51 protein-coding genes (1 of these 51 cut by a window edge) are annotated in these 57,671 nt (G+C 66.8%); 26 read left to right on the top strand and 25 right to left on the bottom strand.

Annotation, left to right across the window (positions count from 1 at the left end; all coding sequences use genetic code 11):
• From ACFTR6_RS17365 to ACFTR6_RS17340, 6 genes are all read right to left on the bottom strand, one after another.
• Window positions 1-698, bottom strand: the 5' portion of a protein-coding gene (locus ACFTR6_RS17365; RefSeq protein WP_377958772.1) for a DedA family protein. 4 nt of this gene lie to the left of the window's left edge; 698 of the gene's 702 nt are visible here — the first part of the coding sequence; its start codon is at window positions 696-698; the stop codon falls past the left edge of the window.
• 102 nt (window positions 699-800) lie between these two features.
• A complete protein-coding gene (locus ACFTR6_RS17360) occupies window positions 801-1,418 on the bottom strand; it encodes a DedA family protein (RefSeq protein WP_087873644.1) in 618 nt (205 codons plus the stop codon).
• Between the two features lie 2 nt (window positions 1,419-1,420).
• A complete protein-coding gene (locus ACFTR6_RS17355) occupies window positions 1,421-2,734 on the bottom strand; it encodes a thymidine phosphorylase (RefSeq protein WP_377958771.1) in 1,314 nt (437 codons plus the stop codon).
• Entirely contained in the window at window positions 2,731-3,132 is a 402-nt protein-coding gene (locus tag ACFTR6_RS17350; RefSeq protein ID WP_377958802.1) for a cytidine deaminase, read from the bottom strand. Before ACFTR6_RS17350 ends, ACFTR6_RS17355 begins: the two co-directional genes overlap by 4 nt.
• A 221-nt stretch (window positions 3,133-3,353) precedes the next feature.
• Window positions 3,354-4,553 (bottom strand): amidohydrolase, encoded by a 1,200-nt coding sequence (locus ACFTR6_RS17345; protein ID WP_377958770.1) that lies wholly within the window; start codon window positions 4,551-4,553, stop codon window positions 3,354-3,356.
• Between the two features lie 100 nt (window positions 4,554-4,653).
• Window positions 4,654-5,787, bottom strand: a complete 1,134-nt coding sequence (locus ACFTR6_RS17340) for a mannose-1-phosphate guanylyltransferase (RefSeq protein ID WP_076798411.1) — start codon at window positions 5,785-5,787, stop codon at window positions 4,654-4,656.
• Window positions 5,788-6,044: 257 nt separating this feature from the next.
• Here ACFTR6_RS17340 and sdhC point away from each other — a divergent pair, with 257 nt between their 5' ends.
• The 5 genes from sdhC to ACFTR6_RS17315 all read left to right on the top strand — a co-directional run bounded on the left by sdhC (window position 6,045) and on the right by ACFTR6_RS17315 (window position 10,488).
• Entirely contained in the window at window positions 6,045-6,425 is a 381-nt protein-coding gene (gene sdhC / locus ACFTR6_RS17335) for a succinate dehydrogenase, cytochrome b556 subunit (RefSeq protein ID WP_076798412.1), read from the top strand.
• 3 nt (window positions 6,426-6,428) lie between these two features.
• Window positions 6,429-6,920 carry a succinate dehydrogenase hydrophobic membrane anchor subunit gene (locus ACFTR6_RS17330; protein WP_087873646.1) on the top strand — a complete coding sequence of 164 codons (492 nt, stop codon included), beginning with the start codon at window positions 6,429-6,431 and terminating at the stop codon, window positions 6,918-6,920.
• A gap of 105 nt (window positions 6,921-7,025) precedes the next feature.
• Window positions 7,026-8,828 carry a succinate dehydrogenase flavoprotein subunit gene (gene sdhA, locus ACFTR6_RS17325; RefSeq protein ID WP_076798414.1) on the top strand — a complete coding sequence of 601 codons (1,803 nt, stop codon included), beginning with the start codon at window positions 7,026-7,028 and terminating at the stop codon, window positions 8,826-8,828.
• Between the two features lies 1 nt (window position 8,829).
• Window positions 8,830-9,612, top strand: coding sequence for a succinate dehydrogenase iron-sulfur subunit (locus ACFTR6_RS17320; protein WP_076798415.1), 783 nt, complete (start codon window positions 8,830-8,832; stop codon window positions 9,610-9,612).
• A 105-nt stretch (window positions 9,613-9,717) separates the two neighbouring features.
• On the top strand, window positions 9,718-10,488 hold the full coding sequence (locus ACFTR6_RS17315; protein WP_076798416.1) for a S9 family peptidase: 771 nt from the start codon (window positions 9,718-9,720) through the stop codon (window positions 10,486-10,488).
• Here ACFTR6_RS17315 and ACFTR6_RS17310 read toward each other — a convergent pair.
• The 13 genes from ACFTR6_RS17310 to glyA all read right to left on the bottom strand — a co-directional run bounded on the left by ACFTR6_RS17310 (window position 10,445) and on the right by glyA (window position 22,425).
• Window positions 10,445-11,509, bottom strand: a complete 1,065-nt coding sequence (locus ACFTR6_RS17310; RefSeq protein WP_377958801.1) for a YihY/virulence factor BrkB family protein — start codon at window positions 11,507-11,509, stop codon at window positions 10,445-10,447. The two genes, ACFTR6_RS17315 and ACFTR6_RS17310, sit on opposite strands and share 44 nt — an antisense overlap.
• A gap of 37 nt (window positions 11,510-11,546) precedes the next feature.
• On the bottom strand, window positions 11,547-12,155 hold the full coding sequence (locus tag ACFTR6_RS17305; protein ID WP_377958769.1) for a 2'-5' RNA ligase family protein: 609 nt from the start codon (window positions 12,153-12,155) through the stop codon (window positions 11,547-11,549).
• A 4-nt stretch (window positions 12,156-12,159) separates the two neighbouring features.
• Window positions 12,160-13,248 (bottom strand): tryptophan--tRNA ligase, encoded by a 1,089-nt coding sequence (gene trpS / locus ACFTR6_RS17300; protein WP_076798419.1) that lies wholly within the window; start codon window positions 13,246-13,248, stop codon window positions 12,160-12,162.
• 18 nt (window positions 13,249-13,266) lie between these two features.
• Entirely contained in the window at window positions 13,267-14,100 is an 834-nt protein-coding gene (locus ACFTR6_RS17295; protein WP_076803502.1) for an exodeoxyribonuclease III, read from the bottom strand.
• A 10-nt stretch (window positions 14,101-14,110) separates the two neighbouring features.
• Window positions 14,111-14,668, bottom strand: coding sequence for a hypothetical protein (locus ACFTR6_RS17290; RefSeq protein WP_087873649.1), 558 nt, complete (start codon window positions 14,666-14,668; stop codon window positions 14,111-14,113).
• A 57-nt stretch (window positions 14,669-14,725) separates the two neighbouring features.
• Entirely contained in the window at window positions 14,726-15,559 is an 834-nt protein-coding gene (locus ACFTR6_RS17285) for an ABC transporter permease (protein ID WP_076798421.1), read from the bottom strand.
• On the bottom strand, window positions 15,556-16,440 hold the full coding sequence (locus ACFTR6_RS17280) for an ABC transporter permease (protein WP_377958768.1): 885 nt from the start codon (window positions 16,438-16,440) through the stop codon (window positions 15,556-15,558). Before ACFTR6_RS17280 ends, ACFTR6_RS17285 begins: the two co-directional genes overlap by 4 nt.
• Window positions 16,433-17,395 (bottom strand): ABC transporter ATP-binding protein, encoded by a 963-nt coding sequence (locus tag ACFTR6_RS17275; RefSeq protein WP_377958800.1) that lies wholly within the window; start codon window positions 17,393-17,395, stop codon window positions 16,433-16,435. The genes ACFTR6_RS17280 and ACFTR6_RS17275 overlap by 8 nt, the downstream gene beginning before the upstream one ends.
• A gap of 128 nt (window positions 17,396-17,523) precedes the next feature.
• Window positions 17,524-17,832, bottom strand: coding sequence for an SHOCT domain-containing protein (locus ACFTR6_RS17270; protein WP_377958767.1), 309 nt, complete (start codon window positions 17,830-17,832; stop codon window positions 17,524-17,526).
• Window positions 17,833-18,241: 409 nt separating this feature from the next.
• Window positions 18,242-18,907 (bottom strand): response regulator, encoded by a 666-nt coding sequence (locus ACFTR6_RS17265; protein ID WP_377958766.1) that lies wholly within the window; start codon window positions 18,905-18,907, stop codon window positions 18,242-18,244.
• Entirely contained in the window at window positions 18,904-20,100 is a 1,197-nt protein-coding gene (locus tag ACFTR6_RS17260) for a sensor histidine kinase (protein WP_377958765.1), read from the bottom strand. Before ACFTR6_RS17260 ends, ACFTR6_RS17265 begins: the two co-directional genes overlap by 4 nt.
• Window positions 20,101-20,217: 117 nt before the next feature.
• The gene (locus ACFTR6_RS17255) at window positions 20,218-21,117 is read right to left on the bottom strand and encodes a bifunctional methylenetetrahydrofolate dehydrogenase/methenyltetrahydrofolate cyclohydrolase (protein ID WP_076798427.1); all 900 of its coding nucleotides are present in this window, start codon (window positions 21,115-21,117) and stop codon (window positions 20,218-20,220) included.
• 3 nt (window positions 21,118-21,120) lie between these two features.
• Entirely contained in the window at window positions 21,121-22,425 is a 1,305-nt protein-coding gene (gene glyA, locus ACFTR6_RS17250) for a serine hydroxymethyltransferase (protein WP_076798428.1), read from the bottom strand.
• Between the two features lie 301 nt (window positions 22,426-22,726).
• On the opposite strand from glyA, the gene purU reads away from it, so the two are divergent.
• The 4 genes from purU (at window position 22,727) to ACFTR6_RS17230 (ending at window position 25,135) form a co-directional block, all read left to right on the top strand.
• Window positions 22,727-23,587, top strand: coding sequence for a formyltetrahydrofolate deformylase (gene purU, locus ACFTR6_RS17245; protein ID WP_377958764.1), 861 nt, complete (start codon window positions 22,727-22,729; stop codon window positions 23,585-23,587).
• Window positions 23,588-23,659: 72 nt separating this feature from the next.
• Complete coding sequence (locus ACFTR6_RS17240; protein WP_377958763.1) at window positions 23,660-24,019, top strand: class I SAM-dependent methyltransferase; 360 nt, start codon at window positions 23,660-23,662, stop codon at window positions 24,017-24,019.
• Between the two features lie 204 nt (window positions 24,020-24,223).
• Window positions 24,224-24,544: a multidrug efflux SMR transporter gene (locus ACFTR6_RS17235; protein WP_076798431.1), complete on the top strand. Its 321-nt coding sequence runs from the start codon at window positions 24,224-24,226 to the stop codon at window positions 24,542-24,544.
• Window positions 24,545-24,610: 66 nt separating this feature from the next.
• On the top strand, window positions 24,611-25,135 hold the full coding sequence (locus tag ACFTR6_RS17230; protein ID WP_377958762.1) for a gamma carbonic anhydrase family protein: 525 nt from the start codon (window positions 24,611-24,613) through the stop codon (window positions 25,133-25,135).
• A gap of 67 nt (window positions 25,136-25,202) precedes the next feature.
• Here the strand turns inward: ACFTR6_RS17230 and ACFTR6_RS17225 are convergent, their stop codons facing one another.
• Together ACFTR6_RS17225 and ACFTR6_RS17220 are read right to left on the bottom strand one after the other, a co-directional pair.
• Entirely contained in the window at window positions 25,203-26,933 is a 1,731-nt protein-coding gene (locus ACFTR6_RS17225) for a flavin monoamine oxidase family protein (protein ID WP_377958761.1), read from the bottom strand.
• 30 nt (window positions 26,934-26,963) lie between these two features.
• The gene (locus ACFTR6_RS17220) at window positions 26,964-28,502 is read right to left on the bottom strand and encodes an amino acid permease (protein WP_377958799.1); all 1,539 of its coding nucleotides are present in this window, start codon (window positions 28,500-28,502) and stop codon (window positions 26,964-26,966) included.
• Between the two features lie 102 nt (window positions 28,503-28,604).
• On the opposite strand from ACFTR6_RS17220, the gene ACFTR6_RS17215 reads away from it, so the two are divergent.
• On the top strand, window positions 28,605-30,464 hold the full coding sequence (locus ACFTR6_RS17215; protein ID WP_377958760.1) for a PucR family transcriptional regulator ligand-binding domain-containing protein: 1,860 nt from the start codon (window positions 28,605-28,607) through the stop codon (window positions 30,462-30,464).
• Here ACFTR6_RS17215 and ACFTR6_RS17210 read toward each other — a convergent pair.
• A complete protein-coding gene (locus tag ACFTR6_RS17210) occupies window positions 30,461-31,282 on the bottom strand; it encodes a nitrilase-related carbon-nitrogen hydrolase (RefSeq protein ID WP_377958798.1) in 822 nt (273 codons plus the stop codon). The genes ACFTR6_RS17215 and ACFTR6_RS17210 overlap by 4 nt on opposite strands.
• A 211-nt stretch (window positions 31,283-31,493) precedes the next feature.
• Here ACFTR6_RS17210 and ACFTR6_RS17205 point away from each other — a divergent pair, with 211 nt between their 5' ends.
• The 11 genes from ACFTR6_RS17205 to ACFTR6_RS17155 all read left to right on the top strand — a co-directional run bounded on the left by ACFTR6_RS17205 (window position 31,494) and on the right by ACFTR6_RS17155 (window position 45,247).
• On the top strand, window positions 31,494-32,684 hold the full coding sequence (locus ACFTR6_RS17205) for an ROK family transcriptional regulator (protein WP_087873660.1): 1,191 nt from the start codon (window positions 31,494-31,496) through the stop codon (window positions 32,682-32,684).
• Between the two features lie 130 nt (window positions 32,685-32,814).
• Window positions 32,815-34,371 carry a multiple monosaccharide ABC transporter ATP-binding protein gene (gene mmsA, locus ACFTR6_RS17200; protein ID WP_076798435.1) on the top strand — a complete coding sequence of 519 codons (1,557 nt, stop codon included), beginning with the start codon at window positions 32,815-32,817 and terminating at the stop codon, window positions 34,369-34,371.
• Window positions 34,372-34,414: 43 nt separating this feature from the next.
• The gene (mmsB, locus tag ACFTR6_RS17195; protein WP_076798436.1) at window positions 34,415-35,692 is read left to right on the top strand and encodes a multiple monosaccharide ABC transporter permease; all 1,278 of its coding nucleotides are present in this window, start codon (window positions 34,415-34,417) and stop codon (window positions 35,690-35,692) included.
• Window positions 35,693-35,747: 55 nt separating this feature from the next.
• Window positions 35,748-36,848, top strand: a complete 1,101-nt coding sequence (locus ACFTR6_RS17190; protein WP_377958759.1) for a substrate-binding domain-containing protein — start codon at window positions 35,748-35,750, stop codon at window positions 36,846-36,848.
• 278 nt (window positions 36,849-37,126) lie between these two features.
• The gene (locus tag ACFTR6_RS17185) at window positions 37,127-38,590 is read left to right on the top strand and encodes an ABC transporter permease (protein WP_377958758.1); all 1,464 of its coding nucleotides are present in this window, start codon (window positions 37,127-37,129) and stop codon (window positions 38,588-38,590) included.
• A gap of 2 nt (window positions 38,591-38,592) precedes the next feature.
• Window positions 38,593-39,300, top strand: a complete 708-nt coding sequence (locus ACFTR6_RS17180; protein WP_377958757.1) for an ABC transporter ATP-binding protein — start codon at window positions 38,593-38,595, stop codon at window positions 39,298-39,300.
• Window positions 39,301-39,457: 157 nt separating this feature from the next.
• Window positions 39,458-40,528 carry a Gfo/Idh/MocA family protein gene (locus ACFTR6_RS17175; protein ID WP_377958756.1) on the top strand — a complete coding sequence of 357 codons (1,071 nt, stop codon included), beginning with the start codon at window positions 39,458-39,460 and terminating at the stop codon, window positions 40,526-40,528.
• Between the two features lie 124 nt (window positions 40,529-40,652).
• Window positions 40,653-41,837: a hypothetical protein gene (locus ACFTR6_RS17170; protein ID WP_377958755.1), complete on the top strand. Its 1,185-nt coding sequence runs from the start codon at window positions 40,653-40,655 to the stop codon at window positions 41,835-41,837.
• Between the two features lie 87 nt (window positions 41,838-41,924).
• Window positions 41,925-43,223 (top strand): hypothetical protein, encoded by a 1,299-nt coding sequence (locus ACFTR6_RS17165; RefSeq protein WP_377958754.1) that lies wholly within the window; start codon window positions 41,925-41,927, stop codon window positions 43,221-43,223.
• 363 nt (window positions 43,224-43,586) lie between these two features.
• Window positions 43,587-44,711 carry a serine/threonine-protein kinase gene (locus ACFTR6_RS17160; RefSeq protein WP_377958797.1) on the top strand — a complete coding sequence of 375 codons (1,125 nt, stop codon included), beginning with the start codon at window positions 43,587-43,589 and terminating at the stop codon, window positions 44,709-44,711.
• Window positions 44,712-44,767: 56 nt separating this feature from the next.
• A complete protein-coding gene (locus ACFTR6_RS17155; RefSeq protein ID WP_377958753.1) occupies window positions 44,768-45,247 on the top strand; it encodes a mucin-associated surface protein in 480 nt (159 codons plus the stop codon).
• 63 nt (window positions 45,248-45,310) lie between these two features.
• Here ACFTR6_RS17155 and ACFTR6_RS17150 read toward each other — a convergent pair whose 3' ends face one another.
• Window positions 45,311-47,527 (bottom strand): catalase, encoded by a 2,217-nt coding sequence (locus tag ACFTR6_RS17150; RefSeq protein WP_377958752.1) that lies wholly within the window; start codon window positions 47,525-47,527, stop codon window positions 45,311-45,313.
• Window positions 47,528-47,802: 275 nt separating this feature from the next.
• Here ACFTR6_RS17150 and ACFTR6_RS17145 point away from each other — a divergent pair, with 275 nt between their 5' ends.
• Complete coding sequence (locus ACFTR6_RS17145) at window positions 47,803-48,600, top strand: SRPBCC family protein (protein WP_377958751.1); 798 nt, start codon at window positions 47,803-47,805, stop codon at window positions 48,598-48,600.
• A 107-nt stretch (window positions 48,601-48,707) separates the two neighbouring features.
• Here the strand turns inward: ACFTR6_RS17145 and ACFTR6_RS17140 are convergent, their stop codons facing one another.
• Window positions 48,708-50,927, bottom strand: coding sequence for an NADP-dependent isocitrate dehydrogenase (locus ACFTR6_RS17140; protein WP_377958750.1), 2,220 nt, complete (start codon window positions 50,925-50,927; stop codon window positions 48,708-48,710).
• Window positions 50,928-51,300: 373 nt separating this feature from the next.
• On the opposite strand from ACFTR6_RS17140, the gene ACFTR6_RS17135 reads away from it, so the two are divergent.
• Together ACFTR6_RS17135 and ACFTR6_RS17130 are read left to right on the top strand one after the other, a co-directional pair.
• Window positions 51,301-52,293 carry a trypsin-like serine peptidase gene (locus ACFTR6_RS17135; protein ID WP_377958749.1) on the top strand — a complete coding sequence of 331 codons (993 nt, stop codon included), beginning with the start codon at window positions 51,301-51,303 and terminating at the stop codon, window positions 52,291-52,293.
• A complete protein-coding gene (locus ACFTR6_RS17130; protein ID WP_172411763.1) occupies window positions 52,277-52,447 on the top strand; it encodes a hypothetical protein in 171 nt (56 codons plus the stop codon). The genes ACFTR6_RS17135 and ACFTR6_RS17130 overlap by 17 nt, the downstream gene beginning before the upstream one ends.
• Window positions 52,448-52,724: 277 nt before the next feature.
• Here ACFTR6_RS17130 and purH read toward each other — a convergent pair whose 3' ends face one another.
• Window positions 52,725-54,395 (bottom strand): bifunctional phosphoribosylaminoimidazolecarboxamide formyltransferase/IMP cyclohydrolase, encoded by a 1,671-nt coding sequence (gene purH / locus ACFTR6_RS17125; protein WP_076798449.1) that lies wholly within the window; start codon window positions 54,393-54,395, stop codon window positions 52,725-52,727.
• A 178-nt stretch (window positions 54,396-54,573) separates the two neighbouring features.
• On the opposite strand from purH, the gene ACFTR6_RS17120 reads away from it, so the two are divergent.
• Complete coding sequence (locus tag ACFTR6_RS17120) at window positions 54,574-55,926, top strand: MFS transporter (RefSeq protein ID WP_076798450.1); 1,353 nt, start codon at window positions 54,574-54,576, stop codon at window positions 55,924-55,926.
• A gap of 171 nt (window positions 55,927-56,097) precedes the next feature.
• Window positions 56,098-57,552 carry an exodeoxyribonuclease VII large subunit gene (locus ACFTR6_RS17115; protein WP_377958748.1) on the top strand — a complete coding sequence of 485 codons (1,455 nt, stop codon included), beginning with the start codon at window positions 56,098-56,100 and terminating at the stop codon, window positions 57,550-57,552.
• Window positions 57,553-57,671: the final 119 nt, after the last annotated feature.

Genomic DNA, 57,671 nt, shown 5'->3' with positions numbered 1-57,671 from the left:
GCCACGCGGCTGGTCTCTTCCGGGACGTCGCTCCCGTCCGGGAGGCTGCCCTCTTCCGGAACCCTGCCCTCTTCCGGAACTGGGGCGTCGTGGCGTCCAAGCCGCTTGTGCCACCAGCGAAGGGCGTGGTCAATGATGATGCCCAGGATGATGGCGAACACGACGGCGATGCCCGCGCCCAGCAGCGGGTTGTGGTGCAGCCACGGGAAGGAACTGGCCACGAGGCCGATGCCTATCGAATAGCCCACCCACGTGAAGCAGGCGAAGGCATCCAGCACGAAGAACCTGCGGTGCGGGTACCCGGTGGTGCCGGCAACGTAGTTCACGGCGACACGTCCCCAGGGGATGTAGCGCGCCGTGAAGATCAGCACGGCGCCGCGCTTTTCCAGTTCGTAGCGCGCCCAGCCGAAGGCCTTCTGCACCTTGGGCCGGCGCATCCATTTCCAGCGTTCCAGCCCGATCTTCCGGCCCAGCATGTAGGCCATGTTGTCACCCGCCATGGCCCCGGCCAGGGCAGTCAGGCCGAGGATCCAGAGGTTGGGCTCCCCGCTGTGCCGGGAGAAGGCTGCCAACGCGACGATGAGGGTCTCGCTCGGGACCACCATCGCGAACCCGTCCACGAAGAAAAAGAGCAGTAAGACGGGGTAAATCCACCATTGACCCGCTGCATGGAGCACGGCCTCATTAATAAACTCCACGCGGCTGATGCTCCTAGGAAATATAACAAGACGGGAAGTGACGCAAATCGCTCTTTAGTGTCGCATGGCGGAACGATAGTGCGCTATGCCCTGATTGGAAAGTCAACTTTCCCGGAACGGATCCGGAATGCGGTTCCGCACCCGGTTGATTCCAATGTCCACCAGGATGCCCAGCACAATGGCGCAGACAATGGCGATCACGGCTCCGAGCAGGTGGTTTTCCTCGAACCACTGGCCGAAGAACAGGCCGATGGCCACTGAGTACGAGGCCCAGAGGGTGGCGGAAAGGACGGTCAGCCCGATGAAGCGGGAATGCGAATAGTGCGTGGCCCCTGCCGTCAGGTTCACCGCCACCCGGCCGATGGGGACGAACCGCGCCACCAGGATCAGCGACGCCGGCCGCTTGCGCAGCTCCCGCCCGGCCCACCGGAATGCCCGCTGCATCCGTGGCCCGCGCATCCACGCCCAGCGCTGGATGCCCACGGCGCGGCCGATGAGGTAGGCGGCGTTGTCGCCGGTGAAGGCGCCCAGCCCGGCGACGGCGGCCAGCAGCCACGGATTGGGAACATCCGCCGTCGCGGCCACGGCCGCCAGCCCCACCACCACCGATTCACTGGGGATGGGCGGGAAGAAGCCGTCGATAATGCAGCAGCCCAGGACTATGAACAGGACCCATGGCTGGCCGGCTGCCGCCAGGATGAAGTCGTTGATGGCCTGCACGGTCAGGCGATGCGGTCGATGATGAGCTGCTGCGCGGGCCGGGAACCTTCAGGTGCGATCGTCACGGCATGATCGAGCGCGTCCTTGGCCCGGGCAAACTTCCCGGGCGTGTCCGTCAGCAGGGTCATCAGCGGTTCACCGGCGCGCACCACTGCACCCGGTTTGGCGTGCAGGCGGACACCCGCTGCTGCCTGCACCGGGTCCTCCTTGCGGGCCCGCCCGGCGCCGAGCCGCCATGCCGCCACACCCACGGCGAACGCGTCGAGTTCCACGAGGACGCCGTCTGCCGGCGCGTAGATGGTTTCCGTCTCTTTGGCCGCCGGCAGCTTGGCCCGCGGGTCGCCACCCTGCGCCGCGATCATCCGGTTCCAGACGTCCATGGCCCTGCCGTCCTTGAGCGCTGCCGCCGGATCGGCGTCGGAAATACCGGCGCACCGCAGCATCTCCTCCGCCAGCCTCACCGTCAGCTCGACGACGTCGGCGGGGCCGCCGCCTGCCAGGACCTCAACGGCTTCCTCCACCTCGATGGCGTTGCCCGCGGTCAGCCCCAGCGGCGTGCGCATGTTCGTCAGCAGGGCCACCGTTTCCACCCCGGCGTCCTTGCCAAGGGCCACCATGGTCTCGGCGAGTTCGCGCGCACCGGCCTCGTCCTTCATGAACGCCCCGCTGCCCACCTTCACGTCCAGCACCAGCGAGCCCGTGCCCTCGGCGATCTTCTTGCTCATGATTGACGAGGCAAGCAGCGGGATGGACTCCACGGTGCCCGTGACGTCGCGGAGCGCATAGAGTTTCTTGTCCGCCGGGGCCAGCCCTGGTCCGGCGGCGCAGATCACCGCGCCCACGTCCTGGAGCTGGGCCATCATTTCGTCGTTGCTCAGGGCCGCGCGCCAGCCGGGAATGGACTCGAGTTTGTCCAGCGTGCCGCCGGTGTGGCCCAGTCCGCGTCCGGACAGCTGCGGGACCGCCAGCCCGAACACGGCCACGAGGGGTGCCAGCGGCAGGGTGATCTTGTCCCCCACCCCGCCCGTGGAGTGCTTGTCCGCCGTAACCTTCACGCCGCCGTCGGGCCGCCGGAGGCCGGAGAAGTCCATCCGCTCCCCGGAGGCGATCATCGCCGCGGTCCACTGGGAGATTTCGGCGCGGTCCATGCCGTTGAGCAGGATGGCCATGTTCAGCGCGGCCATCTGCTCCTCGGCGATGACGCCGCGGGTATACGCGTCGATGGTCCAGGCAATCTGCTCCGGGCTGAGCACGCCCTTGTCGCGCTTGGTCCGGATGATGTCGACGGCGTCGAACGGCTCGGTCCTCTGGTTCACCGGCTTCCCTCCAGGTGTTCGGGTCCAAATGCATCAGGCAGCACCTGGTCCATGGTCTTGATTCCCTGCGTCGTCATGAGTTCCATGCCCGGGGCTCGGAACTCGTACAGCAGCTGCCGGCAGCGTCCGCAGGGCATGAGCACATTGCCGCCGCCGTCAACGCAGTAGAAGGCGCGCAGGAGGCCGCCGCCCGTCATCTGCAGGTTCCCCACGAGAACGCACTCGGCGCACAGGGTCAGGCCGTAGCTGGCATTCTCCACATTGCAGCCGCTCACGATGCGGCCGTCCGCCGTGAAGGCCGCGGCGCCCACTGGAAAGCTGGAGTAGGGCGCATACGCACGCTTCATGGCCTCGAGCGCAGCATCCTCCAGGGCCGCCCAGTCGATAATGGCGCCCATTGCGCTGGCGTCGTTCTGCACGGCCGTCACCCCTTGGCGTACGGGGTGCCGAGGGCCGGCACCCGGGTGCGCAGCAGCGCACTCATGAGCCCACTTTAGTGTCCTGCCCCAAGTCCGGGTAACTCGGGCCGGCTAAACACGCCAAGCGCGAACGTACACTTGTGGCCCCTGGGAAGCGCTTCCCAAGGGCCACAACTGTACTTTCGCGCCTGTCCCTGAAGCTAGAGGTCGCGGATGGTGCGGAGCGCTGCGGCGGTCAGGACCTGGATGCCGTATCCGAGGGCACGCTCATCCAGGATGTAGTCGCCGCGGTGGAGGTCGTACTCCTCGCCGCCGGGAGTCTTGGTGCCGAGGCGCATCATGGCCCCCGGCAGCTCGGCGAGGAACCATGCGAAGTCCTCCCCGCCCATGGACTGGGGCGTCAGCACCACGGCACCCTCGCCGATCTCGGCGCGTGCCGCGGCCTCGATCAAGGCCGTCTCGTGCTCGGAGTTGACCACCGGAGGAACGCCCCGGGTGTGCTCCAGCCGGACGTCGACGCCGTAAGGGGCGGCCACCTGGTGCACCACCTCGTCCAGCAGTTCGCCGGCGCTGTGCCACGCATCGCGGTCCAGGCAGCGCATGGTTCCCGCCATGTATCCGGTGCCGGGGATCGCGTTGGGTGCCGAGCCGGCGGAGATGTGCCCCCACACCACCGAGACGCCGCTGCGGACATCAACCCGGCGGGACAGGACGGCCGGCACGTTCACGGCAATCTGGGCCAGCGCGAAAACAAGGTCCTCGGTCAGGTGCGGGCGCGAGGTGTGCCCGCCGCGGCCCGAAAGTTCAATCCTGATGGTGTCGGAGGCCGACGTGATGGCGCCGATGCGGGTGCCGATCTTGCCCACTTCAATGCGCGGGTCGCAGTGCAGCGCCAGGATGCGGGGCACGCCCTCCAGCACGCCCTGCTCAATGCAGGAGTGGGCGCCGCCGGGCATGGTTTCCTCGGCGGGCTGGAAGATGATGCGCACGGATCCGCCGAGCGGGGATTCCTGGTGCATGCGGTGCAGCACCAGGGCGATGCCCAGCATGGTGGTGGTGTGCACGTCGTGGCCGCAGGCGTGCGTGACGCCGTGGTTCTTCGAGGCGAACGGCAGTCCCGTTTCCTCGATAATCGGCAGGGCGTCGATGTCGCCGCGCAGCGCCGTGGCGATCGGGCCCTCGCCGATGTCCACGGTCAGGCCGGTGCCCTCCAGCCGGCGGGGCTGGAGGCCGGCCGCCTCGAGCCGCTCCACCAGCTTGTCCGTGGTCCGGAATTCCCGGAAGGACAGTTCGGGGTGCGCATGCAGGTCACGGCGAAAATCGATCAGTTCCGGCAGCAGGGGCTCGAGCCACGGTTCCACCAGGGCGGTCGGCTCAGCTTCAGTAGTGTAATTGCGCACACCTCAACTCTAGCGATGCCGGAAAAATTAGCGGCATCGCCTTCTCCGCGTTACGCGTTCGCCGTTCCCGGTTCACCCGTCGCCAGGAAGATCAGGGCCCTTAAAGGACGTCGGTGTCGCCGCTGGCCTTCAGCGCGTCCACGGCCTGCTTCACCCGCTGCGAATGCTGCTTGGTGGTGACCAGCAGCGCATCCGGGGTGTCCACGATCACGACGTCCTTGATGCCGATCAGTGCGATCACACGCTTGGTGTCCGAGACCACCACGCCGCTGGCGTTTTCGGTGAACACACGGGCGCCCTCGCCGAGGACAGTCACCTCGTCCACTTCCTTGGCGCTGTTCAGCCGGCCGACGGAGGCGAAGTCACCGACGTCGTCCCAGCGGAAGGATCCGGGTACGACGGCGACGTCCCCGGCCGCCGCTGCAGGCTCGGCTACCGCGTAGTCGATGGCGATCTTGGGCAGCGTGGGCCAGATCCGCGCGGTGACTTCGTCACGCTGCGGCGTGTCCCACGCCTGGGCGATCTCCTGCAGGCCGTTGAACAGCTCGGGCTGGTTCGCTTCCAGGTGCTTGAGCATGAGGGAAACGGGCGCCACGAACATGCCCGCGTTCCAGACGTAGTCGCCGCTGTCCACATACTGCTGGGCAACGTCCTCGTCCGGCTTCTCCACGAACTCCACCACAGCCTGCGCGTTGGGGGCCGCCGGAATGCGCAGTGAGTCTCCTGACCGGATGTAGCCGAAGCCCGTGGAGGGGTGCGTTGGCTTGATGCCGATGGTTACGATCTTGCCGGCGGCGGCGGTGTGGATGGCCTCACGGACGGTGTCCTGGAAGAGACCGTCGGGGCTGATCACGTGGTCCGCGGCGAAGGAGCCCATGATGACGTCCGGATCACGCTGGTGCAGGATGGCTGCGGCCAGGCCGATCGCGGCACCGGAGTCCTTGGGCTCGCTCTCGAGCACGAGGTCGCCGTCCTGCACCTCGGGCAGCTGGCTGCACACGGCATTGCGGTGCGCCACGCCGGTGACCACCAGGACGCGGTTTCCGGCCAGCGGTTCGAGGCGGTCGTAGGTGGCACGCAGGAGCGTGCTGCCGGACCCCGTGAGGTCGTGGAGGAATTTGGGAGCTGCTGCACGCGACAGAGGCCAGAGGCGGGTCCCCACACCACCTGCAGGAATCACAGCGATAAAACGGCTGAGAGGTGAGTCCTGGCTTGTCACTTTGTCGTTACTCATCAAGGCCTACTTTAGCCGAAGCACCTCAACGTGCCCCTTCGGCGCCCTGCCGCAGGCGAATACAGTGGCAGCAAATGTGGTGTTTGTCTCAAAATAGCCGAAAATCCGTACAGTACGTGGCGGGCAAGGACCACCTGAATTGAATAAGCTGTAAGCGAAGCCTAGATTTAGGCCTGAGCTACGAGTGCTCTCGCAGCAGGCGTTTCCCCCGGCGTGGATCCCGCGCCAGCGCCGCTGTGTTCAGGGAGGTTTATTCAGTGCCGACGAAACCAGCTGGCACCTTGTACCGCGGCCGTGAAGGCATGTGGTCCTGGGTTGGACACCGTATTACGGGTGTAGTGATCTTTTTCTTCTTGTTGGTCCATGTGCTCGACACCTCGCTGGTGAGGGTGTCGCCTGAGGCCTACACCGCCGTAATCGGTGCCTACAAGAACCCGCTGATGGCCCTGGGTGAAACGGGCCTCGTCGCAGCGATCGTGTTCCACGCCTTCAACGGCCTGCGGATCATCGCCGTCGACTTCTGGAAGAAGGGCGCCAAGTACCAGCGTCAGATGCTCTGGGTGGTACTGGGCCTGTGGGTCGTCACCATGGTCGCCTTCGCCATCCGCCACCTGTCCCTCGCGCTCGGAGGTCACTAAGCCATGTCCGCAACTGAGATCCAGTCCCCTCGCAGCGGACAGATCATCGGCAAGCCCGAGTCCGGCAGGATCGCCCCGAAGTACCGCCGCAACGGCAACTCGCGCGGCAACTTCGAAATGCTGGCCTGGCTGTTCATGCGCCTCTCCGGCGTGGTCCTGGTTGTGCTGATCTTCGGCCACCTCTTCGTTAACCTCCTGGTGGGCGAGGGCATCCACGCCATCGACTTCGGCTTCGTTGCCGGCAAGTGGGCAGATCCGTTCTGGCAGTTCTGGGACCTCGCCATGCTGTGGCTGGCCATGCTGCACGGCACCAACGGCGTGCGCACCATCATCAACGACTACGCCGAGAAGGATTCCACCCGCTTCTGGCTCAAGATGGTCCTCTACGCAGCCTCCGCCGTCATCATCATCCTCGGCACCCTGGTGATCTTCACCTTCAACCCGTGCCCGGTTGTGGACGGCGTCCAGCTGCCCGGCGGCTTCTGCCCCGCGTAGCATCCCGTGGCGGCCCGCCATCGATTGGCGGGCCGCAATTTTGTGCGGAGACGGCTCAGACCGCCCGCTGTTTTATTGCGAATTTAGAGAGAAAGAGCGTCTGGTATGCAGGTCCATAAGTACGACGTCGTCATCGTCGGTGCCGGTGGCGCCGGGATGCGCGCCGCGATCGAGTCCGGTCAGCGTGCGCGAACAGCAGTACTGACCAAGCTCTACCCCACCCGCTCCCACACGGGTGCGGCGCAGGGCGGCATGTGTGCTGCCCTGGCCAATGTCGAGGAAGACAACTGGGAATGGCACACCTTCGACACCATTAAGGGCGGCGACTACCTGGTTGACCAGGACGCCGCCGAGGTCATGGCCAAGGAGGCCATCGACGCCGTGCTGGACCTCGAAAAGATGGGCCTGCCGTTCAACCGCACGCCCGAGGGCCGCATCGACCAGCGCCGCTTCGGCGGCCACACCCGTGACCACGGCAAGGCTCCGGTGCGCCGCGCCTGCTACGCCGCCGACCGCACGGGCCACATGATCCTCCAGACCCTGTACCAAAACTGCGTCAAGCACAACGTTGAGTTCTACAACGAGTACTACGTCCTGGACCTCCTGACGGTCGAGGAAGACGCCGTCCGCGAGGACGGCACGCCGTACAAGCAGAAGCGCGTTGCCGGCGTCGTGTCCTACGACCTCGCCTCCGGCGAGCTGCACGTCTTCCAGGCCAAGTCCGTCGTGTTCGCCTCCGGCGGCGCCGGCAAGGTCTTCAAGACCACCTCCAACGCCCACACCCTCACCGGTGACGGCATGGGCATCGCGTTCCGCCGCGGCATCCCCCTGGAGGACATGGAGTTCTTCCAGTTCCACCCGACCGGCCTGGCAGGCCTGGGCATCCTCCTGTCCGAGGCCGCCCGCGGTGAGGGCGCCATCCTCCGCAACTCCGAGGGTGAACGCTTCATGGAGCGCTACGCCCCCACCATTAAGGACCTCGCCCCGCGTGACATCGTGGCCCGCTCCATGGCCAACGAGGTCCGCGAAGGCCGCGGCTGCGGACCGAACAAGGACTACGTGCTCCTTGACCTGACGCACCTTGAGCCGGCGCACATCGACGCCAAGCTGCCGGACATCACCGAGTTCGCCCGCACCTACCTCGGCGTGGAGCCCTACACGGAGCCGGTTCCGGTCTTCCCGACGGCGCACTACGCCATGGGCGGCATCCCGACGAACATCGCCACGGAGGTCCTGCAGGACAACGACACCGTGGTTCCGGGCCTGTTCGCCGCCGGCGAGGTGGCCTGCGTTTCCGTGCACGGCTCCAACCGCCTGGGCACCAACTCCCTGCTGGACATCAACGTGTTCGGCAAGCGTGCCGGCATCGCCGCCGCGGAGTACGCCAAGACCGCTGGCTTCGTGGAGCTGCCGGAGAACCCGGAAGGGTTCACCAACCAGCTGCTGGACGTCGCCCGCAACGCGAACGGCACCGAGAAGGTCTCCGCGATCCGCAAGGAACTGCAGGACACCATGGACGCCAACATGCAGGTGTTCCGCACCGCCGAGACGCTCAACCAGGTCCTCAGGGACATCGAGTCCTTCGAGGAGCGGTACACCCGCATCAACGTCCAGGACAAGGGCAAGCGCTTCAACCTTGACCTGCTGGAAGCCGTTGAACTCGGGTTCCTGCTGGAACTGGCCCGGGTCATGACGGTTGCTGCCCTGTACCGTGAGGAATCGCGCGGCGGCCACTTCCGCGAGGACTTCCCGGACCGCGACGACGAAAAATTCATGAAGCACTCCATGGCGTACAAAGAAGACCATGCACCGGCCGACGGTTCCGCGGAGGAGGCAATTGCCGGTGTCCGGCTTGCCACCAAGCCGGTTGTCTTTACGCGCTACGAGCCGATGGTGAGGAAGTACTAATATGTCCGCTGAACTTGCTGAGCCAGCCTCCAAGATCGAACTTCCCGCCGGTGTTGGCGGCGGCGGGGAAATCCCGACATTCGACATCACCATGCGCGTTCGCCGCTATGACCCCGAGGTTTCCGGCGAAGCCCGCTGGGACGACTTCAAGCTGACCATGTACGGCACGGACCGTGTTCTGGACGCGCTGCACAAGGTCAAGTGGGACGTGGACGGCAGCCTGTCGTTCCGCCGTTCCTGCGCCCACGGCGTCTGCGGTTCCGATGCCATGCGCATCAACGGCCGCAACCGCCTTGCCTGCAAGACCCTGCTGAAGGACCTGGACACGTCCAAGCCCATCACCGTTGAGCCCATCAAGGGCCTGCCGGTGGAGAAGGACCTGATCGTGGACATGGAGCCGTTCTTCCAGTCCTTCCGCGAGGTCATGCCGTTCCTCATCAACAAGGGCCACGAGCCCACCAAGGAACGCCTGCAGTCCGTCGAGGACCGTGAGCGCTTCGACGACACCACCAAGTGCATCCTGTGCGCCGCCTGCACCTCGTCCTGCCCCGTGTTCTGGACCGACGGCCAGTACTTCGGCCCGGCAGCGATCGTGAACGCCCACCGCTTCATTTTCGACTCCCGTGACGACGCCGGCGACATGCGCCTGGAGATCCTCAACGACAAGGAAGGCGTGTGGCGCTGCCGCACCACCTTCAACTGCTCCGAGGCATGCCCCCGCGGCATCCAGGTCACGCAGGCCATCGCAGAGGTCAAGCAGGCCATCCTGGCCCGTAAGATCTAGGGACCGCTGACCAGCGGATAAAAGAGTACGACGGCGTCGCCCACCCCGTGCGGAAAACGTACGGTGAGCGGCGCCGTCGTTGTTTTACAAGCAAGGAGAAAACAGATGCACCGCTCCGAGAAAGTCTCCTTCGAAGGCACCACCGGTGAGCTGCTCTCCGGCATCCTCGATGTGCCGGAAGGCCCGGTGAAGGGCTGGGGCGTCTTCTCGCACGGCTTCACGCTGGGCAAGGACAGCCCTGCGGCGTCCCGGATGTGCAAGGCCCTCGCGGACAACGGGATCGGCATGCTCCGGTTCGACAATGTGGGCCTGGGCGGCTCCGCCGGGCAGTGGTCCGCGGGCTCCTTCAGCCACAAGGTGGCGGACACGGTGCGCGCGGCGGAGTACATGCGGGCCGAGGGGCGGGCCATTTCCCTGCTCGTGGGGCATTCCTTCGGCGGCGCCGCTGTCCTTGCGGCGGCGTCCGAAATCCCTGAACTCGACGCAGTTGCCACGGTGGGTGCACCCTTCTCCCCCAAGCACGTGGCGCACGTCTTCGATGCGGCCCTGGACAAGATCCTCAGCGAAGGCAGCGCCGAGGTGGACCTGGGCGGCAAGCGCGTGGAGATCCGCCGGCACTTCGTGGAGGACCTGGAGAACGCCGACCTCACGGACTGCATCCGGCGGCTGCACAAGCCGCTCATGGTCCTGCACTCCCCCACGGACAACACCGTGGGCATCGAGAATGCCAGCACCATCTTCCAGACCGCCCGCCATCCGCGGAACTTCGTCTCGCTGGAGGGCAGCGACCACCTGCTGACCGGCAAGGGCCAGGCAGCACGGGCGGCGAAGATTATCGCGGCGTGGGCCGACCAGTACCTCGACGCCGGACACTGACGCCCACGGGGCGAGGATGATCGGCCGGATGGTGCCGTTCCACCGGCGTCTTTCCGGGCTGCACCTGCCGTGCACCCCAGCCGGTGGTTTTGGCTGCCGGAGCGGCCTTCAGGTCCTCCTCGCGGATGGCCGCCCAGGACGCGGACACGAGGTAGACCTGGCTGACCAGATTGAACCAGATCAGCAGCCCGATGATGATGGCGAACGGCGCCAGGATCGGGTTGCGGCCAGCCCCGGCGAGCAGTTCCGTGCTGAAGACCTGCAGGACCGTGGTGCCCACGCCAGCCAGGATGGTTCCCTCCAGCAGCGCCCGCCGGGAGAGTTTGAGGCCGCCGGCCAGCCGGAACATGATGAGCGCGGTGATCCAGTTCAGGACAAGCGGCACGGCGATCTTGACCAGCGCCGCCACAGGTCCGGCCACCGCCCGGTCCAGGCGCAGTTGCTCCATCGCCCAGCCCGCCGCAGTGCCGAACACGAGGGACGCACCGGAGCTGATGACCAGGGCGACGCCGAGCAGCAGCAGCGTCCCGGCGTCGCGCAGTTTGATAACCACGGGATTCAGCCGAAGCGGGCCCAGCATCATCACACCGCGCAGACCCTCGCGGAGGCCGGCGATCCAGCCGAGGGACGTGATGACGGTGACGATCGCGGCGATGACCGCCGTCCACCCCAGCCCGTCGGGGTTCAGGAGGTCCTTCGGGTCCACCAGTCCCTCGCCGCCGTCGACCTTCAGCAGGCCCGGGGCGCTTTCGGCCACGCTGGCAACGATCCGGTCCAGGAGCGCCGGCTGGCCCCGGAGCACGAGGCCCGCGATGGAGAAACCGGTGGTCAGCAGGCCGGTGATGGAAAAGAACATGTTGAAGCCGGTGCCGGCACTCATCAGCGGCCCGTGCTGCAGCGTGTAGTGCTGCCAGGCCCGCATGGGGCGGAAGGCGTTGAGGCGGGCCTGGAGCCACTGGACCAGGGCCATGAGCTGCGGAAAGGCGCCCTTGCCGGACCGGCGGGCTTTGCCCCACTCCACCCGCTTGCGGATGACCTCCAGCTTCAGCTGCGCGCGCTCAGTGGGCGGCGGTGGCGCCGTCGGCGTTTGGTGCTCGGATGGCGTCCCGTTCGTCGTCTGGTTCGGTACCAAAGTCAAGCTCTTCCCGTAGCTGCCAAATACCGTCGGTGTCGTGCTCATAAAGTCCCATGCTAACCACCGGGAAGGTTGCCCTGTAGTCCTGCAGCACCGTTTCGGCCTCATCGAGGCTTTCCGGTGCGACGTCGTGGGCAATGGTCACATGCGGATGGTACGGAAAGGGCAGCTCCCGTGCCAGCGGCCCGGTCTGGAGCTTCTCGTGCAGATCAACGCACTCCTGGAAGCCCTCCTCCACGTTGATGAAAACCACCGGGGAGACGGGCCGGAAAGATCCCGTTCCGCAGATGGTCACCATGAAGGGGGCCTGCGTCCGGGCCACCTCGCGCACATGGTCCCTGGCCGTCTCCCAGTCCTGCGTGGGGGTGGTGGTCACGAGGGTGATGTGCGCAGGGATGACGGTGGCCATGGGGTCCCCGAAGGAGGCCCGCCACCGCTGCAGTTCCTCAGCGATTTCAGGCGGGAAGCCCAGAATGACCCCGAGGCTCATTCCTTCGCTGACTCCGCTGTTGGCGGGCTTCGGGGCCGGCATCTTGCTAACGGGCTCCGGCATATGGAAGGAAACCGGTCTTGGCATAGACGTCCTGGAGGGTCTCGGCGGCAATCGCACGGGCCTTGTCCGCGCCGTGGGCCAGCAGGCGGTCCAGCTCCGCAGGGTCCGCCAGCAGTTCGTTGGCACGGTCGCGGATGGGGGTCAGGTGTTCGGTCACCGCTTCGGCGAGGTCCACCTTCAGGTGGCCGTACATCTTGCCTTCGTAGGCTTTGACCAGTTGCTCCACGGTCTGCCCGGTGATGCCCGAGTAGATGGTCAGCAGGTTGGACACGCCGGGCTTGGTTTCCCGGTCGAAGCGGATCTCCGTCTCGGCGTCGGTCACGGCGGACTTGATCCGCTTGGCCGTGACCTTGGGGTCGTCGAGCAGGTTGATCAGGCCGGCGGGCGACTCCGCGGACTTGGACATCTTGGCCGTGGGAAGCTGCAGGTCGTAGATCTTGGCCGATTCCTTCTGGATGAAGGGTTCCGGAACCGTGAACGTCTTGCCGAAGCGCGAGTTGAACCGGGTGGCGAGGTCGCGGCTGAGCTCCACGTGCTGGCGCTGGTCCTCGCCCACCGGAACGCCCTGCGGCTGGTAGAGCAGGATGTCCGCGGCCTGGAGGATCGGGTAGGTGAACAGGCCCACGCTGGCGGAGTCCGAGCCCTGCCGGAGCGACTTGTCCTTGAACTGCGTCATGCGGGAAGCTTCGCCGAAACCCGTGATGCAGTTCAGGACCCAGGCCAGCTGGGCGTGCTCGGGCACCTGGGACTGGACGAACAGGGTGCACTTGTTGACGTCCACGCCGCCGGCGATGTACTGGGCCGCCGTGACGCGCGTCCGCTTAGCCAGCTCCGCGGGGTCCTGCGGAACGGTGATCGCGTGCAGGTCCGGGATGAAGAAGATGGCGTCGTACTCATCCTGCATCCGTACCCAGTTCACGAGGGCGCCGAGGTAGTTCCCCAGGTGCAGGGAGTCGGCGGACGGCTGCATGCCGGAGAGGATGCGGTGGCGGATTCCGGCAGCAGGCCCGGTGCCGTTTGCGGCTTCCGGCTGCGCAGCGGCGGCGTCGGTCACGGTTGGGGTGGAAGTCATTCGTCGAAGCCTTTGGAACTAGAGCCGGTAGTCCACTACCAGCGGGGCATGGTCAGAGAAGCGGGTGTCCCACGACGGCGCCCGGTCCACGACGGCCTGCACTGCGGCGGCCGCGAGGTCGGGGGTGGCCAGGTGGTAGTCGATGCGCCAGCCGGTGTCGTTGTCGAACGCCTGGCCGCGCTGCGACCACCAGGTGTAGGGGCCGTTGACGTTGCCCGCCAGGCCCCTGTGAACATCCTTCCAGCCGATCTCCTCACCGAAGAAGCGGTCAAAGTAGGCACGCTCCTCCGGCAGGAAGCCGGCACGCTTGACGTTACCCTTCCAGTTCTTGATGTCCAGCTCGGTATGACCGACGTTCAGGTCACCGGTGACCAGGGCGTGGTCGCTGTGCTTGGTGAGCTCGGGCAGGCGGGTGCTCATGACATCCAGGAAACGGTATTTGTCGTCCTGCTTGGGGGTGCCGGCCTCGCCGGAGTGCACGTAGGCGCTCACGACGGTCAGCTGGGACGCGTTGCCTTCGGCGTCGCGGACCCGGAAGTCCGCCTCCACCCAGCGGCCGGCCGTGGCGAAGTAGTCGTCGCCGATGTGGTCGCGGGTGACCAGGGGCTCCTCACGGGAGGCGATGGCGACGCCGGCACGGCCCTTGGCCTCTGCTTCGGCGTGCAGGATGTACCACCCTTCGCCGATGAGCTGGCGGACGATGGCGTCAGGTGCCCGGACTTCCTGCAGCGTGAGGATGTCCACTTCGCGGGTCGCCAGCCATTCGGCCATGCCCTTTTTGTAGGCAGCGCGGAGGCCGTTGACGTTGACTGTTGCGATGCGAAGGTGGTCCTTCTTCAATGCCGAGCTCACCCGTCCCACTCTAGTCGATGATGGTTCCGGTCACGGGCTCGCCGGAGCCACCGGACGACTTGATCATGTCACGGGCGTTGGTGGCGGTGATTTCGATGGTCTCCAGGGCGCGGCGGATGGTGTCCTGGTCCGCGGCTGCGCCCTTGGCCCGCTCCTGCTCCACCACGCGCACCTGCACCTGCACGATCTTGAAGGAGTGGTCGAGCTTCATGTCGCGGAGTTCCTCCGCTTCACCGCGTTCGCGGACCAGCCGGGTTCCGCCCTGGTCTGCCGTGGCAGGCGCGCGGCCGGTTGCCGCGTTGAACGCGTTGTGCGCCTCGTTGAGCTTCGCCCCGGCCTTCTTGGCCGCCCGCTGGATGCTGAACACCACGAAGGACGCCAGCGCCAGCCAGAACAGTGCGATGACAGCAACGACCCAGCCGACGACGTCGTTCTGGTTGGCGGCGAAGATCACTGCCACCAGGAAAGCGGTGATCAGGACCAGCAGGCCCGGGCCGCTGATGCGGAACATGGAGAACCCTCCCCGGCCCGGGGTGGATGAAGACTTGGAGCTGCCCAGAGATTGCATGGAGCTATTCTCTCAAATCCCCGGAGCTCCCCAGGACGCTTCCACCGGCGGCGAACGCTACTTGAGGAAGAGGCTGCGCAGCCTGCCGGTGGTGAGCATGAGACCCAGCACGATCATCACCAGGTAGTAGCCCACGTGGATGGCGGTGGCCGGTGTGAAGGAGGCGGCGCTGATCTGGCGCAGCAGTTCCACGCCGTGCCACAGGGGCATGGCCTGGATCAGCCACTGGATGTACTGCGGGTAGACGCTCAGCGGATAGAAGGTGGCGCTGAACAGGAACATCGGCAGCATGATGAAGTTCACCCAGTCCATCTGCTGGAAGGTCTTCATGAAGCTGGTGATGCCCATGCCGAAGCTGGCGAACCCGAAGGCGATCAGCACCGACGCCGGGATCATCAGCAGCGCCCAGGGGGTGGTGATCAGGCCCATCACGCCCATGACCGCCGTGAACCCGGTGGCGTACAGCAGGCCGCGCAGCAGGGCCAGGAAGATCTCCCCGATGGCCACGTCCAGCGGTCCCAGTGAGGTGTACAGCATCCCCTGGTAGAGCCTGGCGAAGTTCATCTTGAAGAAGACGTTCCAGGTGGAGTCGTACACCGCCCCGTTCATGGCAGAGACCGCCAAGAGCGCCGGTGCGATATACGCCGCGTAGCTGATCTCCTGGCCGCCCGGGCCGGCGACAGAGCCCACCACGGCCCCCATTCCGACGCCCATCGAAATCAGGAACAGCACCGGCTCGAAGAACCCGGACAGCATGACCAGCCAGTTGTTGCTCTTGGTGGCCATCAGCCCGCGCCCGATCACCGCGCGGGCGTTGCGCGAGTACAGCGGGCCGAAGCGCCGGTTCCGGGCTTCCTCCGTGACAGCGTGGCCCTGCGTCAGGACTGTCACTGCCCCATCCTCCTCGCGAATTGGCGCTCGGTGAGGAGCCAGCCGAACCAGGCCAGCCCCAGCAGGAACAGGACATGGAGGATGGTCAGCACCGGGGATTCCTCGTAGCCGAACGTCATCACCCGCCCCAGCTCCGTGCCGTGCCAGATGGGCGAGATCCAGCCGATCCAGCGGACCAGCACGGGCAGCGTGTCCAGCGGGAAAAACGTGCCGGAGAACAGGAACAGCGGCATGACGATGAACCGCATCACCATCGCGAACTGGCCTTTGTCCTCCTTGATGGATGCCGCGTAGGCCATGAGCGGCAGGCCGAAGGAGAGCCCGGCCAGGGTGGCCACCAGCACTGAAACCCAGCCCCAGCCGCTGGGCGATGCGCCGAACATGGCCACGAGGACGAAGTAGATCACGGACTGCAGCAGGAACCGCAGGGTGACCGCGATGATCTGCCCGGCCGCGATCTGCTCCGGGGTCAGCGGCGAGGCGTGCGGCCCGTAGTAGACCCGGCGCCACTTGAAGCCGTCCATCACCGGGAACGTGAACTCGTTGGCGGCGGTCATGACCGCGGCGGAGACGAGCAGGGCCGGCGCGATGAAGGCGATGTAGCTGACCTCGCCGAACGCTGCGGCGCCGTTGGCGTCCACCAGGGTGGCCAGGCCGACGCCCATCGCGAACAGGTACGCCGCGGGCTGGCCCACGCTGTACAGGAAGATGGACCAGCCGTAGCCCTTCATGACGCGCAGGACCTGCTCGGCGTAGTAGAAGGCGCCCCAGCGCCGCGCTTTGGCGGCCGACACCTCAGGAGGGTGGGCGCGCAAGGTGCGTCCCGCCGTCGGACTTTCCGGTGAACTGACGCCGGCGGAGGCAGGCGATGGCTCAGTCAATGAGGCTCCTGCCGGTGAGCCGGAGGAACACGTCCTCCAGCGAAGACCTGCGCACCAGCGAGGTCAGCGGCCGCAGCCCGCGTGCGGAGACTTCCTCCAGCGCCGCCTCGCCGTCGTGTGTGTAGATCAGCACCCGGTCCGGCAGCGTCTCCAGGCGTTCGCCGATGCCCTCGAGCTCGGCGCCGATGCTGGCGTTGCGCTCCGAACCGAACCTCAGCTCCAGGACCTCCCGCGTGGAGTAGTCGCGGATGAGCGATGCCGGCGAGCCCTCGGCCATGATCCGGCCCTTGTCCACCACGATCAGCCGGTCGCACAGCTGCTCTGCCTCGTCCATATAGTGGGTGGTGAGGATGAGCGTGACGCCCTGCTCCTTCAGCCGGAACAGCCGGTCCCACAAGATGTGCCGTGCCTGCGGGTCCAGGCCGGTGGTGGGCTCGTCCAGCAGCAGGATGCGGGGCTCGTTGATGAGCGAGCGGGCGATGGTGAGGCGGCGCTTCATGCCGCCGGACAGGGCATCCACCTTGGACTTGGCCTTGTCCGTCAGCTGCGCGAACTCGAGCAGTTCGTCGGCCTTGGGCTTGAGGTAGCTCATGGGCAGGCCGAAGTAGCGGCCGTAGACCAGCAGGTTGTCCCGGACCTTGAGTTCCTCGTCCAGGTTGTCCTGCTGCGGCACCACGCCCAGGTGCGCGCGTACCTCGGGCCCGTTCCGCTCGGGGTCCAGCCCCATGATGGTCAGGCGCCCGGAGGTCCGCTGGGACACCCCGCCGATCATTTTCATGGTGGTGGACTTCCCCGCGCCGTTGGGCCCGAGCAGCCCGAAGGACTCCCCCGCCGGAACGCTGAAGGAAATGCCGTCGACGGCGGTGACGTCGCCATAGGTCTTGGTCAGGTTCTCCGCGGTAATCACGTACCGCGGCGCGGCGGGCACCGCGGGCCCTGTTTCTTGAGCGGGCACAGGCTTCTTGGACGTTCCTTCGGCGGAATGGAGTTCGGGCACCCCATTACGCTAGTACGCGGCGTTAGCCAAAGGAATAGCTAAATCTCAAAACCTCCGAGCAGCAACGGGGCCCACACCCGCCGCGGTTATCGGCGGTTTCCCCGCGGGCTGCCCCGCAGGACCTCGAGCCGCTGGCGGTATTCGGTCTCGTCAATCTCGCCCCGCGCGTAACGCTCCCGCAGGACGCTTTCCCCGCCGCGGGTGGTGGCCCACTCGTCGTTCCTGCGCCACGTGCGCCTGGCGAAGAAGATCAGCAGGCCAATGACCAGGATCCAGAACAGCGGGAACACCAGGAACCACGGCCAGTAGCCTGCGCCCCAGGGGCCGTGGGCGACGGAACCGGCCAGGAACTGCGCCGGCTGGACGGCGAAAACGGTGGCTAGGGATGAAGTCATGTCATGCTCCAAAAATTCGGTACGGGCCGTCTTTCGGCTCTGCTTCGAGTCTGGCTTTCCGACGGCGGCGGGTCGTCCGACGCCGGGAGTCACCTTGGGTGCCGCACGTACTCCGCCGGGAGGCAGCCTCCTGCTGCCCCAGCCGATCCAATCTTTATGGACCCTCTCTCACTCCCTGCAGGTTTTAAGGCGATCCTCTCTCACTCCCTGCAACTTTCACGGCGACCCTCTCTCACTCCCTGCCGCCTCCCGGTGACGACGCCTGTACCGACTGATAGAGCGTCGGCGCAAAACCTGCAGCTAATGAAAGAGGATCGGTGGTTTTGGTGCAGGGAGTGAGAGAGCGTTGGGAGCTGGCCGTCCGGTTCTGCTGCCCTCCGCCGGGAGGCCGAAGCTGGCGTCTGCAGCCCTATCCTGCCCAGCCGGGGCGGACAAGGCCCGACTCGTAGGCCAGCACCACGAGCTGGGCCCGGTCGCGCACCAGCAGCTTGGTCATGATGCGGGACACGTGGGTCTTGGCGGTCAGCGGGGTGATCACCAGCCGCTCCGCGATCTCGGCGTTGTTCAGGCCCTCGCCCACGAGCTTCAGGACCTCGCGTTCGCGTTCGGTGATGTTCTCCAGGGATACCGGAGCCGCCGTGGCCCGGGACTGCAGCGCCAGCTGGGCCATGATCCGGCGGGTGACCGACGGCGAGAGCAGGGCGTCGCCGTCGTGGACCACGCGCACGGCGCGGAGCAGCTCCTCGGGTTCGGTGTCCTTCACCAGGAACCCTGCTGCCCCGGCCCGCACCGCCTCCGCAATGTATTCATCCAGTTCGAAGGTGGTGAGGATGATGATGCGCGTGCCGGCGAGGCCGCGGTCCGCCATGATTTGCCGGGTGGCTTCCAGGCCGTCCGTCCCGGGCATCCGGATGTCCATCAGCACGACGTCGGGACGCTCCCGGGAGGCGAGGCGGACGGCGTCGCCTCCCGTGCCGCACTCGGCCACCACCTCCATGTCCGGTTCGGCGTTCAGGAGCGCCCGGAAGCCGGCCCGGATGAGTGTCTGGTCGTCGGCCAGCAGGATGCGGATCATCGCGTCTCCCGTTCCGGCTCCGGCGGCAGCCCTGCCAGGGACCCGGCCAGCGGAATCACCGCCCGGACCCGCCAGCCGGGGCGCGGCAGCGCAGGGGTCAGCGGCGCCAAGGAGAGCGAACCGCCCACGGCGGCCGCCCTCTCCCGCATCCCCGTCACACCGTTGCCTTCCGGCACTCCGGCGGCCCCGGCGCCGTCGTCGTCAATGGTCACGGTGAGCTGCTTTCCGGGCTTCCCGTCCGGTGCCGTGCCCTCCAGTGCCAAAACGACGGCGGCCTTCCGGGCCCCGGAATGGCGCACCACGTTGGTCAGTGCCTCCTGGACGATCCGGTATGCGGCCTCCTGGACGGTGTCCGGGAGCTGCTGCACGGCGGCTGTGTCCGGCTGGGTCAGGCCGACCTCGAGCCCGGCGCGGCGCGCGTCATCGGCAAGCGCGGGAACGCGGTCCAGCCGGGGCGGCGGCGCGGGCTTCAGCGGGGCGTCCTCACGGAGCACGCCCAGAAGCTGGCGGATCTCGGCCAGGGAATCCTTGCTCGCCGCCTTGATGGCCTCCAGTGCCGGGCGGAACTGGGCGGGGTCCTTCTCCCCCAGGTGCAGCGCCACGGAGGCGCGGACGTTGATCAGCGACAGGGAATGGGCAACGACGTCGTGGATGTCCCGGGCGAGGGCCAGCCGGTACTCGTCACGGGCAGCCTGTTCGCGGGCCTCACGCTGGCGGCGGCGTTCCGCCACCCGTTCGGTCCGCAGCCGGATGCCCTCCCCCATCAGCACGAGGATGGCCAGCCATGACGTGCCGGCAAACGCCCGGACCAGGGCGAACTCGTCCCCGCTGGCCGCCGCTGCTGCCACCAGGACCGATGCACAGGCGCCGGCTACGGCCCAGGTCTGCCAGCGCTTCCCCGCCGCGGCGGAAAGCACGAATGCCAGCGCCAGGGACAGGAACACCGGGCCCCAGGCGTAGCCGAGGGCCAGGTACGCCCCTACGGAGGCGGCCGCGGCAGGAAGCATCACCAGCGGGGCGCGGCGCCGCAGTGACAGGGAGGCGGGCCCGGCCAGCAGCAGGACGAAGCCAAGGGCATCCGGCGCCCGGTGGTCGGGCTGCCGGGCGGAAGCGAAGACCGTGCCCACCACCTCGATGACGGCCACCGCAACCACGATGGCCGCTGTGGGCGGTCCCCGGAAACGGCGCTGCATATCTCCGAGCCTAGCCGGGAAGGCAGTGCCCGTCGTCGGCTTAACGGCGTAGGGAGCCTACTCCCGGAGGAGTAAGCTCCCTACGCGCCGTTCGCGCCCTAACCTCGCAAGCTCAGGCTAGGAGATCCCCGCCTGGCGTTCCGCGGTTTCCACCACGTTGGCCAGGAGCATGGCGCGGGTCATCGGACCCACACCGCCCGGGTTCGGGGACAGCCAGGCGGCGACGTCGGCGGCATCGGGGTGCACGTCCCCGGTGACCACCGCCTTGCCGCTGCCGTCGTCAACGCGGCTCACACCGACGTCGAGCACGATGGCACCGGGCTTCAGGTCCTCCGCCTTGACCAGGTGCGGCACACCAGCCGCAGCGATCACGACGTCGGCCTGCCGGAGTTCGGCGGGCAGGTCGGCGGTGCCGGTGTGCGCCAGCACCACGGTGGCGTTGACGTCCTTGCGGGTCAGCAGCAGGCCCACCGGCCGGCCGATGGTCACGCCGCGGCCAACCACGAGGACGCGCTTGCCCTTCAGGTCAATGCCGTGCCGGCTGAGCAGTTCCACGCAGCCCTTTGGGGTGCAGGGCAGCGGGGACTTCATCGGTCCGCTGATGTTGGCCACGAGCCGGCCCAGGTTCATCGGGTGCAGGCCGTCGGCGTCCTTGTCCGGATCCATGGCCTCCAGGATGACGTCCTGGTCGATGTGCTTGGGCAGCGGCAGCTGGACGATGTAACCCGTGCAGTCGGGGTTTTCGTTCAGTTCGCGGACCACGTCAAGGAGCTCGTCCTGGGTGGTTTCCTCGGGCAGGTCGCGGCGGATGGAGTTGATGCCCACCTCGGCGCAGTCCTTGTGCTTGCCGCCCACGTACCAGGTGCTGCCGGGGTCAGTCCCCACCAGGATGGTGCCCAGTCCCGGGGTGACGCCCTTGGCCTTGAGTGCGGCCACGCGTGCGGTCAGCTCGGCCTTGATGGCAGCGGCGGTAGCCTTGCCGTCAAGGATCTGCGCGGTTTTTGCGGTTTCAGTCATGGATCACCACTGCTCGTGCTGCGGGTACAGCGGGAAGTCGGCTGCGAGCTTGTCCACGCGGGCCTGCAGGGCTTCAACGTCGGTGCCGGAGCCGGCCTTCAGCGCGGTGGCGATGATTTCGGCAACCTCCGTGAACTCGGTGGCGCCGAAGCCGCGGGTGGCCAGTGCCGGGGTACCGATGCGCAGGCCGGAGGTGACCATCGGCGGGCGGGGGTCGAACGGCACGGCGTTGCGGTTGACGGTGATGCCCACCGAGTGCAGGAGGTCCTCGGCCTGCTGGCCGTCCAGCTGGGAGTTGCGCAGGTCCACCAGCACCAGGTGCACGTCGGTGCCGCCGGTGAGGACGGAGACTCCGGCTTCGGCGACGTCGGCCTGGTTCAGGCGGTCGGCGATGATCTTGGCGCCTTCCAGGACGCGCTCCTGGCGCTCCTTGAATTCCTGGCTGCCGGCGATCTTGAAGGCCACGGCCTTGGCAGCGATGACGTGCATCAGCGGCCCGCCCTGCTGGCCCGGGAAGACGCTGGAGTTCAGCTTCTTGGCCCACTGTTCCTTGGCGAGGATCACACCGGAGCGGGGACCGGCGAGGGTCTTGTGCACCGTGGAGGTCACGACGTCGGAGTGCGGCACCGGGCTCGGGTGCAGGCCTGCTGCGACGAGGCCGGCGAAGTGGGCCATGTCCGTCCAGAGCAGGGCGCCGACTTCATCGGCGATGGAGCGGAAGGCTGCGAAGTCGAGGTGGCGCGGGTAGGCGGACCAGCCGGCGATGATCACCTGCGGCTTCTCGGCGATGGCCTGCTCGCGCAGCTTGTCCATGTCCACCCGGAAGCTGTCCTGCTCCACCTGGTAGGCGGCAACCTGGTAGAGCTTGCCGGAGAAGTTGAGCTTCATGCCGTGGGTGAGGTGTCCGCCGTGGGCCAGGGACAGGCCCAGGATCTTGTCACCGGGGTTGATCATTGCGGAGAGCGCGGCAGCGTTGGCCTGCGCGCCGGAGTGCGGCTGGACGTTGGCGTACTCGGCACCGAACAGGGCCTTGACCCGGTCGATCGCCAGCTGCTCGGCGACGTCAACGTACTCGCAGCCACCGTAGTACCGGCGGCCCGGGTAGCCCTCTGCGTACTTGTTGGTCAGCACGGAGCCCTGGGCTTCCATGACCGCGCGCGGGGCGAAGTTTTCGGAGGCGATCATTTCCAGGGTGCCGCGCTGGCGGCCAAGCTCCTGGTCCAGGACCGCGGCGATCTCGGGGTCGAGTTCGGCCAGCGGCTGGTTGCTGACGGAGGAGGTGCTAACGGAAGTCGGTGAAGTGGTCACGAAGAACTCCTGGCTAGGGATGGGCACTGCTAAAGGTCAGGCTACCGGCTGGAACGTTGCTCCGCCCCTCGTTGACCATCATCCGGAAGAGTTCCGGGCGCAGGTCCATATAAGGGCGCCGCAGCGCACTGGGTGGCTGCTCTTCGAAAAGCAGCGCTACCGGCAAAACATGACCCTCGGCCCAGGCGTACGATCCGTGGTCTTCGTGAGTGCCGCTCCCTGGTGGTTAGCCACCCAAACGCCAGTTGCGACGCCACCACACTATCAAAAGCGGGACCAACGCGCGGGTAGGCTGTTCTTCGTGAATGAAGACCAGCTCGCCAAATCGTATGTCGTTACCCTCTCCTGCCCTGACCGCCCCGGAATCGTGCACGCCGTTGCCGGCGCCCTGCTCGTGGCGGGCTGCAACATCATGGATTCCCAGCAGTACGGCAGCGAGACCACCGGCACCTTCTTCATGCGCGTGGAAGCCACCACCAAGGCCTCCCAGAACGAGGTGGTCGCCGCCCTGGAACCCGTGGCCGAAGCCTTCGGCATGCAGTGGACCCTGAACCCCGTGGGCCGCAAGGTCCGCACCCTGCTGATGGCCAGCAAGTCGGCCCATTGCCTGAACGACCTCCTGTTCCTGCAGCGCTCCGGGACCCTGCCCATCGAGATTCCCGCGATCGTCTCCAACCACCGCGACCTGGCCGGGCTGGCCGAGTTCTACGGCATCCCGTTCCACTACATCCCGGTGACGCCCGAGACCAAGGACCAGGCCGAGGACCAGCTGCGCAAGATCATCGCCGAAGAGGGCGTCGAACTGACCGTCCTGGCCCGCTACATGCAGGTCCTCTCCGACGACCTCTGCACCGAGCTGACCGGCAAGGCGATCAACATCCACCACTCCTTCCTGCCGTCCTTCAAAGGCGCCAAGCCGTACCACCAGGCCTATGCGCGCGGCGTGAAGCTGATCGGCGCCACCGCGCATTACGTCACCGCCGCGCTGGACGAGGGCCCGATCATTGAGCAGGAAGTCATCCGGGTCAGCCACTCGCGGACGGCGGAGCAGCTGGTGCAGATGGGCCGGGACGTGGAAGGCCGCACCCTGGCCCAGGCCGTGCAGTGGCATGCCGAACACCGTGTGCTGCTGGACGGCAACCGGACGGTCGTCTTCAACTGAGCAACCCCTTCGCCGCCGCGGTCCCTTCGTGGGTTCCGTGGCGGCGGCTTTTAACCAAGACTGGTTAACACGATGACTCTGCTGACAGAAACTTCGCTGGAACCATTCATCGCCCTGCTCAAGGCCCAGGGCAGGCACGCCGTGCTGGACGTGTGCTGCGGCCCGGGCGACGACGGGCTCAGGTTCGTCCAGGCTGGCATCCACTACACGGGCGTGGATCCCTTCGACGGCAACGTCCGGTACGCCATGGCCCGCCGCTTGAGCGTGTCGGTCGCAGATCCGACGTCCCTGCCCTTCGCCGCGAACACATTTCCGGCGATCTGGGCGGTCCAGTCGCTGGAGGGCCTCACCGCGGAGGAGGCTGACGACGTCGTCCGGGAGCTTGAGCGCGTGGCACAACCGGGTGCGCCGATCGCCGTCGTTCTGCCCTGACGCTGTCTTCTCCGGCACTTTGCTGTCTCCCCCGGCACCTGCCGGCATGGGCGCGGCACCTGCCCGCATGGCCCCGGCATCCTGCCTTCCACGTTCATCCGATTCCGATGCGGCGTGTCCGGCCGCTTAGGATGGAATGTTTCGCCGGGCTCTGCTGGCGGCACGCCGGCAACTGTTCCGGCGGTGGGGAAAGGACGAATCTTCGTGGGGTATGTCTATCTGGCGCTGGCGATCGCTGTGGAGGTTCTGGGCACCAGCCTGCTGAAGTCCACGGAAGGATTTACCCGGCTGTGGCCCAGCGTCTTGTGCCTGGGTTCGTATGGGGTGGCCTTCGTCCTGCTGTCACAGGTGGTCAAGAGTGTGCCGGTCGGGGTCGCCTATGCCCTGTGGTCAGGCCTCGGAACGGTTGCCATCGTGGCCATCGGCGCCATGTTCCTCGGTGAAGAGCTGAACCTGACGAAGATCCTGGGCATCGGCCTGGTGGTGGCCGGCGTCGTCGTCCTGAACGTCGGCGGAGCCCACTGACTGTACTCCGGCGGGAGCGCCAGCCGGGCGGGTCCGATGCGTCATTGGTGTCCTAGGCTTGGGGGCATGGCTCCCATTTACCCCTTTGCCGGTGACACCCCGGACATCCACCCTTCCGTTTTCGTTGCGCCGACGGCGTCGGTCATCGGCCGCGCCACGCTCGCCGAGGATTCCAGCGCGTTCTACGGCGTTTCGGTCCGCGCGGACACCGCCGCCATCACCGTGGGCGCCGGCAGCAACCTGCAGGACAACGTGGTGCTGCACGCCGACCCCGGCTTCCCCTGCAGCGTCGGCGCCCGTGTCAGCGTCGGGCACAGCGCCGTCGTCCATGGCTGCACCGTCGAGGACGACTGCCTTATCGGCATGAGCGCCACCATCCTGAATGGAGCAGTGATCGGCGCCGGCTCGCTCGTGGCGGCCGGCGCCGTCGTGCTGGAAGGGACGGTAGTCCCGCCCCGCTCGCTGGTGGCCGGGGTCCCGGCCAAGGTGCGCCGCGAACTCAGCGATGAGGAGTTCGACGGCGTGAAGGGCAACGCCGCGCACTACCGCGACCTCGCCCAGGCGCACCGGGAGATGCACGCGCCCAGGTAGGCCGCAGCACAGGGTGTTCCCGGCGCCGGGAACGCCCTGACGTGCTGCCTGGCTGGGTGCCCCGGGCTTAGTCCAGGCTGATCGGGCCCAGTTCATCCAGCAGGTCGCCGGGCCCGGGGTTGCCGGGTGCCGAGGAGCCGCCGAGGTGGTTCACCACGCCCCACACCGCGTTAAGGCCCGTGGTCACGGCGCCCTCGGCCCAGCCGGCGGTGAACGAGACGTCGTCGCCGGCGAGGAAGATGCCGCGCTGGCTCTCCGGCAGCCTGTCCTGCTTGAAGTGCGTGAACAGCCGCTGCTGGTAGCGGTAGTGGCCGGGCAGGTTCGCCTTGAAGGCGCCCATGAAGTTGGGGTCGGCCTCCCAGGAGACGGTGATGGGCTGGCCCACGATGTGGCTGGCGATGTCCACCCCGGGGTAGATCTGCTCGAGGGAGTGCAGCATCAGCTCCACCCGTTCATCGGCGTTGAGCGCCAGCCACTTCAGCGCGTCGTCGTTCCACGTGTAGGACAGCAGGATCACGGCGGGCTGGTCTGGTCCGTTGTCCAAGAGGTAGGTGGCGCGGTTGAGCCGGTCCGTCAGGGTCATGGACAGCACCTCCCTGCCGGTTTCCGGGTCGATGTCCTTCCAGAACGGCCGGTCCACCATCACGAACGTCTTGGACGACTGCATGTAGTGCGAGCGCTCGATCGCCGTCCACAGCTCGGCCGGGAACAGTGCCTCCTCCGTATGGATCCGGGTGGACAGCAGCCACGACTGGCAGGTGGTGACCACGGCCGGGTAGGACGCTTCCCTCCCCCACCGCTCACGGACGCGGAGGTTGCCGTCGGCGTCGCGGCTGATCCGTTCGACGGCGCCGCGCGGCGAGCCGGAGTGCAGGGACGCCAGGGACGTCCCCTCCGGCCAGTGCACCATGCCCGACGGCGTGTGCCGCCACAGTGCCTCCGGGAGCCTTTGCGCTCCGCCGGCGATGAGGCGGTGATGGTCGTCGGCGTCGGTGTACACGACGCGCAGGATTTCCAGGATCGAGTTGGGGAAGTCGGTGTCCCAGCCGCCGGTGCCGAAGCCGACCTGGCCGAACGCCTCGCGGTGCGCGAAGCCGGCCTTCCGGAACGCGTTGCTGCTGGCGATGAAGCCGTAGAAGGTCTCCTCGTCGAGCTCCGGGAGAAGCTCGTTCCACAGTTCCTTGATCCGGGCCGTGTCCCGCGCCCGGATGGCCTCCTGCATCTGCGTGAACTGCGCGCCGTCGTTCACGGCGGCCTTCCAGGCGTCGGCCACTTCGCGGAAGAAGGGCGGCAGGTCCGCGGAGGTGTTGGCGTAGTGTTTCTGCCCTGCCAGCTCGATCACGGTGCTGGAGGTTGCCGGGGCCAGGGGGTTGGGGAAGTCCTGCGTTTCCAGCCCCAGCAGGTCAACGTAGTGGTAGAAGGCCTTGCCGGACACCGGGAACCGCATGCCGCCCAGGTCCGCCACCACATCGGGAGCCGCCGGGAAGCTGGCGGTGCGCAGGCGTCCGCCAAGCTGGTCCGCTTCATACAGCACCGGACGCAGCCCGAGCTTCATCAGCTCGTACGCAGTGACCAGCCCGGACAGCCCGGCGCCCACCACGGCGACCTCGGTGCCGTGCAGTTCCGGCGGGACCGATCCCAGTCCGTCCGGGTGGGACAGGTAGTGGTCGTAGCTGAAGGGGAAGTCCGGGTTCAGCATGGTCACCGGGGCCTGGTCCGGCACCCCGGCACCGGGCAGGCCGGGCGAGGTGGTCACGCTGGACGGGTCAGAGGCCGGCAGTTCGGTAGCGGTTGTCATGGAAGGTCTGTCTCCGTGGTCTCGTGTTTTTTACTGGTGGAAGGTTGTCTGGTCAGCGGATGCAGGTGCTGGGGAAAAATCACGGCCGGATAGTTCACGGTATTCCTCCTGCCCCAGCGCGGCTACCCGCGAGTGCCGCCTGCCGTAGCCGAAGTAGGCGGCAAGGCCCACGAGCATCCAGACCCCGAAGGTCACCCATGTGTCAGCGCCCAGGTTGGCCATCAGGTAGACGCACATCAGCGCGCCCAGGATCGGTGTCAGCGGGAACAGCGGAACCCGGAAGGTCCGCCGGAGCTCCGGCTGCGTGCGGCGGAGGTAGAGAACTGCCACGTTCACCAGGGCGAACGCGAACAGGGTGCCGATGCTGGTGGCGTCGGCGAGCGCCCCGAGCGGGACCAGTCCGGCGGTGAGCGCGACGGCGGTTCCCACGATCAGCGTTCCGGCAACCGGGGTGCCGGTCCGGTGCGAGACACGGCCAAAGACGCGGGGAACCAGTCCGTCGCGGGACATGGAGAGCAGGATGCGGGTCTGTCCGTAGAGGACGGTGAGCACAATGCTGGCGATGGCCAGGACCGCTCCGACGGCGAACATGAGAGCGATCCACGGCTGTCCGGTGATTTCCTCAAGGATCTTCACTAGTGAGGCCTCGGTGCCGTCGAACCAGCCCCACGGGCGGGCGCCGATGGCTGCAACGGCAACCAGCACGTAAATGGTGGTGACGATCAGCATGGAGAGCATGATGGCCCTGGGCAGGTCTCGCTTCGGGTTGCGGGCCTCCTCGCCCGCGGTGGAGGCGGCGTCGAAGCCGATGTAGGAGAAGAACACCCGCGAGGCGGCGGCGGAGACGCCGGCTGCCCCCATCGGCAGCAGCGGCTCGAAGTGGCCGCCGTTGAAGGCGGTGAAGGCCACGGCACAGAAGAAGACCAGGATGCCCACCTTGACCACCACGATCGCGGTGTTGATCCACGCACTTTCCTTGGCGCCGCGGACCAGCAGAACCATGGCCAGCACCACGATCACCATGGCCGGAATGTTCACCAGGCCGCCGTCGCCGGGAGGCTGTGACACCGCATCCGGCAGCACCTGCCCGAAGACCGCCAGGGTTTCGTTGACGTACTGTCCCGCGCCCACGGCCACCGCCGCAACGGAGACGGCGTATTCGAGCACGAGGCACCAGCCGCAGATCCAGGCCATGCCCTCCCCCATGGTGGCGTACGTGTACGAATAACTGGATCCGGCGGCAGGCACCATGCCGGCCATTTCGGCGTAGGACACGGCGGACAGCAGCGCGGCGAGGCCAGCGATGGCGAACGAGATCCAGATGGCCGGCCCTGCCAGCGGCACGGACTCGCCCAGGATCACCAGGATGCCGGTGCCGAGGGTGGCTCCCACGCTGATCATCGTCAGCTGCAGGACCCCGAAGCTGCGCACCAGCCGGGTTCCGCCATGGCCCGTCTCGGCTTCCTGCACGATCTGCCCGATCGGCTTGCGGCGGAGCAGCTGGGCTGCCAGTCCGGGGCGGCCGGCCTGTAGTGGAGGCCGCTGTCCTGCTTGGGTGGGCACAGTCATCATTGACGTCCGTTCGTGAGTAGTTGGGGGCTTTCCGTCGTTCCAGACTAGGCATGTGAGTCACCTCTCAATGCTGTGCAAAATGACCTAGAGTGTTCTGGCATGGGACGTAATGCACAACAGGCCGGTGCGCCCGGCGGCACCGGCGACACCCCTTCCGCCGCCGGTTCGGCCGCTGAACATCAGGGCGGTGTCACCCTCGACCAGCTCCTGGCACGGCTGCCCGCCGGGCTGGAGCTGGTTCACGACGGCGGCAACGGCTCTGGCGTGCTGCGGTGGGTTGAGCCGAGTGAGCTGGAGGACCCCACGCCCTACCTGCTCGACGGCGAGTTCCTCCTCACGGCGGGCCTGCCCTTCGTGGGCGGCGCAGGCGGAATGCGGGACCGGGGCGCAGGCGGCCGCGCGGCCAGTGAGGGGACGGAAGACGGTGCGATGGGCGCCGCGGGTGCCGTACCAGCCGGCGCCGGGGGTGACGGTGCGATGAGCGCCGCAGGTGACGCGGCCGCCGTCGACGCCTACGTCCGGCGCCTGGTGAAGGCCGGAGTCGTGGCACTCGGCTTCGGCCTCGAGCCGTACTTCAGCTCCGTCCCAGAGACCGTGGTGGCCGCCTGCGTCCGGCACAACCTGACCCTCCTGCAGGTGCCGAGCACCATCCCGTTCGCCGCCATTGGCCTGGAGTTTTCCCGGCTCCTCGAGTCGGACAACGCCAAACTGTTCCGGCACCTCGCGGACACCAACCGGCAGCTGATGCGTGCTGTCCTGTCCGCCAGGCCCGAACACGAACTGCTCGCCGCTCTCGCCCAGCGGGTTCCGGTGTGGGCCATGCTGATCGGCGCGGACGGTCGGGTTCGCGCCCGGGCAGGCTCCGGCGTCGAGGTTGCCGCGCTGCAGCCGCTGCTGGGCCGGCTCCTGGGCGGAAGCGGTCCCCGTGTGGAGATGGATTCCCTGGACCGCCCGGGGTCCGGTCTCGTGTTCGGGCATCCGCTGCGGAGTGCGCGCGATGCCAACCTCGGCGCGCTGGTGCTGGGCACTGACGCCCCGCTGACGCCCGCGCAGAACAGCGTGGTCTCCTCCGCCGTCGGGCTCCTGGAGCTCCTGGTCCGGCAGCGGACCAGCGGATCGCTGGCGCCGAGCCAGCTGGCAACGTCCCTGCTGCTGCACCCGGACAGCCTGTCCGCCGGCGGGGCGCGGCACATCAACGGTCTCCGGGACCTGCTGGCCCAGAGTACGTCCTCCACGCGGTCCGCCCAGCTGCGCGTTGTGCAGGGAGTCCGGGCAGCGCAGCACATTGGAGCCCAGGGCGCCGGAATTCAAGACACCGGACAGGAAGGCGCCGGGGCGCAGGTAGCCGGTGCCGTGCAGGGCATCCGGCCGGACAAGGCCGCCGGACGCGCCGGCGAAAGCCCGGTCCGTGAGCTGCTGCAGTGGCGCCGCCTGTTCGACACCAAACTCGTGGAGCTCACGGACTACGGGTTCGCTGCGATCACCCGGCTCAGGGTGGACGATGCGCTGCTGGCCGAAGTCGAAAAGCTGGGGTGGCGGCTGGTCATCGGGGCCCCCAGCGAGCTCACGGACCTGAGCAGCGCCTACCAGCGGGTGACGGCGTTGCGGCAGCGCGTCCAGACCACCGGCAAGAGCGCGCGGGTGGGTGAAGTGACGTGGACGGTCACCGGACTGCTCGGCCAGGAGGCCGGAACGATGCTGGCCGGCCGGCTGCTGGAGCCGGTGCTCAGCCAGGACAGCGAACGCCGGACCGCCCAGCTGTCCGTGCTGAAGGCATGGCTCGGCGAGAACGGCAACTGGGATGCCACCGCCAAAGCGCTGGGCCTCCACCGCAACAGCGTCCGCCGGCAGATCAATGCGGTGGCCGAGCTGTTGGACACCGACCTGAACCAGGCGCAGGTGCGGGCCGAACTCTGGATTGCGCTGCAGTACGTGGACGATCTGCAGGCCGGCGCTTAGTCCTGCGAAGGCTTTGCGGCGCCGGGCTTTTCCCAGGCCCGGTAGACGTCGGGCCGCCGTTCGCGCAAGTAGGGCACGGCGTCCCGCGCCCGGCGGGCCGCTTCGGCGCTGACCTCGGCATACACAAGCTCCTCGCCGCGACCAGCAGAGGCCAGCAGTTCGCCGTCCGGTCCGGCAATGACGCTCCCGCCCAGGAAGGTGCAGCCGTCCTCCTGTCCGGAGTGGTTGGCGTAGGCCACTGTCAGCTGACTCTCCAGCGCCCGGGCCCGCAGCAGCACCTGCGGAACCGAATCGAAGCCGTGGGCCAGTGCGGTGGGGACAAGGAGCAGGTCGGCGCCCGCCGCGGCGGCCGCGCGCACTGTCTCCGGAAACTCCACGTCGTAGCAGATGGCCAGCGAGGCTTTGAGGCCGCCCAGATCGACGACGGCGGGGGCTGCTTCCGCGGGGCTGAACGCTTTGCGCTCCTCCGGGCCAAAAAGGTGGACCTTGGCGTAGCTGAGCAATTCGTTCCCGGCGTGGTCCAGGACTGTCGCGGTGATCTGCCACTCGCCACCGGGCGCAACAGCGGGCAGGCTGTAGACGAGGGCAATCCGGTGCTTGGCGGCGATGCCTGCCAGAGTCCGCCGGAGGCCGGGCAGGGTCCCGGGGTCCAGCTCGGCCCGGACACGCAGCGGGGCGTAGCCCACCGGGAAAAGCTCGGGGGTCAGCAACACCCCGGCGCCAGCTTCCGCGGCCGTCCGCGCCGCCCGGTCAATGGCGGCGCAGTTCCGCTCGATGTCCAAAACACTGGAGTTCGCCTGCATCAGCGCCAGCTTCACCGTGATCACCTCAAGTCTTCGTGGACGCCCCGCCCAGCACCGGGCGCCGTTTCCATCAGCGTATCTGCGGCGGCGGCCCCCAGTCCGGTCCATTTGCACCGTCCCGCACGCTCCGCGGGATGGATCGCCCGCCACGAGTTATTCGTCCAGATGCCGGGGTATTGCGTTAACTTCTTGACTACAAGGGCGGGAATGGTGCAATGTTCATTTCATGCCCTCACCATCGAGCTCAACGAGGAGCCGAACCAAAAACCCCGGGTCGCAATCGGCCCTCAGGAGCCTGAACCAGCAGCGCATCATCGAGTGTCTCCTGAACGGCCCCTCGACCCAGGCGGAACTGGCGCGGCAGACGGGACTCTCCACGGCGACGGTGTCCAACATCGTCAAAATCATGCAGGATTCGGGGCTCGCATCCACCGAGCCGACCACCAGTTCCGGACGGCGGGCGCTCAACGTCCGGCTGAACAGCAACGGCGCCGTGGCGGTGGGCATCGACTTTGGCCGGCGGCACCTGAGGGTGGTTCTTGCCTCGCTCAGCTACCACATCATCGCCGAAGAATCCGTCCTCCTGCCCCTCGGCCACCAGGCCGAGCAGGGCATCCAGGCCGCCGTCGCACTGCTGGACAAACTGCTGGCCGACAGCGGGGTGGAGCGCAGCGCAGTGGTGGGTGCCGGCGTCGGAATTCCCGGCCCCATCGACCACCGGACCAGCACTGTCGCCCAGGGGGCAATCCTTCCCGAATGGGTGGGCATCGACATCCTGGAGCGCCTCGAAGAGGCGTTCCAGTTCCCCATATTCATCGACAACGACTCGAATTTGGGTGCCCTGTCCGAGGTCACGTGGGGACCCCACAGCGGCGTCAGCAACCTGCTGTTCATGAAGATCGGTTCGGGCATTGGCGCGGGGCTGATCCTCAACGGCAACCCCTTCTACGGCAACGTCGGCATCACGGGCGAAATCGGGCATGCGACCATCCACGAACACGGCCTGATCTGCCGCTGCGGCAACCGGGGATGCCTGGAAACCATCGCCTCCACCACCACCATGATCGAACTGCTGAGCCGGGGCGAGGAGCGGCCGCTCACGCCCGAGGACATCGTCCGCAAAGCACTCGCGAGGGACGCCGCCACCCTGCGCGTAGTGGACGACGCCGGCCTGGCTGTGGGACGCGCGCTGGGGAACGTGGCGAACCTGATCAATCCCGAGGTGATTGTGGTGGGCGGTCCGCTGGCGGGGCTGGGCGACATCCTCCTGGACCCGATCCGGCGCGGGCTGGTGCGGCACGCCGTGCCGGTCGTCGGGGAAACCACCACCCTGACCATGTCCTCGCTGAACGACCGGGCCGAGGCCCTGGGCGCCGCCTCGCTGGTCTTCCAGCACGCAGGAATCCGGCGCACGTAGCGTTTCGTTATCCCGCCGTTGCGTTAAAGACTTGACGACAACGGCATGCTCCATCTACTTTTTTCATCAGACGGCCCCTGTGACTTGCAGGGGAGACAACGAAGTCAATGCATTGGAGGCGTAAGGGCAAATGACGTCCCTCAACACGCAGAGCGAACCGGTTCTCCTGGAGATGCGCTCCATCACCAAGGAATTCCCCGGTGTTAAAGCCTTGTCCGATGTGAACCTTCGGGTGAAGGCCGGCGAAATCCACGCGATCTGCGGGGAGAACGGCGCCGGCAAGTCCACCCTCATGAAGGTGCTCTCCGGCGTGTACCCCTACGGCAGCTACAGCGGCGACATCGTGTACCAGAACGAGGTGCAGCAGTTCAAGGACATCCGGGCCAGCGAACATGCCGGCATCGTGATCATCCACCAGGAGCTTGCCCTCATCCCGGAACTCTCCATCACGGAGAACATCTTCCTGGGCAACGAACCGGTCAAGCGGGGCGTGATCGACTGGGCCGAGGCCCGCACCCGGTCCCGTGAGCTGTTGGCCCGGGTGGGCCTGCGCGAGGACCCGGACACCCCGATCAAGGAGATCGGCGTCGGCAAGCAGCAGCTGGTGGAAATCGCCAAGGCGCTGAACAAGTCCGTGAAGCTCCTCATCCTCGACGAGCCCACGGCGGCACTGAACGAATCCGACTCCCAGCACCTGCTGGACCTGATCCTGGGCCTGAAAGGCCGCGGCATCACCTCGATCATTATTTCCCACAAGCTGAACGAGATCGAGCAGATCGCGGACTCCATCACCATCATCCGCGACGGCAAGTCCATCGAGACGCTCAACGTCAAGGCCGACGGCGTGGACGAGGACCGCATCATCAAGGGCATGGTGGGGCGCACCCTGGAATCCCGGTTCCCCGACCACGAGCCCAAGATCGGGGAGGTCCTGTTCGAGGTCAAGGACTGGACGGTGGGCCACCCGCAGGTCCAGGACCGCCTGGTCTGCAAGGGCTCCAACTTCTTCGTCCGCCGCGGCGAGATCGTCGGCTTCGCCGGGCTGATGGGCGCCGGCCGGACCGAGCTCGCACGGTCCGTCTTCGGCCGCTCCTACGGCCGCTTCATCAGCGGCCGGATCTACAAGGACGGCAAGGAACTCCACCTTAAGAACGTCAGGCAGGCCATCGACGCCGGCCTGGGCTACGTCACGGAGGACCGCAAGTCGCTCGGGCTGAACCTGCTGGATGACATCAAGACCACCACGGTCTCCGCGGCGCTGAAGAAGATCAGCAAGCGCCTGGTGGTGGACGCCAACAAGGAATTCACCATCGCGGAGCAGTACCGCAAATCCCTGCGGACCAAGACACCGTCCGTGGAGGAGGGCGTGGCCAAGCTGTCCGGCGGCAACCAGCAGAAGGTGGTCCTGGCCAAGTGGATGTTCACCGACCCCGACCTGCTGATCCTGGACGAACCCACCCGCGGCATCGACGTCGGCGCAAAGTACGAGATCTACGGGATCATCCAGCAGCTGGCCAACCAGGGCAAGGGCGTCATCGTGATCTCCTCCGAACTCCCCGAACTGCTCGGTCTCTCCGACCGCATCTACACGATCTTCGAAGGCGCCATCACAGGTGTCCTGAACAAGGAGGAGGCCAGCCAGGAAAGCCTCATGAAACTCATGACCTCCAACCGCAAAGCCGCCTGACCCTCTGGAACCCTCCAGACCCTTCCAGAACAAGGACTGACAAATGAACGCGCTCAAGAAGCTCTTTGGCGGCAACACCCGTCAATTCGGCATGATCTTCGCCCTGGTGGCGCTGATCATTTTCTTCCAAATCGCCACCGACGGCCGCACGCTGACGCCGGGCAACGTGATCAACCTCTTCAACGGCAACTCCTACATCCTGATCCTGGCCATCGGCATGGTGCTGGTGATCATTGCCGGCCACATCGACCTGTCAGTCGGTTCCGTCGCGGCCTTCGTCGGCGTCACGGTGGCCCTGGCCATCCGGGACTGGGGAATCCCCTGGTACGCGGGCATCCTGCTGGGCCTCGCGCTTGGTGCGCTGATCGGAGCCTGGCAAGGGTTCTGGACGGCCTACGTGGGCATCCCCGCGTTCATCGTCACGCTGGCCGGCATGCTGCTGTTCCGCGGTTTCAACCAGTTCGTCGGCAAGTCCAACACCATCCCCGTCCCCTCGGACTTCCAGTACATCGGCTCCGGCTACCTTCCGGAGGTCGGCCCGAACACCGGCTTCAACAACCTGACGCTGCTGCTGGGCCTGCTCGCCGTCGCGTTCGTGGTCTTCAGCGAACTGCGCAACCGCCGCACAGCGAAGGCCCTCGGCGCGGAGGTCCCCGAGGGCTGGGTGGTGGCCACCAAGCTGATCCTGGTCTGCGGCGCCATCCTCTACGCCACCTACCTGTTCGCCACCGGCCGCCCCGGCACGTCCTTCCCCATCCCCGGCCTCATCCTGGCCGTCATGGTCCTGGTCTACGGCTTCATCGCCTCCAAGACGGTCGTCGGCCGCCACATCTACGCCGTGGGCGGCAACCGCCACGCGGCCGAACTCTCCGGCGTCCAGTCCAAGAAGGTCAACTTCATGGTCATGATGAACATGGCCATCCTGGCCGGCCTCGCCGGCATGATCTTCGTCGGCCGCTCCACAGCCTCCGGACCGTTCGACGGCGTGGGCTGGGAACTTGACGCCATCGCGGCCGTGTTCATCGGCGGCGCCGCGGTCACCGGCGGCGTGGGCACCGTGATCGGCTCGATCGTCGGCGGCCTGGTCATGGCTGTCCTGAACAACGGCCTGCAGCTGCTCGGCGTCGGCGCCGACCTGACCCAGATCATCAAGGGCCTGGTGCTGCTGATCGCCGTCGCGTTCGACGTCTACAACAAGAGCCAGGGCAAGCGCTCCATCATCGGCATGCTGACCCAGAACTTCAACCGCCCCAGCGGAGGCACCCCGCTCCAGCCCGACGAAGTGACCTCCACCAAGGAAACCATCTCCCGGGAAGCCTGAGCACCGCCCGCTCCCCGGATGTTTTTCCCACCCCTAAAGAAAGTGAACCGAGCAAATGCGAATGATTGGTAAGGCAGGAAAGGCGGCAGCAATGGCTGCCATTGCGGCACTGGCGCTGACAGCCTGCGGCCGTTCCGAGTCAGGAACCACGGGCGGCGGCACCGGCGGCGGGGAGGCGTTCCCCAAGGACTCCTCAATCGGCGTCGCACTTCCCCAGAAGACCAGCGAGAACTGGGTCCTGGCGGAGAAGCTGTTCAACGACGGCCTCAGCGAGGCCGGCTTCAAGCCGGACGTGCAGTTCGCCAACGGCGGCGTCTCGGAGCAGCAGAACCAGATCAGCGCCATGATCACCAAGGGCGCCAAGGTCATCATCGTCGGCGCGATCGACGGCGCCCAGCTGGGCACCCAGCTGAAGCAGGCCAAGGACGCCGGCGCCACCATCATTGCCTACGACCGCCTGCTGCTGAACACCGAGAACGTGGACTACTACGTGGCCTACGACAACTTCAAGGTGGGCGAACTGCAGGGCAAGGCGCTGCTGGATGGCATGAAGGCCAAGAAGCCGGAGGGCCCGTACAACATCGAGCTCTTCGCCGGCTCCCCTGACGATGCCAACGCCAAGGTCTTCTTCGACGGCGCCATGAGCGTCCTGCAGCCGAAGATCGACGACGGCACGCTGAAGGTGCTCTCCGGACAGAAGTCCTTCGAACAGGCTGTCACCCAGGGCTGGAAGGCCGAAAACGCCCAGCGCCGTGCGGACACGCTCCTGACCGGCAGCTACACCTCCGCGTCACTGGACGGCGTGCTGTCCCCGAACGACACCCTGGCCCGTGCGGTGCTGACCGCCGTCAAGGCTGCCGGCAAGCCGCTTCCGGTGGTCACCGGACAGGACTCCGAGGTTGAATCGGTCAAGTCCATCATGGCCGGCGAGCAGTACTCCACCATCAACAAGGACACCCGCAAGCTCGTTGAGCACTCGATCGTCATGGTCAAGGACATCCAGGCCGGCAAGACGCCTGAGATCAACGATGACAAGTCCTACAACAACAAGGTCAAGACCGTTCCGGCCTACCTGCTGGAGCCGGTCATCGTGACCAAGGAAAACGTCAAGACGGCCTACGTGGACGATCCGGTTCTCGGCCCGATCACCAAGTAACACCGCAGACACCACAGAGCCCCGGCTCCCCCGAGTGACCAGTTCACGAAGGAGGGCCGGGGCTCTTCCGTTGCCGCCACCCAACGCTTCCTCACCTCCTGCCGCCCCCACCCCCACGCTTCCTCACGTCCTGCCGCCCCCACCCCCACGCTTCCTCACCCGCGTCGCCACGGCTTCACAGCGGAAACATAGGTTCGGCCCGTTTCCCGCACAGCAGCGGGCACCAGTGTGGAATCCGAAGCCGGCCAATCCCCCGGCATGTGATCCCAAGGAGTGCAGTGAGCGTCCTCGCCCGAAGTGTAGGCAATGCGTTTAGAAACAAGGTCCGAACAGCCGCCGTTGTGGCCGTGCTGGCTGTCGCGATCGGCCTGGCCCTGGCCATGCTGGTGGCCAACCAGGCGGTCGGCGCCAAAGTCCAGGAGCTGAACGCTTCGGTGGGCACCGTGCTGACGGTGAACCCGGCCGGCGGCCAGGGCTTCGAAGGCGGCGGCGAGCCGCTCACCGCCGAGCAGGCAGCAACCGCCGCGGACGTTCCAAACGTGACCGCCGTCGTCGGAACCAAAGCGTTGCGGCTGCGCAATGCAACCGAGGCCGCAGCACAGGCGGCGGCCGGAACGCAGGCCGGCCCGGGCGGCGGGCAGGGCGGCGGCCCCGGTGGCCAGACCACCACGCTGACCACCAGCCTCACGGCCGCCGTCGACGCCGGAACGCTCGGCGCACGCAACCAGGACAGCACCGGAACCACCGGGACAAACGGAACCACCGGCACCGCCCAGCCTGCGCGGTCCCTTCCGATCACCGCCACCGGCACCGGCGCGGAGGTGGACAGCACCGGCAAGGCGCTGGAACTGACCTCGGGCACCGGCCTGGGTGACTACACCAAGGAATCCGCCAAAGCGCTGCTGGGCACCACGCTCGCCGAGAAGAACAACCTCAAGGTCGGCTCCACCTTCACGATCAACAGCAAGACCTTCACCGTCGCCGGCCTGTTCGACGCCGGCACCGCGTTCGGCAACAACGCCCTCTACGTCACGCTCCCCACGGCCCAAACGCTGGCCGAGCTGCCCGGCGAACTGTCCACGATGATCGTCACCGTGGACAGCATGGAGAACGTCGAGACCGCCAAGACAGCACTCCAGAACGCACTCGGCACCGACAAGGCCGACGTCACCCAGGGCCAGCGCAACCTCGAAACCGCCGTCACCTCCCTGGACAGCGTCAAGAACATCTCCATGGTGGCGTTCATCGCCGCACTGGGCACCGCGGGGCTGATCATCCTGCTGATCATGGTCATGCTGGTCCGCGAGCGCCGCCGCGAAATCGGCGTCCTCAAAGCCATCGGCGCACCCAGCCGGACCATCGGGCTGCAGTTCGTGCTCGAGGCCCTGGTCCTGGTGGCCCTCGGCAGCGTGGTGGGCGCCGTTATCGCCTCCTTCGCCAGCGGCGGCATCGCCTCCGCCCTCGTCAGCTCAAACACCAGCACGACTGCGGCCCCCGCCGGCCAGCGCGGCGGCGGGTTCGCCGGGGCTGGCGGAGGATTCCCGGGCGGACAGTTCCAAGGCGGACAGGGCGGCCCGTTCGGCGGCACGTCCCAGCTGCTGACCTCCGTCACGGCCAGCGTGTCCCCCGGCATCCTTGCCGCCGGCATCGCAGCAGTGTTCGGCGTCGCCATCATCGGCGCGCTGGTTCCGGCGCTGCTCACCGCCCGCATCCGCCCCATCGAAGTCCTCCGAGGAGAATAGCCATGATTGAAGTCAAGGATCTTGTCCGCACGTTCAGGTCCGGCGACCGGACCATCAAGCCGGTCAACGGCGTCAGCTTCGAACTGGAGCAGGGCACACTGGCGTCCATCGTGGGCAAGAGCGGCAGCGGCAAGAGCACACTCCTGTCCCTCCTGGGTGCCCTCGACAAGCCCACCAGCGGAGACGTCGTCGTCAATGGCGTCAGCCTGGCGGGCATGCCCGACGGCAAGCTGACCGAATACCGGCGCCGGGACATCGGATTCGTGTTCCAGCAATTCAACCTGGTCCCCAACCTCTCCGCACTGGACAACGTCATGCTGCCCATGGAGTTCGCCGGCATGCGGAAGTCCGCCAGGGCTGAGCGGGCGCGGGCGCTGCTGGAGCAGGTACAGCTCGACCCCGACAAACACGGCCGCCGCATCAACCGTCTCTCCGGCGGCGAGCAGCAGCGCGTGGCGATTGCCCGGGCCCTCGCCAACGAGCCGAAGCTGATCCTCGCCGACGAGCCCACGGGCAACCTGGATGAGCAGACCGGCGACCACATCATCGAACTGCTCAGTTCCCTCAGCCGGGACCACAACACCACCATCCTCGTGGTCACCCACGACCGCACGCTCGCCAACAAGACGGACCGCAGGTTCCGGCTGCAGCAGGGCACGCTCACGGAGGAAACCGTCCGCGGCCGCACTGCAGAACCGGCAGCCGTCTAGAGCCCGCAGTCCAGGGGGAACCGCCGTCGGGGTTAACGCGGAAGGTGGGGGCGGGCCAGAAACCCTCCCTCACCTCTCGCAGGTTTTTACCTAACCCTCCCTCACCTCTCGCGGTGTTTTACCCAACCCTCCCTCAGCCGGGTGAGAGGATGGCGTCATGACGTCACCGATCGCCAAGCCATGGCTCTTCACCCAGCCCAACCAGGATCCCCTTGCCGCCACCGGCCGCAGGCTGCGGTGGGGTGTCATCGCCACGGGCCGGATCGCATCCCTGGTGTCGCAGGACCTGGCCCTTCTGGAAGATGCGGAACTTTACGCCGTCAGCTCCCGCGCGCAGCACACCGCGGACGCGTTTGCAGGCGAGTTCGGCTTTGCCGTGGCGTACGGGGACGACGGCGGACGGCTCGGCTATGAAAGGCTCCTCGCCGATGACGCGGTGGACGTCGTCTACGTGGCAACGCCGCACGCCCAGCATCACCGGGTTGTCCTGGCTGCGCTCCGCGCAGGCAAGCATGTTCTTTGCGAAAAGGCGTTCACCATCAATGCCCGCGAAGCTGCCGAGCTGATCAAGGTGGCCCGCGAAAAGAAGCTGTTCCTCATGGAAGCCGTGTGGAGCCGGTTCCTGCCCAGCATGCAGAGGGCGTTTGAGATCGCGCATTCCGGCGAACTTGGAACCGTCCAGTGGGTCACGGCCGACCTTGGCTTTCCGGCGCCTTACTCCCCCACGGCAAGGCTCTGGGCTGTGCAGGACGGCGGCGGTGCACTCCTCGACATCACCGTTTACCCGCTGCTGTGGGCCCTTGGCACCTTGGGTTTCCCGCAGACGGTCAGTGCCATGGGCACTTTGAACGACGACGGCGTGGACGCCCAGAATGCGCTCACCCTGGGTTACCATCACGGCGCGCAGGCACAGCTCACTTCGTCCCTGCTCGCGCACGGCCCCCGCAGCGCGACTGTTGCCGGCAGCCTGGGGTACCTGCAGACTCTCGGCTCGATCAACAACCCCAAGAAGCTGGTGGTGGGGATCGGGCAGGAGACGCCGCGGACGGAACACTTCGAGGTGATGGGCCGGGGCTATACGTACGAGCTTCGTGAGGTGACGCGGTGCGTCCAGCAGGGCCTCACCGAGAGCCCGGTCATGCCCCTCGAGGACTCGCTAAATACGATGCGGCTGTTCGATGGAGTCCGCGCGCAGCTCGGTGTCGCGTATCCCAATGATGCACACTGAACAGGCCTGCCTACCTTACTCGAATCGAAAGAATTATTGCCTCCGGCTCTGGACTCTCACTTTGAGGCAGGCTTAGGCTGAAGACGGTCGTCGATTGATTCGGTGAGCTCGGGGGGTGTTAAGCATGACCATCGCGTCTTTGTCGTTGTCTGTGCTGCGCCCTTTGCGTCCTGTTCTGTTGGCCGGCGCCGCTGCAGTGGCATGGCTGGCTGTATCCGCCCCAGCCGCGGACGCCGACAATTCCCCGCAATCTGACTCCCTCGGCAGCAGCATTTCGTCGGCTGTCTCCTCGGTCAACGGCAGTGCGGGCAGTGTGGCAGGCGGCGTTGGCACGCTGGTCTCCTCCACCGCCCACGCAACCCGCGCCGCTGCCCAGCAGACGCCGGACGTAGCACCGCCGCCGCCTCCGGCTGTCGATCCGGCTGCCATCCCGGCACCTTTGCCAGCGACGCTAGCGCCGGCACCGGCCGAACAACCGTCGGTTGTTGCGCCTCCAGCTGTGACTCCCGTCCCTGCCGCGCCTGCGGCGCCCACGCCTGTGGCCGTGGTTGCCCCGGTGGTGGCGGACATTGTTGAGCCTGTCGACGCCGCCTTGGGCGGCCTGCCGCTCGGAGGAGCGGTTCCCGATGACACCGTGGCCGGGGTTACTGATCCTGTGATGGCCATTGCTGATGAAACGCTAACGGACGCGGGCGAGACAGTCCTGAAGCCGGTGGCCGGGATTGTGGCACCCGTAACCGACGCCGTGAGCCCGGTCACTGACGCCCTGCCTGTCGAGCTTCCCGTTGGCCCGGTCACGGACGTGCTCACGCAGATACTTCCTCTAGCGGATCCAATCATTAAGCCGCTAGAGGAGGCCCTCACAGGGACTGTCGCCGTTCCAGATCGGCTCACCGCAGCTGGTCTCGCTGAAACGGGCCGAATTTACGCAAGCCCAGGGGTCGCAGGCAGCCTCGCCGCGCCCTCTGCAGCGTCTGCGCCGGCCGTTCAGCCTGCCCTCGGCTCGCCGGCTCATCACAGCCAAGTGGTCGCGCCAAAGGCGGTCGCGCCAGCGGGGCCTGCCCCGAAGATTCCTGCCGGCGGAGACTCACCGTCCGGTGGGGACCGCACGCCAACGCCCGAGGCGCTGCTTCCGGCTCCGGCCTCAGGCTCGGGCAGCGGCACATCCTCCGGCGGCCCCTCTGCTTCCGCCGCCTGGCTAAACAGCTCCTTCGAATACCTGCCGCTCATGGGATTTGTCCCCGTCAGCGGACCCCTTCAGCATGTTCCTTCGCCGGTGGCCAACGACCCCGGCTCCCGTCCTGACTAGTTGGGCCCCTTCTGCCTCCCTGCGGCAGACACACGGCCAATCAGGCTGCCATGAGCACCTGACAACAACTTTTCAGGAGACATCACAATGCACCAGACAGTTCGCAGGGGCCTATTAGGCACCCTCTTTGCCGGAGGGCTATTGGCCCTCGGCGCTACCGCGGCGAGCGCGGACACCACTGCCACGGGCGCGGTCGACATCGCGGCCGAAACCGCTTCGGCGGACCTCAATGCTTCGACGTCGCTGGGTCTGCTGGGTGGCCCAGCGCCGTCGAATTCTTCCACTGTCAGCGTTAACGCCGACCTCGACCTCAGCACCGGAACCTCAAGCGGCAGCACTGCCGCCGTGGCACCGGCGGCGACGGCACTGGTCGACGTCAACCTCGGCAACACGACCGTGACCGGAACCGACACCACCCTTCCGGCCACGGACGCTACCGCCCTGGTCGACGTCAACCTCGGCAACACCGCCGTGGCGGGCACCGACACCACCGTTGTTCCGACCACCGACGCCACCGCCCTAGTCGACGTCAACCTCGGCAACACCACCCTGGACGGGACCGACACCACCGTTCCGGCTACGGATGTGACGGCCGCCGCAGACATCAACCTCGGCAACACCCCGGTAGCAGGAACCGACACCACCGCTCCTGCCGCTGACGCCACCGCCCTGGTCGACGTCAACCTCGGCAACACCCCGGTAGCAGGAACCGACACCACCGCTCCTGCCGCTGACGCCACCGCCCTGGTCGACGTCAACCTCGGCAACACCAACGGAACGGGAACCGGCACCACCATCCCTGACCTGACCGCCGTCGTCGACCTCAACCTCGGTAACACAGGTTCACTGGGAACCGGTGCTGACGGCACTGTCGACCTCGGGCTCGGCACGGGAACCGACACGACTGTGGACCTGGGCGTTGATCTGGGAATCGGACTGGGCACAGGAACTGAGACCACGCCGCCTGCTACCGATCCGGGTGACGGAACCGGTTCCGGCACGGCCCCCGGTGATGGAACAGATACCGGCGGCACCAGCACTGACGGCACCGGCGCGGCGGGTACCGGAACCGAAGGCAGCGGAACCGGCACCGATACGACCGGCGGAGCCGCAACAGGCGCCGGCACGGCGGGTTCCGGCACCGAAGGCACCGGAACCGGAACCAACGCACCGGCCGCGGCCATCCTTCCTGCGGGTTCGCTGACCACCGGCGCCGCAGCATCGGAGAGCACGGCAACCAAGGCGAACGCAGGCATGGCCAACGGAAACACGGCCACCGGACAGCAGACGCTCGCCAACACCGGAGCCGACGCCGGGCTGCTGCCCCTGGCCCTGGTGCTGCTCGCCATCGGCGCACTGCTCGTGATCCGCAGGAAGAAGGCCTAAGGGTCCAGACCCCGGTCAGAAAGGAATAGCCGCCTTCGTCGGCGGTCCGCCGCAATGGAGTTCACAAGACTCCCAGATGCCGGACCGCCGGCGAAGCCGTGCTCGTCTGAGCGACAGGCGCCGGCGACAGGCGCAGGGGCCAGGCCCCCGGGCACCAGGCGGCGGGGCAGGATCCCGCGCAGCACCTGCCCACCGGTCCGCCAGCCACAGCCCGCGGCAAAATTTAATAAGTACACGTATTATCCTTAACACCGAGCCACAGCGGATAAGGACGGCAACGTGTTGGAAGAAACGCCCGTCGGGGTGACAACGGATGTACTGGGCGGGCGCTACCGGCTGGGTGAAGTGATCGGACGAGGCGGCATGTCCTCGGTCTACACAGCCGCCGACGAGAACCTGGGCCGGGACGTCGCCCTGAAGCTCTTCGCCCCGCAGGCCGCCGACGCCGACGAACTCAAACGGCAGGAAGCCGAGATCCGGCTCCTTGCAACCCTGAACCACCCCAGCCTCGTCACCCTGTTCGACGCCGGCGTGGACACCCGCATACCGGACCAGCCCAGGCCCTTCCTGACCATGGAACTCGTGGAGGGCCAGGACCTGCGCAGCCGGATCCGCCACAGCCGCGTTCCGCTCGACGAACTGTCCGTCATCGGCGCCGGCATCGCCGATGCCCTCGCCTACGTTCACGGGCTGGGCATCATCCACCGCGACATCAAACCCGCCAACATCCTCCTCGTCCAGGTCCGGCCCGGCGAACCGGTCCGCCCCAAACTGACCGACTTCGGCATCGCCCGGATTGAGGACGGCACGCGGCTCACAGCCACCGGCACCATGGTGGGCACGGCCGCCTACCTGAGCCCCGAACAGGCCATGGGCTCCCCGCTCTCTCCCGCCTCGGACATCTATTCGCTTGGCCTCGTGCTGCTGGAATGCATCAAAGGCACTGTCGAATACCCGGGCAGCGCCGTGGAATCAGCGGTGGCACGGCTGCACCGTGCCCCGGAAGTACCCGACGACCTGCCCACTGAATGGCAGCACTTGCTCGCTTCCATGACCGCCCTCGAACCCTTGGAGCGGCCCTCCGCCGCCGACCTGGAAGTGGCCCTCCGGCATGCCCTCGTGTCACCCGACTCCGCTCCCGGAGAGCTGGCAGAGGAGCACACCCGCATTCTTCCCGCCCTGCCCTCCCGGCCGCCGTCGATACTTCCGTCCGGTTCATCCGAGCCGCAATCAACAGCCGAAACTCAAGCACACCCGTCACCGGCACCCGAAACGTTGCCAGGCCCAAGCGCCCGCGCTGGCGCAGCGAAGAGACGCCGACGTTTCCGGATCGGCGCCGGGCTTGCCGCCGCCGCTCTGCTTGGCGGAGCAGCCGCGCTGACTGTCGCCGCCAACTCACCTGCAACGCCCGACGTCGTTCCCTACCCCAGCGTCAGCGGCACCTTGGGCGACCATCTCAAAGAGCTGCAAAGGAGTGTTGAACCATGAGCCCACGCCGGACGCAGGCCGCGTGGCGCCGGGCGATGACAGTTTTCACTGGGTGCATGCTTGCAGCCGGACTGGCCGGTTGCGCCGGTGCCGCCCCGGAACTGGAAGCAGACACAGCCTCAAAGCTCCAACAGCGGGTCCTGGAGGTCACCCGGTCTGCAGCCAGCAGCAATCCCGCTGCCGCCCTGACGTCACTGGACCGGCTGTCTGCCGAGCTGGATGCTGCGGCGGCCGCCGGGCAGGTTTCCTTCAAGCGCCACCGGAGCATCGTTGCGGCCATCAGCGCCGTCCGGGCCGACCTTACCGCCGCACAGGCCGCCAAAAAGAAGGCTGCGGACGCGGCCGCCAAGGCCGCCGCTGCGAAGGCCGCGGCCACTAAGGCCGCGGCAACTGCGAAACCCTCCCCCGTTCCCTCCCCCGTGGTGGTGGTCCCGGCTCCCGTCCCTGCACCGGCTCCGGCAAACGGTGGACCCCAGGACAACTCCGGGAAGGGCAGTTCGGAAGGAAACAAGGGGGCGGGCAAAAACAAGGACTAGTCCCACCTTGGGAGCAGTCCTTGTTTTTTAGCCGTCAGGAGAATTTCTGCCCGTGCACGACCGTCAGGAGGTCGCTGCCGGGAAGCGCTCCCACGCCCGGTGGGCGGCCAGCAGCTCCTGGATCTGCGAAACCACCTGCCCTGCACTGTCGCCGAGCACCACGCCGGCCGCGTCATCCGGAATGCTCGCGGCATCCACGCCGGCTGCGCCCGAGCCCCACGCCCCGATGGCCTTGACATGCCGGAAGGCCTCCGACAACAGCAGCACCACGCGCGGATCAAGCGAGACACCGGGTTCGCCGGCCTTCGCGTCCAGGCCCTGTTCGGCGTCGTCCGCCGGCTCCGCCGATCCTGCCAGGATGACCGCGTCGAACTCGGTGGAGCGGGCGGTGAGGTAGGTCCGCTGAACCGGGATCCCGCCGTCGGCCTCTCCCCCGAGCGTCCCGCCGGACGGGGCGATCACCAGCGGCAGGATGCCGGCGTCGTCGAGCGCCTTGCGGGCATCGCGGATTGCCTCGAGGTCGCTGGACTCGTCCGCCACAATCCCGACAACCCGGCCGGCCACCGGCCAGGTCTTGCCGAGCTGGGAGAGGGCAGGGCTGGGCTGGGCCTCGGGCACGTTCTCGGTGGCCTCCGGAGCGGGCATGCCCAGGCCGCGGGCAACGGCGGCGCACAGTTCGGCGTCGATGTTTGCCAGGGCGAGCAGCTGGCGCTCACGGACGGGCTTCTCGTAGCACTTGCCGAGCTCGAACGTGTAGGCCTGGATCACGTGGTCCTGCTCCACGGGAGTGAGGCTCCGGAAGAATAGCCGCGGCTGGCTGTAGTGATCATCAAAGGAGGCGGGGTTCTTGCGCTGCTTGATGGCTTCGGCCACAGCTTCCGGAACGTCAACGAAGGCCCCAAGGTCCGCGCCGGCCTTGAACGGGCAGCCGCCGTCGAGGGAATTGGGCCGGTAGGGAGCCACGCCGGTGTGGACGGCGGTCTGGTGCATGCCGTCGCGCAGCATGTCGTTCACCGGGGCCTGCGGCCGGTTGATGGGGATCTGTGCGAAGTTCGGCCCACCGAGGCGCGAGATCTGGGTGTCCAGGTACGAGAACAGCCTGACCTGCAGGAGCGGATCGTTGGTGACGTCGATGCCGGGCACCAGGTGCCCGGGATGGAAGGCCACCTGCTCCGTTTCGGCGAAGTAGTTGACCGGGTTGGCGTTGAGCGTCATCAGGCCGATCGGCTGGACGGGAGCCAGTTCCTCGGGCACAAACTTGGTGGGGTCCAGCAGGTCGATGCCCTCGAACATCTGGTCCTCGGTGTCCGGGAACGTCTGGATTCCCAGCTCCCATTCCGGGTAGGCGCCGGCCTCGATGGCGTCCGCCAGATCGCGCCGGTGGAAGTCCGGATCCATGCCGTTGATGATCTGGGCCTCCTCCCAGACCAGCGAGTGCACGCCCTGCTTCGGCTTCCAGTGGAATTTGACGAGCGTCGTGGCACCCTCGGCGTTGACCAGGCGGAAGGTGTGGACGCCGAAGCCCTCCATGGTGCGGTAAGAACGCGGGATGCCGCGGTCGGACATGTTCCACATGGTGTGCGCCTGGGCCTCGGTGTGCAGCGACACGAAATCCCAGAACGTGTCGTGGGCGCTCTGGGCCTGCGGGATCTCGCGGTCCGGGTGCGGCTTTGCGGCGTGCACAATGTCCGGGAACTTGATCCCGTCCTGGATGAAGAACACCGGGATGTTGTTGCCCACCAGGTCGTACACACCCTCGTCGGTGTAGAACTTGGTGGAGAATCCCCGAGTGTCCCGGACGGTGTCGGCGGAGCCGCGCGAGCCGAGGACGGTGGAGAACCTGACGAATACGGGAGTTTCCACGTCCTTGGCAAGGAAGCCCGCCCGGGTGATGTTGGCGGCCGTGCCGTACGACCGGAACACGCCGTGGGCGCCAGCACCCCGGGCGTGCACTACACGCTCCGGGATCCTCTCGTGGTCGAAGTGCGTGATCTTCTCCCGGAGGTGGTGGTCCTGGAGCAGGATCGGTCCCCGCGGACCGGCCTTAAGCGAATGGTCCGTATCCGTCAGCCGGAGGCCCTGTGCGGTGGTCAGGTACTGCCCGGACTGGGCCCGGGCGTGTTCCGGAGCGCCGGTGGGGCTGCCGGTCGGGGACACTGCCTCCGGCCCCTGCTGGTCCGGCTTGGGCGGCAAAGGTTCCCTTGGGGTGGTGGGCTCGACGACGGCGGGCTGCTCGCCTGCCGGTGCTCCCGGGATGTTGATTGCTGATTCTTCGGGCACAGAGATAATCCTTTCCGAAACGGCGGCCTAACCGGACTCGGCCACCGGCGCTGGGCGCGCGGGCCGAAAGATAAGCCTGCTTAGTACCCTACGAAACCCGGCCGCCGCCCACAACCGTGGGCCGTCATCCGGGCGCTGCGCGCGTCATAGTCAGCAACCTTACTTTCTCTCTTCAAATGCCGCGTGCTTCCCGCTACGTTGGAGGTGTTCCATCCGAACAAGGGCAATCAGAACCACGGGCCATCCCCCCCGTACGCTGAAGGAGTGAACCAAGCATGGCAACTGTCCAGGAATCGATCACTGTCGATGTCCCCGTACGCCAGGCCTACAACCAATGGACCCAGTTTGAGGATTTCCCCAACTTCATGAGCGGCGTGGACGCCGTCCGCCAGCTCGATGACACCACTGTTCATTTCGAAACCAGCATCGCGGGTGTGAAGCGCGAGTACGACGCCCAGATCACCGTCCAGGAACCGGACCAGCGCGTTACGTGGGAGAGCCTGAATGAGCCGCGCAACTCGGGCACCGTGTGGTTTGAGTCCCTCGGCGCCAACGAGACCAAGGTGAACGTGGAGCTGACCTGGGAGCCGGAATCCGCGGTGGAGAAGCTCGGCGCAGCCACCGGCCTCGATTCGCGGCAGGTCGCCTCGGACCTGAAGAAGTTCAAGAAGTTCATCGAGGAACGTGACACCGAAACCGGCGCCTGGCGTGAGAGCGTGAGCGGCGGCGAGGTGGAAGGTGACGCCCGTACGACGGCGGCGGGTGCCGGCGTCGGAACCGGAGCGGCCGGTGCCGGAGCGAGCAGGGAGACAGGCACCTGGGGGGCCACGGCGGCCGGCGGTGACGGGGACCCGGGCGCAAGCACCGGCTACTCCGAGGGTGCCGGCATGGACGCGGTCCCGGGACGCAGCTACGAATCCGGTGACGCCTACGACGCCTCGGCCACGGAACGGCCGGTGAGCACGGACCCGGACCTCGCCGTCGACGCCCCTTACGGGGATGAGGGCACAGGTGAGCCGCGCAACGAAACCCGGCATACCGACACCCGCCGCGACGACATTCCCGACCGGTAGGCCAACGCCCAGACCGGCGGCAGCCGGCACGGCAAGGACAAGAAGAAACGCCCCGTCACTCAGGCGAGTGGCGGGGCGTTTCTGGTGCCTGGCGGCGGGCCGAAGAATCAGCCCAGGCTGGCAACGATCTTGTTGAGCGTTGCGGACGGCCGCATGACTGCCGCAGCCTTCTCGGCGTCCGGGTGGTAGTAACCGCCGATGTCGGCCGGCTGGCCCTGGGCGCCCAGCAGTTCGGAGACGATGGCGTCCTCGTTGGACGTCAGCGCCTCGGCCACCGGCGCGAAGGAGGCCGCGAGATCGGCGTCCTCGGTCTGCTTGGCGAGTTCCTGTGCCCAGTACTGGGCCAGGTAGTAGTGGCTGCCGCGGTTGTCGATCTCGCCGGCCTTGCGGCTCGGGGACTTGTTCTCCAGCAGGAAGGTGCCGGTGGCGCGGTCCAGGGTGTCGGCCAGGACCTGGGCCCGGGCGTTGTCCGTGGTGTTGGCCAGGTGCTCGAAGCTGACGGCCAGCGCCAGGAACTCACCGAGGCTGTCCCAGCGCAGGTGGTTTTCCTTCAGGAGCTGCTGGACGTGCTTCGGGGCCGAACCGCCGGCGCCGGTCTCGAAGAGGCCGCCGCCGTTGATCAGCGGAACGATGGACAGCATCTTGGCGCTGGTGCCCAGTTCCAGGATCGGGAACAGGTCCGTCAGGTAGTCGCGGAGCACGTTGCCCGTGACGGAGATGGTGTCCTCGCCCTTGCGGATGCGCTCCAGGGTGAAGGCGGTGGCCTTGACCGGGGAGAGGATCTCGATCTGCAGGCCCTCGGTGTCGTGCTCCTGGAGGTACTCGCGGACCTTCCCGATGAGCTTGGCGTCGTGGGCACGGGTCTCGTCCAGCCAGAACACTGCCGGGGTCTGGGACGCGCGGGCGCGGTTCACGGCCAGCTTGACCCAGTCGCGGATGGCCAGGTCCTTGGTCTGGCAGGCGCGCCAGATGTCGCCCGGGGCAACTTCGTGTTCGATCAGGACGTTGCCGGAGCCGTCGACCACCTGGATCTTGCCGGGGACCTGGGCTTCGAAGGTCTTGTCGTGGCTGCCGTATTCCTCGGCGGCCTGGGCCATGAGGCCGACGTTCGGAACCGTGCCCATCGTGGTGGGGTCGAAGGCGCCGTTGGCGCGGCAGTCGTCGATGACAACCTGGTAGATGCCGGCGTAGGAGCTGTCCGGCAGGACTGCCAGGGTGTCGGCTTCCTGGCCGTCCGGGCCCCACATGTGGCCGGAGGTGCGGATCATGGCGGGCATGGAGGCGTCCACGATGACGTCGCTGGGGACGTGCAGGTTGGTGATGCCCTTGTCGGAGTCGACCATGGCGAGCGCGGGGCCCTCTTCGAGGCCCTTCTTGATGGCGGCCTGGACACCCTCGCGGACGTCCTCGGGCAGCTCGTCCAGTCCGTTGAGGATGGAGGCGAGGCCGTTGTTGGGGCTGAGGCCGGCCGCGGCGAGCTGCTTGCCGTAGGTGTCGAACAGCTCGGAGAAGTAGGCCTTGACCACGTGGCCGAAGATGATGGGGTCGGAGACCTTCATCATGGTGGCCTTCAGGTGGGCGGAGAAGAGCACGCCCTCTTCCTTGGCGCGGGTTACCTGTGCCGCCAGGAACTCATCGAGGGCGGCGGCGCGCATCACGGTGCCGTCGATCACTTCGCCGGCGAGGACCGGGAAGGCCTTCTTCAGGACCTTGACCGTGCCGTCTTCACGGACCAGCTGGATTTCGATGGTGCCGTCGGCCGGGACCACCACGGACTGCTCGTTGGAGCGGAAGTCGTTGGCGTCCATGTGTGCCACGTTGGTCTTGGACTCGGGGGTCCAGGCACCCATGGAGTGCGGGTTCTGCCGGGCGTAGTTCTTGACCGACAGCGGCGCGCGGCGGTCCGAGTTGCCTTCACGCAGGACCGGGTTCACTGCGGAGCCCTTGATCTTGTCATAGCGGGACCGGATGGCGGTCTCTTCGTCCGACGTCGGGTTGTCCGGGTAGTCCGGCAGCTTGTAGCCCTGGGACTGAAGCTCCGCGATGGCCGCCTTCAGCTGCGGCACGGATGCGCTGATGTTGGGCAGCTTGATGATGTTGGCTTCCGGCTTCTTTGCCAGTTCACCGAGTTCAGCCAGGGCGTCACCGATCCGCTGCTCTTCAGTGAGGTAGTCGCCGAAGACGGCGATGATGCGGCCGGCCAGCGAAATGTCGCGGGTCTCCACCTGCACACCTGCCGTGGACGCGAACGCCTCGATGATCGGCAGGAACGAATATGTGGCCAGCATCGGCGCTTCGTCGGTGTGGGTATAGATAATTTTGGCCATGCTCGGGCGTCTCCCTGAAGGTCGGCTTGTATCTGGTATTCCGGCTATTTCACCAACCTTTAACTTACCCGAGGTGTACCGGTTGAACCTTACCCGGACGGCCCGGCGGCCCTGCATGACCCCGTTCCCGTGTCTTCCGCCACACTATCCATTGTCCCCGGGGCCTATGAGTCCTAATCTTTCTCTCATAAACGAATACCGCTTCGGCGGCTGAAGTCAGTTGGAACCCCTTGCGGCAGGGGCAGATCAGCACCCCCTACCTGGCAAACAAAAACTTGAATCGTCACCAACCGAGCTTGTCATCCCCCGGGTAGGTCAATCAGTCACCCGGCGTGCCTCGCGGGGCCCGCCCCACCTGATAGGTAGGACCGCAATGACGAGCAAAAAGACTCTGGCCGGCAGCCTCCTGAGCCTCTCCACTGGTCTGCTGCTGGCCGCGAGCGCCATCGGCGGCGCAACAGCCTCTTCTGCCACGCCGCAGGACTCGACCCAACTCCAGGTCGAAAGCATTCCGGTGTCCAGCCCACAGGGCTACTGGACACCGGAGCGCATGCGCGCCGCCGTTCCCGGGGAAGTGCTCGCCGCCAAGGCCGTGGCCCGGCAGGACAACAAAGGCCCTTGGCCCGCGGCTGAAGTGGAGTCGGGAGAGTTGACCAGATTCGCCGGCACCACGGCGCAGACCACCGCCCTGCATGTAGACGAAGCCCCGGTGAGCCACATCGGCAAGGTCTTCTTCACCCTTGGCGGGGCCAATTACGTCTGCTCCGGCAACTCGGTCGCCGCCGCCAACAAGAGCCTGGTGGCCACCGCCGGCCACTGCGTCAATGAGGGACCGGGCGCCTTCGCCACCAACTGGGTCTTCGTTCCGGGCTACGTCAGCGGGAAGGCCCCCTACGGTCAGTGGCCTGCCCGGTCGCTGCACGCCGCACGGAAATGGACCTCGGGCGGCGACATCAGGTACGACACCGGCTTCGCCGTGGTGGCCCGGGTGGGAGGCAAGACCCTCGCCGATGTGGTGGGTGCGTCCGGCGTCGAATTCAGCCAGCCCCGCGGCCTGACGTACAAGTCCTACGGCTACCCCGCCGCGGCCCCGTTCACAGGGCAAACGCTCGTAAGCTGCACGGGCACAGCCAAAGACGACGCCATCAACCCCCAGTTCAATTCGCAGGGCATTTCCTGCGACATGACCGGCGGTTCCTCAGGCGGCCCGTGGTTTGTCCAGGGCGACACGGATGAGGCGGACGGTCCCAACGGCTTCCAGAACTCCGTCAACAGCTACGGGTACGGAACACGTTCAACCACCATGTTCGGACCCTTCTGGGGTTCCACCATCATGAAGGTCTACGACAGTGCACAGAGGAAGTGACGAATCTGACGGCACCGCGGTAGGCCACAACGTCGGCCAGACGCCCGAGGAAATCCTGGCCTACTGGACCCCGGAACGGATGGCCGAAGCCCTCCCCCGGGACATCCGGTTGCCGGAACCGGAGGAAAGCCAGCCCCAATCTGAAGAAAAGTAAGTTAAAGCCCGACGGCGGCCGTCCCCTTAGGGGGCAGCCGCTGTCGGGCTTTGCTTGGGCCACGCCGCCGGGTTCCTGGCCGAGCACAGCGAGGTTAGGGAGGCGGTTGGGCCCACGCCGCCCGGGTTCCCTGGCCGAGCGCAGCGAGGTTAGGGAGGCGGTTGGGCCCACGCCGCCCGGGTTCCCTGGCCGAGCGCAGCGAGGTTAGGGAGGCGGTTGGGCCCACGCCGCCCGGGTTCCCTGGCCGAGCGCAGCGAGGTTAGGGAGGCGGTGGGGACTAGTGGAAGAAGTGGCGGGCGCCGGTGAAGTACATGGTGATGCCTGCAGCGTTAGCGGCGGCGACGACTTCCTCGTCCCGGACGGAGCCGCCGGGCTGCACAACAGCCCGCACGCCGGCGTCGATCAGGATCTGCAGGCCGTCGGCGAACGGGAAGAACGCGTCCGAGGCTGCGACCGCGCCGCGGGCACGGGCAGGTGCGCCGGCAGCGTCCGCGTTGGAGGCGCCGCCTGCACCGTCGACATTGGACTCAACCTGCACGCCGAGCGTGTTGGCCCGCTCCACCGCGAGCTTGCAGGAGTCCAGGCGGTTGACCTGGCCCATGCCGATGCCGACTGCGGCACCATTCGAGGCGAGCAGGATGGCGTTGGACTTGGCTGCGCGGCAGGCGGTCCAGGCGAAGGCGAGGTCGGCCAGGGTGGCGTCGTCGGCCGCTTCACCGGCGGCGAGCGTCCAGTTGGCGGGGTTGTCGCCGTCGGCGTTCACCTTGTCGGTGACCTGCACCAGCACACCGCCGGAGACCTGGCGGATTTCGGTCGGGTAGCGGCCGTAGCCCTCGGGGAGGGCGAGCAGGCGGATGTTCTTCTTCTTGCTGAGGATTTCCACGGCCTCGGGCTCGAAGCCGGGGGCGATGACAACCTCGGTGAAGATGTCCTTGACGGTGTTGGCCATGCCGGCGGTTACCGGGCGGTTGGCCGCGATGACGCCGCCGAAGGCAGAGACGGGGTCGCAGGCGTGGGCCTTGGCGTGGGCGTCGGCGATCGGGTCCGCGGCGCCGGCGGAGGCGACGGCCACGCCGCAGGGGTTGGCGTGCTTGATGATGGCCACGGCGGGCTCGGCGAAGTCGTAGGCGGCCCGCAGTGCTGCGTCGGCGTCCACGAAGTTGTTGTAGCTCATGGCCTTGCCGTGCAGTTGGTCTGCCTGGGCGATGCCTACCGGGGCTGCCTTGTCGACGTACAGCGCGGCCTGCTGGTGCGGGTTCTCGCCGTAGCGCAGCACCTCGGAGCGTTCCAGGGCCAGGCCGGCGTAGGCGGGCCAGTCGATGACGCCGTCACCGTCCTCGTCGAGGAACTGGCTGGCGGTCCAGGTGGCCACGGCGGTGTCGTAGCTGGCCGTGTGCGCGAACGCCTTCGCGGCGAGCCGGCGGCGGGTCTTGAGGTCGAAGCCGCCCTCTGCGGCGGCGCGGACCACGTCACCGTAGAACGTCGGGTCCACCACAATGGTGACGGCGGCGTGGTTCTTCGCGGCGGAGCGCACCATGGCAGGGCCTCCGATGTCGATCTGCTCCACGACGTCGTCCTGGGCGGCGCCAGACTTCACCGTCTCCACGAACGGGTAGAGGTTCACCACGACGAGGTCGAAGGCCTCGATCTCCATCTTGGCGAGGGTTTCCATGTGCGCGGGGACCCGGCGGTCGGCGAGGATGCCGCCGTGGACGCGCGGGTGCAGGGTCTTGACCCGGCCATCCAGCATCTCCGGGGAACCGGTGACTTCCTCGACTTCCTGGACCGGGATGCCGGCCGCGGCGATCTTCTTGGCGGTGGAGCCGGTGGAAACGATTTTGACGCCTGCTGCGTGCAGGCCCTTGGCGAGCTCCTCCAGACCGGTCTTGTCGTATACCGAGATCAGGGCCCGGCGGATGGGAACACGGTCAAGCTGCGTCAGGGTCACAAAAGTCTCCGTCTTTATAACGCGGTTGATGTGCCGCGGTTGGTGGGGATACGGCCAGTTTATCGTGTCGGCACGCCTCGTCCGGCTGGCCGGCAGAGTGTGAAGGCGGGCCCGGGGACCGGGCGGAGACCCGGGCTCCGGTGCCTTTAGCAACGTAAGGTTTAAGCAGGAGGCCGAAATGAACATTTACACCGCTGTCCCCAGTGGCGAGCAGGTAGTCCAGGAGCTGCCGTGGCGCTGGAAAGTGCAGGGCCGGATCTTCCTGATCGGGGGCCTGGGATTCATGTTCGATGCGTGGGACGTCACCCTTAACGGCATCCTCATTCCGCTGCTGTCCAGCCACTGGAGCCTCACTCCGGGCGAGGCCGGCTGGATCGGCACCGCGAACCTGATCGGGATGGCCCTCGGCGCCTTCATCTGGGGCACCATCGCGGACACCATCGGTCGCAGGAAGGCCTTCGCGGCCACGCTGCTGATCTTCTCGCTGTTCACGGTGCTTGGCGCCTTCTCCCCCGACTTCATCTGGTTCTGCGTGTTCCGCTTCATGGCGGGTTTCGGCCTGGGCGGCTGCATTCCGGTGGACTACGCGCTGGTGGGTGAATTCACGCCGCGCAGGCAGCGCGGCCGGGTCCTCACCGCCATGGATGGCTGGTGGCCCGTGGGTGCTGCGCTCTGCGGCTTCGTGTCCGCCTGGCTCGTGGCCGCGTTTGCCGACTGGCGCCTGACCATGCTCGTCATGGTGCTGCCCGCCCTGCTGGTGTTCTGGGTGCGGCGCAGCGTGCCGGAGTCGCCGCTGTTCCTGATCCGCAAGGGCCGCCGGGACGAAGCCGCCCGGGTGATTGACCGCCTGGTTGAGGCCACTGGAGCCGAGCCCCGCGCCTACAGCCTGCCCGAGCCGCAGGCCGTGCCACGGCTTTCCGCCGGCAGCGCCTGGCAGCAGCTGCGCGGTGTCTGGCAGTTCAACTGGAAGATCACGGCCGCATCATGGGCCCTGTTCATGAGCATCCTGTTGGTCTACTACCTGTCCCTGACCTGGATGCCGCGGATCCTGATCGGCGCGGGGTTCGCCGAATACAAGGCGTTCCTGACAACGGCGGGGATGGCCGCCGTCGGGCTTCTGGGTGTAATCGCGGCAGCGCTGCTCGTGGAGCGCCTGGGCCGCAAGTGGCTGCTGGCCATCACGGGGCCGCTGTCGGCGCTGATCCTGGTGGTGGTGGCCTTCGTGGTGGATGTGCCCACCGCCGCGGTGTTCTGGCTGCTGGTGTTCGGGTTTGTGGTGCAGGTGGCCATCCCGGTGCTCTACGCCTACGTGTCCGAGCTGTACCCCACGGAACTGCGCGGCAGCGGCTTCGGCTGGGCGTCCACGTTCTCACGGCTGGGGGCAGGGTTCGGCCCGCTCATCTTCGCGAACTACTTCTGGCCGCAGCTGGGGCTGGCCACGTCGTTTGCCCTCGCCGGCGGCCTGGTGGTCCTGTCCGTGCTGTGGATGGCGTTCTTCTCCCCCGAAACCCGCCAGCGCCGCCTCGAGTAACCGGACGGTTCCCCCAACTGACTCGCAGTTGTTGTCGTTTTGAGCCTTCGAAACGACAAGAACTGCGAGTTACTTGGGCGCCAGATCCGGCCGTTTGACGGGTCATGTCCGATGGCGGCGCTAGGCTCTGGCAGGAACGCTGGGGACCGTCTCCAGCCGGTTGGGAGGCCCATGACTACGTCCGCCAAGACTCCGTCCCTTGCTACCGAGCATGTCTCGGTCAGCCAAGTCAGGAGGTCAGTCAGGAAGGCCATCGCCAAGCGTGAGTGGGGCATTCAAGGAGAGTGCGTCGCACCCGTTCAGTCGGGCGCGAAATGGAACTTCGACCTCGTCACCCTGACTGCGGACGGCGTGAGCGTCCTGTCCTGCACCATCTGGGAGGACAGAGCCCCCGGGATCGAAGACTCGCTGCGGCGGGCGGGGCTTTCGCTCCAACAAGCCATGACAGCGGGGATGGTCCTCAAACTCACAGGCACCACCTGGCTCGCACAAGACGGCAAGGTCTCCGTTAGGGTCACAGGGATCGAACCTGAATTCGCCCGACGAGGGGCTCTCTACTTGGCGGACAGAGCGGCGAAGGCCGAACTACGGGCGGCTGGCGTACCTAGCGAGCGCCTTGGGGAGCTGTTCGTCCATGCCGATCCGGAGACCGTCTTCCAAGGCATGGATCGCAGGCCCAGCCGGATCATGGTCTTGGCGCCGGCCGGGGCCAAGGGCGTGGGTGACTTCAAGCACCGCTTCCGAGACGTCAGGTCTCCTGCCGTCGACATCGCATACCGAGCTCTGTCGTGGACGGATAACAGCAGCATCCAAACTATCCAAGCCCACTTAGACGAGGCTCACCAGGCGAATACGGACCTCGTCGTACTTATACGGGGCGGGGGTCCCTGGAGTCACTTACGTGGATATGACCGCGTCGACCTCGCCTTGGCTATTCACAGATCCCCTGTTCCAGTTGCGACCGCTGTGGGCCACAACGCCGATGTCTCTTTGGCGGACCGGGCCGCAAAACTGTCTTTCATCACTCCAACGGCAGCGGCAGAAGCCATCTATAAAGCCCATAGTCACCGTGCTCCTCGAAAGAAAAGTGCTCGGACCGGAGCGACGCACTACAAGCGGAAGCCGGTGCACACCGCTTGGACGGTCGCGCCGGGAGCCAGACCGGCCGACGCAACGAATCCAGAGAAGCAACTTCAGGCCCTAGAGGGTAAGCTCGTGGATGCCCTGGAAGACGCTTCCAAGCTTGCGGCCACTCTGCAGTGGTCAGCCGCTGCCCACATTGCGGATCTTCTCGAAACAGCAGAACAGCGGGTTAGGTTTATTTCCCGTCTAATGACAGTGGCTACCGTCACCACGGCCACGGCGCTGATCGCGTTTGGCGAGGACCTTCTGGCGCTCCTCCAGCCTGCCCCACGTCCGCTCGATTACTGGCTTTATGCGGCGACGGTCATCCTTGCCGGGACAGTCCTCGTGGTCCGACAAAGTCTAGCCAGACGGAAAATTGCCCTTCCATCTGCCGCACCGATGAAACGCCCGCACGTCGCTATAAATTCGTGGCGGTTTGCTGCGAAGAGGGTCCGAACCATCCGCGGTCTACGCAAGCTTCGCTATCACCGGCCAGCCTAACTGTAACTCCCACCTGGCTCGCAGTTGTTGTCGTTTTGAGCCCGGCAAACGGCCAACACAGCGCGCAACCGTGGTTAGCACCCCCCCCGGAACAGCGCCGGGGGGGGGTTGTGCGCCGC

It is taken from the genome of Arthrobacter sp. NPDC057009 (assembly GCF_042673905.1).
Taxonomy (GTDB): domain Bacteria; phylum Actinomycetota; class Actinomycetes; order Actinomycetales; family Micrococcaceae; genus Arthrobacter.
This window is presented reverse-complemented; position numbering and strand designations above follow the sequence as displayed.

Coding starts and splice junctions, on each gene's coding strand:
- ACFTR6_RS17170 (WP_377958755.1), top strand. CDS start 40,653: ATGACCATCGCGTCTTTGTCGTTGTCTGTGCTGCGCCCTTTGCGTCCT.
- ACFTR6_RS17215 (WP_377958760.1), top strand. CDS start 28,605: ATGGGACGTAATGCACAACAGGCCGGTGCGCCCGGCGGCACCGGCGAC.
- ACFTR6_RS17255 (WP_076798427.1), bottom strand. CDS start 21,117: ATGACTGAAACCGCAAAAACCGCGCAGATCCTTGACGGCAAGGCTACC.
- ACFTR6_RS17165 (WP_377958754.1), top strand. CDS start 41,925: ATGCACCAGACAGTTCGCAGGGGCCTATTAGGCACCCTCTTTGCCGGA.
- ACFTR6_RS17340 (WP_076798411.1), bottom strand. CDS start 5,787: ATGAGTAACGACAAAGTGACAAGCCAGGACTCACCTCTCAGCCGTTTT.
- ACFTR6_RS17315 (WP_076798416.1), top strand. CDS start 9,718: ATGCACCGCTCCGAGAAAGTCTCCTTCGAAGGCACCACCGGTGAGCTG.
- ACFTR6_RS17290 (WP_087873649.1), bottom strand. CDS start 14,668: ATGCAATCTCTGGGCAGCTCCAAGTCTTCATCCACCCCGGGCCGGGGA.
- trpS (WP_076798419.1), bottom strand. CDS start 13,248: ATGACTTCCACCCCAACCGTGACCGACGCCGCCGCTGCGCAGCCGGAA.
- ACFTR6_RS17140 (WP_377958750.1), bottom strand. CDS start 50,927: ATGGCCAAAATTATCTATACCCACACCGACGAAGCGCCGATGCTGGCC.
- ACFTR6_RS17240 (WP_377958763.1), top strand. CDS start 23,660: ATGACTCTGCTGACAGAAACTTCGCTGGAACCATTCATCGCCCTGCTC.
- ACFTR6_RS17190 (WP_377958759.1), top strand. CDS start 35,748: ATGCGAATGATTGGTAAGGCAGGAAAGGCGGCAGCAATGGCTGCCATT.
- ACFTR6_RS17270 (WP_377958767.1), bottom strand. CDS start 17,832: ATGACTTCATCCCTAGCCACCGTTTTCGCCGTCCAGCCGGCGCAGTTC.
- ACFTR6_RS17120 (WP_076798450.1), top strand. CDS start 54,574: ATGAACATTTACACCGCTGTCCCCAGTGGCGAGCAGGTAGTCCAGGAG.
- ACFTR6_RS17205 (WP_087873660.1), top strand. CDS start 31,494: ATGCCCTCACCATCGAGCTCAACGAGGAGCCGAACCAAAAACCCCGGG.
- ACFTR6_RS17350 (WP_377958802.1), bottom strand. CDS start 3,132: ATGGGCGCCATTATCGACTGGGCGGCCCTGGAGGATGCTGCGCTCGAG.
- ACFTR6_RS17135 (WP_377958749.1), top strand. CDS start 51,301: ATGACGAGCAAAAAGACTCTGGCCGGCAGCCTCCTGAGCCTCTCCACT.
- ACFTR6_RS17175 (WP_377958756.1), top strand. CDS start 39,458: ATGACGTCACCGATCGCCAAGCCATGGCTCTTCACCCAGCCCAACCAG.
- ACFTR6_RS17225 (WP_377958761.1), bottom strand. CDS start 26,933: ATGACAACCGCTACCGAACTGCCGGCCTCTGACCCGTCCAGCGTGACC.
- ACFTR6_RS17320 (WP_076798415.1), top strand. CDS start 8,830: ATGTCCGCTGAACTTGCTGAGCCAGCCTCCAAGATCGAACTTCCCGCC.
- mmsA (WP_076798435.1), top strand. CDS start 32,815: ATGACGTCCCTCAACACGCAGAGCGAACCGGTTCTCCTGGAGATGCGC.
- sdhA (WP_076798414.1), top strand. CDS start 7,026: ATGCAGGTCCATAAGTACGACGTCGTCATCGTCGGTGCCGGTGGCGCC.
- mmsB (WP_076798436.1), top strand. CDS start 34,415: ATGAACGCGCTCAAGAAGCTCTTTGGCGGCAACACCCGTCAATTCGGC.
- ACFTR6_RS17155 (WP_377958753.1), top strand. CDS start 44,768: ATGCTTGCAGCCGGACTGGCCGGTTGCGCCGGTGCCGCCCCGGAACTG.
- ACFTR6_RS17220 (WP_377958799.1), bottom strand. CDS start 28,502: ATGACTGTGCCCACCCAAGCAGGACAGCGGCCTCCACTACAGGCCGGC.
- ACFTR6_RS17305 (WP_377958769.1), bottom strand. CDS start 12,155: ATGCCGGCCCCGAAGCCCGCCAACAGCGGAGTCAGCGAAGGAATGAGC.
- ACFTR6_RS17265 (WP_377958766.1), bottom strand. CDS start 18,907: ATGATCCGCATCCTGCTGGCCGACGACCAGACACTCATCCGGGCCGGC.
- ACFTR6_RS17145 (WP_377958751.1), top strand. CDS start 47,803: ATGGCAACTGTCCAGGAATCGATCACTGTCGATGTCCCCGTACGCCAG.
- ACFTR6_RS17115 (WP_377958748.1), top strand. CDS start 56,098: ATGACTACGTCCGCCAAGACTCCGTCCCTTGCTACCGAGCATGTCTCG.
- ACFTR6_RS17160 (WP_377958797.1), top strand. CDS start 43,587: ATGTCCTCGGTCTACACAGCCGCCGACGAGAACCTGGGCCGGGACGTC.
- ACFTR6_RS17330 (WP_087873646.1), top strand. CDS start 6,429: ATGTCCGCAACTGAGATCCAGTCCCCTCGCAGCGGACAGATCATCGGC.
- ACFTR6_RS17260 (WP_377958765.1), bottom strand. CDS start 20,100: ATGCAGCGCCGTTTCCGGGGACCGCCCACAGCGGCCATCGTGGTTGCG.
- ACFTR6_RS17180 (WP_377958757.1), top strand. CDS start 38,593: ATGATTGAAGTCAAGGATCTTGTCCGCACGTTCAGGTCCGGCGACCGG.
- ACFTR6_RS17230 (WP_377958762.1), top strand. CDS start 24,611: ATGGCTCCCATTTACCCCTTTGCCGGTGACACCCCGGACATCCACCCT.